This window comes from Nocardia sp. NPDC056000 (genome assembly GCF_042269265.1).
In the GTDB taxonomy this organism is placed as follows: domain Bacteria; phylum Actinomycetota; class Actinomycetes; order Mycobacteriales; family Mycobacteriaceae; genus Nocardia.
In genome coordinates this window covers 948,958-1,005,202 of record NZ_JBHJXS010000001.1, presented here as the reverse complement: position 1 = coordinate 1,005,202, position 56,245 = coordinate 948,958, and the positions used below count along the sequence as shown (strand labels likewise).

Annotated in this window: 57 protein-coding genes, 1 tRNA gene and 2 pseudogenes (1 of these 60 cut by a window edge); 14 read left to right on the top strand and 46 right to left on the bottom strand. The window is 65.2% G+C overall.

Annotated elements, in window-relative coordinates; all coding sequences use genetic code 11:
* Together ACFC4D_RS04600 and ACFC4D_RS04595 are read left to right on the top strand one after the other, a co-directional pair.
* A protein-coding gene (locus ACFC4D_RS04600) for a serine hydrolase (RefSeq protein ID WP_376061824.1) crosses the window boundary here: on the top strand, positions 1-8 show its 3' end. It extends 913 nt beyond the left edge of the window; only the last 8 of its 921 coding nucleotides appear in the window; the start codon falls outside the window, past its left edge; it ends in the stop codon at positions 6-8.
* Positions 9-60: 52 nt separating this feature from the next.
* Positions 61-1,029: an MBL fold metallo-hydrolase gene (locus ACFC4D_RS04595; protein ID WP_376061823.1), complete on the top strand. Its 969-nt coding sequence runs from the start codon at positions 61-63 to the stop codon at positions 1,027-1,029.
* Between the two features lie 48 nt (positions 1,030-1,077).
* On the opposite strand, the gene ACFC4D_RS04590 is transcribed toward ACFC4D_RS04595, so the two are convergent.
* Together ACFC4D_RS04590 and ACFC4D_RS04585 are read right to left on the bottom strand one after the other, a co-directional pair.
* Positions 1,078-1,434, bottom strand: a complete 357-nt coding sequence (locus ACFC4D_RS04590) for a DUF4189 domain-containing protein (protein ID WP_376061822.1) — start codon at positions 1,432-1,434, stop codon at positions 1,078-1,080.
* Between the two features lie 192 nt (positions 1,435-1,626).
* The gene (locus ACFC4D_RS04585; RefSeq protein ID WP_376061821.1) at positions 1,627-3,072 is read right to left on the bottom strand and encodes an FAD-dependent oxidoreductase; all 1,446 of its coding nucleotides are present in this window, start codon (positions 3,070-3,072) and stop codon (positions 1,627-1,629) included.
* Between the two features lie 203 nt (positions 3,073-3,275).
* Here ACFC4D_RS04585 and ACFC4D_RS04580 point away from each other — a divergent pair, with 203 nt between their 5' ends.
* Positions 3,276-4,373 carry an NAD(P)-dependent alcohol dehydrogenase gene (locus ACFC4D_RS04580; RefSeq protein ID WP_376061820.1) on the top strand — a complete coding sequence of 366 codons (1,098 nt, stop codon included), beginning with the start codon at positions 3,276-3,278 and terminating at the stop codon, positions 4,371-4,373.
* A gap of 69 nt (positions 4,374-4,442) precedes the next feature.
* On the opposite strand, the pseudogene ACFC4D_RS04575 reads toward ACFC4D_RS04580, so the two are convergent.
* Positions 4,443-5,288 (bottom strand): annotated as a pseudogene (locus ACFC4D_RS04575) (Rieske 2Fe-2S domain-containing protein); the annotation flags it as partial.
* Positions 5,289-5,491: 203 nt separating this feature from the next.
* On the opposite strand from ACFC4D_RS04575, the gene ACFC4D_RS04570 reads away from it, so the two are divergent.
* Complete coding sequence (locus tag ACFC4D_RS04570; RefSeq protein ID WP_376061819.1) at positions 5,492-5,740, top strand: hypothetical protein; 249 nt, start codon at positions 5,492-5,494, stop codon at positions 5,738-5,740.
* 21 nt (positions 5,741-5,761) lie between these two features.
* Here ACFC4D_RS04570 and ACFC4D_RS04565 read toward each other — a convergent pair whose 3' ends face one another.
* The 10 genes from ACFC4D_RS04565 to ACFC4D_RS04520 form a co-directional block, all read right to left on the bottom strand.
* On the bottom strand, positions 5,762-6,733 hold the full coding sequence (locus ACFC4D_RS04565) for an ABC transporter substrate-binding protein (RefSeq protein ID WP_376061818.1): 972 nt from the start codon (positions 6,731-6,733) through the stop codon (positions 5,762-5,764).
* 28 nt (positions 6,734-6,761) lie between these two features.
* Positions 6,762-7,781, bottom strand: a complete 1,020-nt coding sequence (locus ACFC4D_RS04560; RefSeq protein ID WP_376061817.1) for an ABC transporter permease — start codon at positions 7,779-7,781, stop codon at positions 6,762-6,764.
* On the bottom strand, positions 7,778-8,539 hold the full coding sequence (locus ACFC4D_RS04555; RefSeq protein WP_376061816.1) for an ATP-binding cassette domain-containing protein: 762 nt from the start codon (positions 8,537-8,539) through the stop codon (positions 7,778-7,780). The genes ACFC4D_RS04560 and ACFC4D_RS04555 overlap by 4 nt, the downstream gene beginning before the upstream one ends.
* 117 nt (positions 8,540-8,656) lie before the next feature.
* Positions 8,657-9,604, bottom strand: coding sequence for an ABC transporter substrate-binding protein (locus ACFC4D_RS04550; protein ID WP_375966629.1), 948 nt, complete (start codon positions 9,602-9,604; stop codon positions 8,657-8,659).
* 32 nt (positions 9,605-9,636) lie between these two features.
* The gene (locus tag ACFC4D_RS04545; protein WP_376061815.1) at positions 9,637-10,806 is read right to left on the bottom strand and encodes an LLM class flavin-dependent oxidoreductase; all 1,170 of its coding nucleotides are present in this window, start codon (positions 10,804-10,806) and stop codon (positions 9,637-9,639) included.
* Entirely contained in the window at positions 10,803-11,897 is a 1,095-nt protein-coding gene (locus tag ACFC4D_RS04540; RefSeq protein WP_376061814.1) for an LLM class flavin-dependent oxidoreductase, read from the bottom strand. Before ACFC4D_RS04540 ends, ACFC4D_RS04545 begins: the two co-directional genes overlap by 4 nt.
* Entirely contained in the window at positions 11,894-12,919 is a 1,026-nt protein-coding gene (locus ACFC4D_RS04535; protein WP_376061813.1) for an ABC transporter substrate-binding protein, read from the bottom strand. Before ACFC4D_RS04535 ends, ACFC4D_RS04540 begins: the two co-directional genes overlap by 4 nt.
* 21 nt (positions 12,920-12,940) lie before the next feature.
* Positions 12,941-13,651: an ABC transporter ATP-binding protein gene (locus ACFC4D_RS04530; protein ID WP_376061812.1), complete on the bottom strand. Its 711-nt coding sequence runs from the start codon at positions 13,649-13,651 to the stop codon at positions 12,941-12,943.
* Positions 13,648-14,499 (bottom strand): ABC transporter permease, encoded by an 852-nt coding sequence (locus ACFC4D_RS04525; RefSeq protein ID WP_375966638.1) that lies wholly within the window; start codon positions 14,497-14,499, stop codon positions 13,648-13,650. Before ACFC4D_RS04525 ends, ACFC4D_RS04530 begins: the two co-directional genes overlap by 4 nt.
* A 1-nt stretch (position 14,500) precedes the next feature.
* Positions 14,501-15,532 carry an NrtA/SsuA/CpmA family ABC transporter substrate-binding protein gene (locus ACFC4D_RS04520; protein ID WP_375966640.1) on the bottom strand — a complete coding sequence of 344 codons (1,032 nt, stop codon included), beginning with the start codon at positions 15,530-15,532 and terminating at the stop codon, positions 14,501-14,503.
* Between the two features lie 180 nt (positions 15,533-15,712).
* Here ACFC4D_RS04520 and ACFC4D_RS04515 point away from each other — a divergent pair, with 180 nt between their 5' ends.
* Complete coding sequence (locus ACFC4D_RS04515) at positions 15,713-16,471, top strand: IclR family transcriptional regulator (RefSeq protein WP_364633041.1); 759 nt, start codon at positions 15,713-15,715, stop codon at positions 16,469-16,471.
* A 101-nt stretch (positions 16,472-16,572) separates the two neighbouring features.
* Positions 16,573-18,123: an amino acid permease gene (locus tag ACFC4D_RS04510; RefSeq protein ID WP_376061811.1), complete on the top strand. Its 1,551-nt coding sequence runs from the start codon at positions 16,573-16,575 to the stop codon at positions 18,121-18,123.
* 5 nt (positions 18,124-18,128) lie between these two features.
* On the opposite strand, the gene ACFC4D_RS04505 is transcribed toward ACFC4D_RS04510, so the two are convergent.
* The 8 genes from ACFC4D_RS04505 to ACFC4D_RS04470 form a co-directional block, all read right to left on the bottom strand.
* Positions 18,129-18,893, bottom strand: a complete 765-nt coding sequence (locus ACFC4D_RS04505) for a 3-oxoacyl-ACP reductase (RefSeq protein WP_364633045.1) — start codon at positions 18,891-18,893, stop codon at positions 18,129-18,131.
* Between the two features lie 9 nt (positions 18,894-18,902).
* Positions 18,903-20,267 carry an aldehyde dehydrogenase family protein gene (locus ACFC4D_RS04500; RefSeq protein ID WP_376061810.1) on the bottom strand — a complete coding sequence of 455 codons (1,365 nt, stop codon included), beginning with the start codon at positions 20,265-20,267 and terminating at the stop codon, positions 18,903-18,905.
* On the bottom strand, positions 20,264-21,067 hold the full coding sequence (locus tag ACFC4D_RS04495) for a gamma-glutamyl-gamma-aminobutyrate hydrolase family protein (protein WP_376061809.1): 804 nt from the start codon (positions 21,065-21,067) through the stop codon (positions 20,264-20,266). The genes ACFC4D_RS04500 and ACFC4D_RS04495 overlap by 4 nt, the downstream gene beginning before the upstream one ends.
* Entirely contained in the window at positions 21,048-22,400 is a 1,353-nt protein-coding gene (locus tag ACFC4D_RS04490; RefSeq protein ID WP_376061808.1) for a glutamine synthetase family protein, read from the bottom strand. Before ACFC4D_RS04490 ends, ACFC4D_RS04495 begins: the two co-directional genes overlap by 20 nt.
* Before the next feature lie 88 nt (positions 22,401-22,488).
* Positions 22,489-23,295, bottom strand: a complete 807-nt coding sequence (locus tag ACFC4D_RS04485) for a helix-turn-helix domain-containing protein (RefSeq protein ID WP_376061807.1) — start codon at positions 23,293-23,295, stop codon at positions 22,489-22,491.
* A 180-nt stretch (positions 23,296-23,475) separates the two neighbouring features.
* Positions 23,476-24,849 carry an MFS transporter gene (locus tag ACFC4D_RS04480; protein WP_376061805.1) on the bottom strand — a complete coding sequence of 458 codons (1,374 nt, stop codon included), beginning with the start codon at positions 24,847-24,849 and terminating at the stop codon, positions 23,476-23,478.
* A gap of 49 nt (positions 24,850-24,898) precedes the next feature.
* On the bottom strand, positions 24,899-25,114 hold the full coding sequence (locus tag ACFC4D_RS04475; RefSeq protein ID WP_364633053.1) for a heavy metal-associated domain-containing protein: 216 nt from the start codon (positions 25,112-25,114) through the stop codon (positions 24,899-24,901).
* Between the two features lie 240 nt (positions 25,115-25,354).
* Positions 25,355-26,257 (bottom strand): ketopantoate reductase family protein, encoded by a 903-nt coding sequence (locus tag ACFC4D_RS04470; protein ID WP_376061804.1) that lies wholly within the window; start codon positions 26,255-26,257, stop codon positions 25,355-25,357.
* Between the two features lie 156 nt (positions 26,258-26,413).
* Between ACFC4D_RS04470 and ACFC4D_RS04465 the strand changes: the two genes are divergently transcribed.
* The 3 genes from ACFC4D_RS04465 (at position 26,414) to ACFC4D_RS04455 (ending at position 29,310) form a co-directional block, all read left to right on the top strand.
* A complete protein-coding gene (locus tag ACFC4D_RS04465; RefSeq protein WP_376061802.1) occupies positions 26,414-27,739 on the top strand; it encodes a DUF2786 domain-containing protein in 1,326 nt (441 codons plus the stop codon).
* A 179-nt stretch (positions 27,740-27,918) separates the two neighbouring features.
* The gene (locus tag ACFC4D_RS04460; RefSeq protein WP_376061801.1) at positions 27,919-29,076 is read left to right on the top strand and encodes a serine hydrolase domain-containing protein; all 1,158 of its coding nucleotides are present in this window, start codon (positions 27,919-27,921) and stop codon (positions 29,074-29,076) included.
* A gap of 160 nt (positions 29,077-29,236) precedes the next feature.
* Positions 29,237-29,310, top strand: a tRNA-Pro gene (locus tag ACFC4D_RS04455).
* A gap of 43 nt (positions 29,311-29,353) precedes the next feature.
* On the opposite strand, the gene ACFC4D_RS04450 is transcribed toward ACFC4D_RS04455, so the two are convergent.
* From ACFC4D_RS04450 to ACFC4D_RS04350, 21 genes and pseudogenes are all read right to left on the bottom strand, one after another.
* Positions 29,354-30,625: a tyrosine-type recombinase/integrase gene (locus ACFC4D_RS04450; protein WP_376061800.1), complete on the bottom strand. Its 1,272-nt coding sequence runs from the start codon at positions 30,623-30,625 to the stop codon at positions 29,354-29,356.
* Positions 30,625-30,852 carry a helix-turn-helix domain-containing protein gene (locus ACFC4D_RS04445; protein ID WP_376061798.1) on the bottom strand — a complete coding sequence of 76 codons (228 nt, stop codon included), beginning with the start codon at positions 30,850-30,852 and terminating at the stop codon, positions 30,625-30,627. Before ACFC4D_RS04445 ends, ACFC4D_RS04450 begins: the two co-directional genes overlap by 1 nt.
* A 184-nt stretch (positions 30,853-31,036) precedes the next feature.
* Positions 31,037-32,032, bottom strand: coding sequence for a hypothetical protein (locus ACFC4D_RS04440; protein WP_376061796.1), 996 nt, complete (start codon positions 32,030-32,032; stop codon positions 31,037-31,039).
* Positions 32,033-32,208: 176 nt separating this feature from the next.
* Positions 32,209-32,625 (bottom strand): hypothetical protein, encoded by a 417-nt coding sequence (locus ACFC4D_RS04435; protein WP_376061795.1) that lies wholly within the window; start codon positions 32,623-32,625, stop codon positions 32,209-32,211.
* 43 nt (positions 32,626-32,668) lie between these two features.
* The gene (locus tag ACFC4D_RS04430; protein ID WP_376061793.1) at positions 32,669-33,322 is read right to left on the bottom strand and encodes a toprim domain-containing protein; all 654 of its coding nucleotides are present in this window, start codon (positions 33,320-33,322) and stop codon (positions 32,669-32,671) included.
* Between the two features lie 363 nt (positions 33,323-33,685).
* A complete protein-coding gene (locus ACFC4D_RS04425) occupies positions 33,686-34,054 on the bottom strand; it encodes a hypothetical protein (protein WP_376061792.1) in 369 nt (122 codons plus the stop codon).
* Between the two features lie 3 nt (positions 34,055-34,057).
* Positions 34,058-34,423: a hypothetical protein gene (locus tag ACFC4D_RS04420; RefSeq protein ID WP_376061791.1), complete on the bottom strand. Its 366-nt coding sequence runs from the start codon at positions 34,421-34,423 to the stop codon at positions 34,058-34,060.
* Positions 34,424-34,451: 28 nt separating this feature from the next.
* Positions 34,452-34,841, bottom strand: coding sequence for a hypothetical protein (locus ACFC4D_RS04415; protein WP_376061790.1), 390 nt, complete (start codon positions 34,839-34,841; stop codon positions 34,452-34,454).
* A gap of 4 nt (positions 34,842-34,845) precedes the next feature.
* Positions 34,846-36,495 (bottom strand): hypothetical protein, encoded by a 1,650-nt coding sequence (locus tag ACFC4D_RS04410; protein ID WP_376061789.1) that lies wholly within the window; start codon positions 36,493-36,495, stop codon positions 34,846-34,848.
* Positions 36,496-36,528: 33 nt separating this feature from the next.
* Positions 36,529-36,765: pseudogene (locus ACFC4D_RS04405) on the bottom strand (DNA translocase FtsK); the annotation flags it as partial.
* 48 nt (positions 36,766-36,813) lie between these two features.
* Positions 36,814-37,311 carry a hypothetical protein gene (locus ACFC4D_RS04400; RefSeq protein WP_376061788.1) on the bottom strand — a complete coding sequence of 166 codons (498 nt, stop codon included), beginning with the start codon at positions 37,309-37,311 and terminating at the stop codon, positions 36,814-36,816.
* A gap of 40 nt (positions 37,312-37,351) precedes the next feature.
* Positions 37,352-39,337, bottom strand: coding sequence for a hypothetical protein (locus ACFC4D_RS04395; RefSeq protein ID WP_376061787.1), 1,986 nt, complete (start codon positions 39,335-39,337; stop codon positions 37,352-37,354).
* Positions 39,334-40,413 (bottom strand): hypothetical protein, encoded by a 1,080-nt coding sequence (locus tag ACFC4D_RS04390; protein WP_376061785.1) that lies wholly within the window; start codon positions 40,411-40,413, stop codon positions 39,334-39,336. The genes ACFC4D_RS04395 and ACFC4D_RS04390 overlap by 4 nt, the downstream gene beginning before the upstream one ends.
* A gap of 380 nt (positions 40,414-40,793) precedes the next feature.
* A complete protein-coding gene (locus tag ACFC4D_RS04385; RefSeq protein WP_376061784.1) occupies positions 40,794-41,690 on the bottom strand; it encodes a helix-turn-helix domain-containing protein in 897 nt (298 codons plus the stop codon).
* A gap of 38 nt (positions 41,691-41,728) precedes the next feature.
* A complete protein-coding gene (locus tag ACFC4D_RS04380) occupies positions 41,729-42,133 on the bottom strand; it encodes a hypothetical protein (RefSeq protein ID WP_376061783.1) in 405 nt (134 codons plus the stop codon).
* Entirely contained in the window at positions 42,130-42,525 is a 396-nt protein-coding gene (locus tag ACFC4D_RS04375) for a hypothetical protein (protein WP_376061782.1), read from the bottom strand. Before ACFC4D_RS04375 ends, ACFC4D_RS04380 begins: the two co-directional genes overlap by 4 nt.
* Positions 42,522-43,370, bottom strand: a complete 849-nt coding sequence (locus ACFC4D_RS04370) for a hypothetical protein (protein WP_376061780.1) — start codon at positions 43,368-43,370, stop codon at positions 42,522-42,524. The genes ACFC4D_RS04375 and ACFC4D_RS04370 overlap by 4 nt, the downstream gene beginning before the upstream one ends.
* A 3-nt stretch (positions 43,371-43,373) precedes the next feature.
* The gene (locus tag ACFC4D_RS04365; protein WP_376061779.1) at positions 43,374-44,072 is read right to left on the bottom strand and encodes a hypothetical protein; all 699 of its coding nucleotides are present in this window, start codon (positions 44,070-44,072) and stop codon (positions 43,374-43,376) included.
* 328 nt (positions 44,073-44,400) lie between these two features.
* Entirely contained in the window at positions 44,401-44,703 is a 303-nt protein-coding gene (locus ACFC4D_RS04360; protein ID WP_376061778.1) for a hypothetical protein, read from the bottom strand.
* Positions 44,704-44,851: 148 nt separating this feature from the next.
* A complete protein-coding gene (locus ACFC4D_RS04355; protein WP_376061776.1) occupies positions 44,852-45,310 on the bottom strand; it encodes a hypothetical protein in 459 nt (152 codons plus the stop codon).
* Complete coding sequence (locus tag ACFC4D_RS04350; protein WP_376061774.1) at positions 45,310-45,507, bottom strand: helix-turn-helix domain-containing protein; 198 nt, start codon at positions 45,505-45,507, stop codon at positions 45,310-45,312. The genes ACFC4D_RS04355 and ACFC4D_RS04350 overlap by 1 nt, the downstream gene beginning before the upstream one ends.
* A gap of 189 nt (positions 45,508-45,696) precedes the next feature.
* Between ACFC4D_RS04350 and ACFC4D_RS04345 the strand changes: the two genes are divergently transcribed.
* Together ACFC4D_RS04345 and ACFC4D_RS04340 are read left to right on the top strand one after the other, a co-directional pair.
* Entirely contained in the window at positions 45,697-46,698 is a 1,002-nt protein-coding gene (locus tag ACFC4D_RS04345; RefSeq protein WP_376061773.1) for a hypothetical protein, read from the top strand.
* 1 nt (position 46,699) lies between these two features.
* Positions 46,700-47,584, top strand: coding sequence for a PfkB family carbohydrate kinase (locus tag ACFC4D_RS04340; protein WP_376061772.1), 885 nt, complete (start codon positions 46,700-46,702; stop codon positions 47,582-47,584).
* On the opposite strand, the gene ACFC4D_RS04335 is transcribed toward ACFC4D_RS04340, so the two are convergent.
* Together ACFC4D_RS04335 and ACFC4D_RS04330 are read right to left on the bottom strand one after the other, a co-directional pair.
* Positions 47,565-48,239, bottom strand: a complete 675-nt coding sequence (locus ACFC4D_RS04335; protein ID WP_376061770.1) for a nucleoside triphosphate hydrolase — start codon at positions 48,237-48,239, stop codon at positions 47,565-47,567. The two genes, ACFC4D_RS04340 and ACFC4D_RS04335, sit on opposite strands and share 20 nt — an antisense overlap.
* A gap of 26 nt (positions 48,240-48,265) precedes the next feature.
* Positions 48,266-48,877 (bottom strand): AAA family ATPase, encoded by a 612-nt coding sequence (locus ACFC4D_RS04330; RefSeq protein ID WP_376061769.1) that lies wholly within the window; start codon positions 48,875-48,877, stop codon positions 48,266-48,268.
* Between the two features lie 781 nt (positions 48,878-49,658).
* On the opposite strand from ACFC4D_RS04330, the gene ACFC4D_RS04325 reads away from it, so the two are divergent.
* Complete coding sequence (locus ACFC4D_RS04325) at positions 49,659-49,847, top strand: hypothetical protein (RefSeq protein WP_376061767.1); 189 nt, start codon at positions 49,659-49,661, stop codon at positions 49,845-49,847.
* A gap of 285 nt (positions 49,848-50,132) precedes the next feature.
* Here ACFC4D_RS04325 and ACFC4D_RS04320 read toward each other — a convergent pair whose 3' ends face one another.
* Entirely contained in the window at positions 50,133-53,027 is a 2,895-nt protein-coding gene (locus ACFC4D_RS04320; protein WP_376061766.1) for an MrcB family domain-containing protein, read from the bottom strand.
* 647 nt (positions 53,028-53,674) lie between these two features.
* Here ACFC4D_RS04320 and ACFC4D_RS04315 point away from each other — a divergent pair.
* Positions 53,675-53,836 (top strand): hypothetical protein, encoded by a 162-nt coding sequence (locus ACFC4D_RS04315; protein WP_376061765.1) that lies wholly within the window; start codon positions 53,675-53,677, stop codon positions 53,834-53,836.
* Positions 53,837-54,077: 241 nt separating this feature from the next.
* On the opposite strand, the gene ACFC4D_RS04310 is transcribed toward ACFC4D_RS04315, so the two are convergent.
* Positions 54,078-55,223, bottom strand: a complete 1,146-nt coding sequence (locus ACFC4D_RS04310) for a competence protein CoiA family protein (RefSeq protein ID WP_376061764.1) — start codon at positions 55,221-55,223, stop codon at positions 54,078-54,080.
* Between the two features lie 281 nt (positions 55,224-55,504).
* Between ACFC4D_RS04310 and ACFC4D_RS04305 the strand changes: the two genes are divergently transcribed.
* Positions 55,505-56,188: a hypothetical protein gene (locus tag ACFC4D_RS04305; RefSeq protein WP_376061763.1), complete on the top strand. Its 684-nt coding sequence runs from the start codon at positions 55,505-55,507 to the stop codon at positions 56,186-56,188.
* The last annotated feature ends 57 nt before the right edge of the window (positions 56,189-56,245 follow it).

The window sequence follows — 56,245 nt, the reverse complement described above, 5'->3', positions numbered from 1 at the left end:
TCACCTGATTCGGCTTTTGATCTTGGACACCGGCGGGTGCGGGCTGCTTTCGTCATCGATATGACATCCCGTATCGACCGCCGCCGGTTCCTGCGTGGCGCGGCCACCGCCGGAGTCGGCATCGCCGCCGCCGGAACCGCGGGCGCGTTCGCCCTGACCCGGCATGACACCGCACCGGATCGGCGAAAAGCCGGTGCCGCAATCGAATTGCAATGGCTGGGCGTCTCCGGCTGGCGTATCGACCTGGCCGGTGAAACCCTGCTGATCGACCCGTACCTGACCCGCTACCCGGTCGGGCTCGCCAGCGGCGCATTCGATTCCGCGACCCCGCTGCGGGTGGATCCGGCCGCGATCGATCCGCATATCGGCACACCGAAGCGCATTTTCGTAACCCATACGCACTGGGACCATTTCAACGATGTCCCGCATATCGCCACGAGCACCGGGGCTCGCGTGCACGGCACCCTCACCACCTGCAATATCGCCCAGTCCATGGGCGTCCCCGCCGCCCAGCTGAGCACCGTCAAAGGCGGTGAGATCCTCGACTTCGGCACGCACACAATGGAAGTCATCAGCTCCCTGCACAGCCGCACCGCCTCCTACGGCATCACCTTCCCGGGCGTCCGTCCCACCCCGCCCGAACGCCCGGCCACCATCGCCGACCTCCCCGAAGGCGACACCCTCACCTTCCACCTGTCGGTCAAGGACGGCCCCAGCGTGTTCTTCATGGGCGCAAGCGATTTCGCCGCGCACAACCTCGAAGGTGTCCATCCCGACATCGCCATGATCGCGGTCAACTCCGCCGACACCACCCACGCCTACCTACCGCGACTCCTCACAACCCTGGGCAATCCGCCCACGGTGATTCCGGTCCACTGGGACAACTTCGAATCCCCCCTCCAAAACCCACCCCCCATAGGCGAAAAGGATCTTGCCCGCCGCAACGCCTTCGTCGACGCGATCCACTCCGCCAGCCCCGATACCAAGGTCGTGATCCCGGAATACCTGACTCCCTACCGCTTCTCCTGACGCGGTGCGCCGCCGGAGGAGCCCGGCGGCGCACGGTGTCGTATTCGATCAATTGCAGACCGATGCGACGATGTAGGAGTCGGTATAGCGGCGGGCATTGGATTCCGCGACCGACCGGGTGGATCCGGTGCCGCCGTTGTACATTCCGGCGCCCGGCGAATAGCCGACCGCGCCACATTCGCTGAACGAGGCCAGCACACTGCAGTCGCTGCGGCCACACGAGGACAGTGCGGCATTCCTGGCATCGGACGACCATGGGTAATCCCATGCCTTGCCGATGGATCCGTCGGAAGAGACCGCGATAGCGCCGTAGTAGATGGTGGCATTGGCGGTCGGCAGCACCGCCACCGAAGTGCCCGCCATGATTGCGATGCCGACGATGAGCCGGGAAATGATCTTACGCATGGGATTCCCTCGTCCGATATGAGAACTGAATCGCTCCGAATGGAGTGAATCCACGGTAGAAATCGGGGCGTGCAGATCACCATCGCGAACGCATCGGAAAGGGGTAGAAATGCCTGGTAGAAAGGCTTTCCGGGTGTTCCGGAGCGGAATCTGATCGGGGGAGGGTGAGGCTGGTTCGAGGTCAGCGCGGTGCTAGGCGAACCAATCCGGGATCACATCGCGGGCGAAGGCGCTGATGCATTCGGCGGTGGGGCCGGACAGGATTTCGCCGGTGAAGTAGATGCCGTCGCGGCCTTGTAGATTCGCGATGCGGTCGAACCAGCCGTCTCGGATCGCCGCGGCGCTGGGGTACGCAGGCCATTCCGCGATGGTTTCGGTGATCAGTTCCGGATCGTGGAACAGGTAGAGCCCTTCCTTGGCCAAAGCCCAGGCTGCCGCGTCGGAGATCGAGGTATCGGAATTGCTGAAGCAGACCCAGTACGGGCCGGGATGCTGTTTGTTGACCGCCGTGATGCGGTGGGTGGCCTGCTCCGGATCGGTATCGGTGAAGCTGCCGTAGGGTTCGATCACCCAGAAGCCCAGGGGTTCGGGTGAATTCGGCTTACGCGGGAATTCGATGATCTCGTCGGCGACCTTGATGAGATAGCTGCGGGTCCAGGTACGGGGGCAGTTCCGCTCGGCGAACGCCTGATGAATCTGCCCGGCGGGGAAGATCTCTCGAATCTGTGCGGGCCGGGCGGTGACGATGACACGGGAGTAGATGCTCTCGTGTGGTTCGCCGTCCATCCGAGTGGTCACTCGAATGCGCTCCGGGGCAAGGGGTTCGATGGCGATCACGGGCGTGTTCACTCGGACCCGCAGGTCGAGGTCCGCGACCATGCGGTGCAGCAGGCTGACGAATCCGCGCCGCATGCTCAAGGTCACCGGTCGCCGCGAACTCATCTGCGCGAGCAGCGATTCCGGCATCTTGGCCAGCAGTGCCTCCCGCTGCTCCGGATACAGCGACAGGATCAGCTTCGCCAACTGGGAGACATGCCCGGAGATGTGCGCATTGATATTGATGATGGTCTCCGCTGGCTGCCGCGGTCGTCGCATATTGGCGTACAGCGTGATGCCCTGCAGCAGTTCGCCGACCAGCGGAGCATGCCGTGCCCGATAGGTCTCCCAGGTCTCGCCCGGAATCCTGTCGAAATTGAGCCCGGCGATTCCCGGCCCGTGTTTGTCGCGTACCGCTCGCTCGATAATGGTCCAGGCTTCGGCCAGCTGATCGGCCGCCTGATCCGGGGTCAGCAGTCCGAACAGCGGGATGAAATGCGGCGGCACCGCCGAGCGCGGCTTACCGGATTCGTCTCGGCCGACGAAAAAGAGCGCCTCGGTCTGCATTTCGACCGGATGGCGGGTGAGCAGCCGATGGATGGCGGTATCGGCGAAGTCCGCGCCGAAATCCTGCTGGATCACCAGGTGGGCTTGGAAATCGTATGTCTCACCGTCGATTTCGGCGGTCTGACAGTAGCCGCCGAGCTGTGCTCCGGCCTCCAGGATATCGATATTCGTGTATCCGAGATCGCGGAGTTCGGCGGCCGCCATGATGCCGCTCTGTCCCGCGCCGACGATGCAGATGGGAGCCGCGAGATCCATCGGGATTCCTTCAGATGCGACGCAGGGGGTGAGACGAGTATGCGGTATCGCGCGTCCGCGTATCACCGGTCCGGTGGGAACCCGCAGGGCAAGCCCCCGCCCCTCTCAGTGGAACCTGTTCTAGATTTGTGTCGCGCCGCGCCCTAGGGTGGCGGGGATCGGCGTGAGATTCCCTTCGCCGAACTTGGGAAGGAGTTGTCCGGATGGACATCACTGCCGCGGTCGCGCGCGGAGCGCAGGCACCCCTGTCGCTCGAAGCCCTCACGCTGGAGGAGCCCCGCGCGAATGAGGTGCTGGTGCGCATTGTCGCCACCGGCGTCTGCCACACCGACCTGGTCACCAAGAGTGTCTTCCCGGCGGAGTTGCCCATCGTGCTCGGCCACGAGGGTTCGGGCATTGTCGAACAGGTCGGCTCCGAGGTCACCGATGTGCAGCCCGGCGATCACGTACTGCTGACCTACAGCAGCTGCGGCACGTGTCGCCAGTGCACCACCGGTGCGCCGTGCTACTGCGAGAACTTCATCATCCTGAACACCTCCGGTGGCCGCTCGGACTTCACCTCACCGCTGAGCGTCAACGGTGAGCGCGTCATGGGCGCGTTCTTCGGCCAGTCCAGCTTCGCCACGCACGCGCTGGTGCTGCGCACCAGCGTGGTCGTGGTCGATGACGAAGTGGATCTGGTGGCATGCGCACCGTTCGGCTGCGGTGTGCAGACCGGTGCGGGCGCGGTCGCCAATGTCATGCGCCCGGCCCCGCACGAGTCGATCGCCATCTTCGGCGTGGGCGGTGTCGGCATGTCCGCACTGCTGGCCGCGCGCGCCCTGGGCGTGGAGAATATCGTCGCCATCGACCTGTCGTCCGAAAGGCTCACGCTGGCAAAGGAACTCGGTGCGACCACGCTGATCGACGGCGCGGCCGAGGATGTGGTGGCCCAGGTGCACGCCGCCACCGGCGGCGGCGCGACCTTCGCCCTGGACACCACCGCCGCCAATCCGGTCATCGCCAATGCGCTACTGGCGCTGGCTCCGCGCGGCACCCTGGTCGTGGTCGGCCTGGGCGAGGCCAGCATGGATTTCGAGATCGGTCATCTCACCGGCAATGGCAAGGCCGTCCGCGGTTGTATCGAAGGCGGAGCCGACCCGCAGCAGTTCATCCCCCAGCTCATCGAATGGCATCGCGCGGGCAAGTTCCCCATCGAGCGCATCTCCCGGCACTACCCCTTCGCCGAGGTGAACACCGCCATGCACGATGCCGAGACCGGTGTGACCATCAAGCCGATCCTGGTGCTGCCCGGCGCCTGACGCCTCCGGATAGAACTGCGCGTACCAGCGGCGCAGCGCCTTGATGCCCTTCTCGTGCGGTAGCAGTACGGGACGGGCTCGATGGATCTTGTGATCCCAGATATCGAGCTCCTCCCGTACTTCGCCGAGCGCCACCATCCGGAAGGCGAGCTTCAATACCGTTGTGGCGAAAGGGATTCGCGGTCGGCGAATGAAGTACAGCATCCGCAATTCGCTACTGGTGTCGTCGATGGGCGTGGTGAGCGCGATAGCGGTCATGGTGATCAGCGGCCCGCCCGTCCGCACCACCATGACACCCGGCCCGTACATGAACACGTCGAAACTATTGTCCACCCAGTAACCCAGCACGGATTTCCGGAACCTGCTGTGTATTTCGGCGAACGGACCATCCGGGATGAGCTCCTGCACCGGCGGTTCACTCTGCCCGTGGATGTGGTGGAAATGCGATTCGTCGACGATGTTCTCGCGCATCTCCTGCACGTGAATCCGCGCCGTCAACATGTCATCGATCGGCCGCGCATACCCGCGATCGACGGCCTCCGGAATCTCCGGTACCTCCCACACCGGTTCGTCCGCGCCGGTATAGACGAAAATCAGCCCGCTGTGCTCCCGCACCGGCAACCCCGTGAGTGTCACCCGGGGCGGCCGAGCCGCGAAAGGCGCTGCGGCACAGGACCCGTCACTCTCGAACTGCCACCCGTGGAACGGGCACTCCAGCCGCCCGTCGACCACCTTCCCGCCGGCCCCCAGATGCGCCCCGTAATGCGGACAGTGCGCATCCCGCACGGTGGCCGCCCCACCCCGCCCCCGGAAGGCGACCAGCGCCCGCCCGAAGTAGTGCAGGCTCACCACCTCCCCGCTTTTCAGCCGCGAACTCCGCAGCACTGCGTACCACCCCCGCGGCACGGTCGGCATCGGATACTGATCCGCGCGCACATCGCGCGGCAGCGTGGACAGTCCGGAACGATCACGTCGGAAGATCACCCCGAAACCATAACTAGAACCTGTTACAACTCGATGAACCCGCCCTGTCAGCCGACTGTCAGCCCCTCGTCAGCGCCGCCCGGCATCGTTCTCCCCATCGGGCCGAAAGAGCCCGCCACACAAGGGAGAACACCGTGAACGCCACCCAGGCCCAGCACCTGATCGAATCGCTCCAGCACCGCAACGCCCAACTCCAGCAGCAGGTCCTGCACCTCCAGCGGCAACTGTCCGCCGCCCAGCGCCCGCAGCAGTCCCAGCGCTCCTCCGGCCCCGGCGACTTCCTCACCGGCGCAGCCGAAATCGCCCTCGGTGTCGGCGGCGGCATCCTCGCCGCCGACCTCATCGGCGATGTAGCGGGCGACCTCTTCGACGACCTGTGGTGACCGCCGGTCACCAGCCGGCGCTCAGCACTTGCCCTTGTAGAAGTACTGGTCGTTGCTGGACATATTGTCCTGGGTCAGGGCGATCATGCCGGTTTGGATATTGCGGGTGACGGGTTTGCCCTCGAGGGCGGCTGCGGCCTGGTCGACGCCCTGTTTGCCGATATCGCCGGGGTTTTGGGCGATGAGGGCTTGGACGGTGCCGTCTTTGAGGTCCTGGACCTGTTTGGGGCTGGCGTCGAAGCCGACCACCTTGACCTGGCCCAGTTTTCCGGCGTTGCGCAGGCCGGTGGCCGCGCCCTCGGCGGAGCTGAGGTTGGTGGCGAAGATGCCCGCCAGGTCGGGGTGGGCGGCCAAGGTGGCGGTGACTATCGAAGCGGCGGTGGCGGCTTCGTTGTTGTTGTACTGGACGCCCAGGGAGGACATGCCGGGGTGGGACTCGAGTTCGGCTTCGAAGCCCTGGGCGCGCTGATCGGTGGTGGAGGTGCCTGCCTTGGTGTTGATCACCAGGACGGAACCCTTGTCGCCCACCAGTTTTGCCAGGGTCTGGGCGGCGAGCTGGCCGCCTTTGACATTGTCGGAGGCGATGGAGGACAGGGCCACGGAGGTGTCTTCCAGGGCGGTGTCAACCTCGATGACCTTGATGCCCGCGTCCTTTGCCTGTTTGATCGGGCTGGCCATGGCTTGGGCGTGGGTGGGTGCGATGAGGATCGCGCCGGGTTTATTGGCGATGACGCCGGTGACTATGGGGGTCTGCTGGGCGGCGTCGAATTGGGTGGGGGCCTGGGTGTCCAGGGTGTAGCCGAGTTGCTTCGCCTCGGCTTGCGCACCGCACTGCATGGAGATGTAGAAGGGTTCGTTGGCGACGCCGGGGATGAGCACCAGCTTCTTCGTATCCCCGCTGCCCGAATTGCTCACCGAGCCACCGCAACCCGTCACCAGCGCCGCCACCGTCACCACTACGCCGGCCAGTACGGCCGCTCGTCCGGTCCTCATCATCGGGCCCTCACCTTCGAGTTGATTTCTACCGGTCTCGTGACCGCCTGCGGTACTGGTCGAACCACACCGCCGCCACGAGCACGACGCTCACCGCGATGGGCTGCCAGAACACCGGCACACCCGCGATGACGAAGCCTTTGCGCAGCACCGAGGGGATGAAGACCCCGATCACGGTGCCGAGTACCGATCCCACCCCGCCGAACAGGCTGGTGCCGCCGATCACGACACCCGCTATGGCGTCGAGATTGTCGGTGCCGTGGCCCGCGATGGTAGTGGTGCCGAAGTATGCGAGATTCATGAAACCGGCCAGCCCCGAGAGCATTCCGGCCATGAGATACACCAAGATCAGATGCCGGGTGACATCGATGCCCGAGCGCCGGGCCGCCTCGGCGTTGGAGCCGATCGCATAGGTGTGCCGCCCGAAGCGGGTGGTGTGCAGCAGCCACGCACCCAGCAGTGTCACCACCGCGGCGACCAGCACCAGATCCGGAATGCCGCCCAGCACGGTGCCGAAACCCAGTGAATTGCGCAGCTTTTCGGGCACGGTGCGGGTGTCCACCCCGCCGGTGATCAGCTGTGCCGACCCGAGCGCCGCGCCGAAAGATCCGAGAGTGACGATCAGGGGCGGAATCTTGGCCTTGGCCACCAGGAAACCGTTGATCAGTCCCCAAAGCGCCCCGCCCACAATGGATATCAGCAGGCCCAGCAGGATGAGCCCCCATCCGGCATGGGTGGCGTCCCCGCCCGGGCTCAGCCGCTCCATGGTCTTCGCGGCGAGCACCCCGGAGAAGATCAGCACCATGCCGACGGACAGATCGATTCCGGCCGTGACGATCACGAAGGTCATACCGATCGAAAGCACCAGCAGCACACTGGTTTCGATGAGCAGCGTCTGCAGGGTGAATCGCGTCGGAAACGCGTTCGGGCTGGTGATGCTGAACGCGATGTACAGCGCGACCAGCACGATCCCGATCCACAGCGTGCTCGCCCCGGCCAGCCGCTGCCACCGGGTCGGCGCGGGCATCTCGGCGGTCTCCTCGCTCATGCCGCATCCTCGGGCGACAGGGCACCGGTCATGGCCCCGACCAACTGTTCCAGCGTGGCATCGGAACCGAAGCGCGCCACCCGCCGCCCCAGCCGCAATACCTCGACCCGATCCGCGACCGCCCGCACCTCGGGCATATTGTGGCTGATCAGCACCACGGCGATACCTTGATCCCGCACGCGCCGAATGACTTCGAGCACCCGCTCGCGCTGCACCACCCCGAGCGCGGCGGTCGGCTCATCCATGAAGACGACCTTGCTGGCCCACAGCACCGCCCGCGCCACCGCCACGGTCTGCCGCTGCCCGCCCGACAGCGAGCCGATCGGCACATCCGCGCGCGGCAGCACCACGCCGAGCCGCTGAAAGTGCTCCGCCGCTTGACTTCTCATCCGCTTGCGATCGAGCATGCCGAGCCTGCCCGGCAGCCCGCGCCGCAGGAGTTCACGCCCCAGAAAGAGATTCGCCGCCGGATCCAGATCGGGCGCGACCGCCAGATCCTGATACACGGTCTCCACCCCGAGCCGCCGCGCGGCCGTCGGCGAGGCCATCCGCACCGGCTCGCCGTCGAGCAGAATCCGCCCGCCATCGGGCTGTTCCGCCCCCGAAAGACATTTCACCAGGGTCGATTTCCCGGCCCCGTTATCCCCGATGAGCGCCACGACCTCCCCGGCGGACACCTGAAAATTGGCCCCCCGCAACGCTTCCACGCCGCCGTACCGCTTGACCAGCCCTTCGGCTTGCAATACCACGGCAGGCATGGCGATCACCCCGGCAACATTGACCTGAACGGACGTCCGGTCCGTCCGCCGATCGTACGATCGGCGGACGCGCGCCGGGGTGGATACGGCGAAGATCGCCTATGCCACGCCGTGGACTCAGACAGTCGTGCCGGACTTGGTCTCCTCGACCGCCTGGCTGATCCACGGCACCACCGCATCGCGAACCTGGACGGTGCGGGGGAGCAGGCCGTTGGCGGCCAGCAGGTCCGCGGCGTGCTGCTGCTCGTCGAGGAATTCCTCGGTGACCGCGTTGACGCCGAAGGGGCGGCCGCGCAAGGCGGCTTCCCAGGCATCCAGGTCGGCGGTGCCGCCCGCGGCGACGATATCGTCGACGAAGTACTGCGCTGCCGCACGGGGATTGGCGGTGATCCAGGCGTCGGATTCCTGGAGCGAGGCGATGATCGCCTCCAGTTCCGCGCGGTGGTTCTCGGCGATATCGCGGCGGGTGAACCACAGCGACGGGTGGCTGAACACGGATTCGGTGTCCACCAGGGTGTGCAGCTCCACCGCCGCTTCGACCGCGGTCAGGCCGGGGTACGCACCGGTCCAGGCATCGAGCTCACCGGCGAGCAACGCATCGCCGCCGTCGCGCACATCGGTGTCGACGGGTTCGATATCGGACCAGGACAGACCCGCCTTCTCCAGCGCGAACAGCAGCAGGGTGGTCTGCCACGACCCGTGCGCGATGCCGACGCGCTTACCCTTCAGATCCGCCACGGTGCGAATTCCGCTGTCGGCCTTGGTGACCAGGCGGCCGTTCTCGATGCGCGGCCCCGAGATGCCCACGTAGACCAGGTCGCGGCCATTGGCCAGACCGGTGACCGGCGGGGTGAAACCGGTGCCGATGAAGTCGTAACCACCCTCGGTGAACAGCCAATCCGAATGCAGCGACGGCAATCCCGTCTTCGGATCGACCCGCTCCGAACGCGGCAGGGTGCGCAGATCCACCCATTCCACATCGGGCAGCCGGGTTTCCAGAATGCCGCGATGCCGCAGTACGAACAGCGAGTTGTTGTGCGGGAAGTAGCCGACACGCAGGGACATGAATACTCCTCGGGTAGGGGTCGCGACCGGGATCAGTGCGCGAGCGAGAGTGCGGGGGTGGAATCGGGTGTGGTGAGGCGGGATCGGCCCAGCAGGGGCAGGACTTCCTCGCCGACGCGGTAGGCCTCTTCCAGGTGCGGGTTGCCCGCGAGGATGAAGGCGTCGACGCCGAGGTCGACGAGTTCGTCGAGGCGCTGGGCGACCTGTTCGTAGCTGCCGACCAGGCCGAAGGCCGGGCCGCCGCGGATGAGGCTGAAACCGCACCAGACGTTCGGCTGTACTTCGAGATCGCGGTAGCCGGTGATGGTTTCGGGGACCCAGCCCTTGATGCGGGCCGCGCCGACGGAATCGCCCTGGGCGGCGCGGTTCGCGGCATCGCGATCGACGAAGGCCCAGCCCTTCTCGATCTCGGCCCAGGCGGCTTCCTCGGTATGCCGGGCGACGATATCGATGCGCACCGCGAACTTCGGTGTGCGGCCGGTGATTTCGGAATGCGCGCGCACGCCGTCGAATTTGGCGCGCAGATCAGCATACGGTTCGAGCCAGGACAGGTAGTAGTCCGCATGCCGTCCCGCGGCCTGCACGGCAGCGCCCGAAGAACCGGAGAAGTACACCTCGGGGAACGGCTGACCCGCCAATCCCGGTGCCAGCGCGGCATTTTCGGTCTGGAAGAACCGCCCGTCGTAATCGAAGGGCGCCCCGTCCCACACCCCGCGCAGCACGTCCAGGAACTCACTGGTGCGCGCATACCGATCGTCGTGCGACACCTTATCGCCCCACCACAATTGGGCGGGTCCGCCGCCACCGCTGATGATGTTGTAGACCAGCCGCCCGCCGGTCGCGCGCTGCAGGCTCGCCGACATCCGCGCCGCCTGCACCGGATGCAGGAAGCCCGGCTGGAACGCCACCATGAACCGATAGGTGGTGGTCTCCCGGGCCAGGGCCGCCGCCACCGCCCACGGATCATCGGTGACCGGGAACGAAGGCAGCAGCCCACCCAGGAATCCGGCGGCCTCGGAAGCCTTTGCGACAGCGGCGATATGGTCGATGTAGGCGTACCCGTCGAGCTCCCCGCCGCGAATGCCCGGTGCGATATTGCCCGGACCGTATCCGCCCGCATGCCCGCGGTTGTAGCGGCGCGGCGTGCGCAGCGAGGCGTGATCGCCCTCCATGCCGATCCGCCAGTAGGTGTCGATGGTCATACCGTGGCCTCCTGAGCCAGCGTGCGCCCGGCCGGATCCACCAGATGCAGCAGGTGTTCGCCGGTGCGATGCACTTCCTCGATCTGCGGATGGCCGACGAGAACGAAACTGTCGATCCCGGCGTCGCGATACGCCGAAAGCCGTTCGGCCACCTGCTCATAACTGCCGACCAGGCCGATCGGCTGTGAATAACCCAGCTCGCCGAACCCGGCCCACCGATTGCCGCTGAGAGCCCAAGCGCCGGAAGGTGTTTCGTCGTGCACCTCATGCCACTGCCGGTGTACCCGCGCCCACGCCTCCGCCTCGGTCTCCCGGGCGATGATCGGTAGCTCGAGTCCCGCGCGTACGCTTCGCCCGGCGGCGGCCGCCCGCTCGCCCAACTCGGCGAGTGCGGCGTCGAGGCCGTCGGCGGTCTCGGTGAACAGGTGCACATCACCGTGCCGCGCCGAGAGTTCCAGTGCGGGTGCGGAAGTCCCGGACAGGTAGACGGTGGGGAAAGGCAGTCCGGAGAGAATTCCCCGGAATCCGCCGTCGATCACGTCGTAGTACTCGCCGTCGAATTCGAACCCGGTGCCCTTGAATCCCGCACCCGGAACCGGTGTTTCATTCCAGACCCCGCGTGCGACGGTCAGGAATTCGGCCGCCCGGGCGTAGCGATCATCGCCCGCCACCCGATCGCCCCGCGTGCGGGCGTCGTCCGCGTCGGTATCGACCGCGAGCCGCCATCCCAGCCGGCCGTGCGAAAGCTGTTGCAGCGTGGCCGATATCTTCGCCGCGTACACCGGAGTTCCGAACGCGGGCTGGAATTCGACCACGACGCGGCCGTACCGGGTGGCGCGCAATGCGCCGCCCGCCACGATCCACGACTCCTCACCCGCCGGATCGTAGGGCGCGAGCACCCCGTCCAGCCCGGAAAGCTCTGCGGCATCGATGATCTGATGCAGATCGTCGAACGGCCCGAACCTGCCCGGGCGCACATCGGTGGCCGGGGTGCGGGGCGGCGGACCGCCGAAACCCCCGCGATGCCGGGTCTCCGGCCGCACATGCCTGCCATCACCCCGACTGGGCAGCCGCCACAGGAATTCGGTCATGCGGGCACCTGCCCCGAGGCCACCAGTTCCCGCGCCCGCTCCAGCGGCTCATGTGCGACCCAGCCGTCGAGATCGAAGTCCGCCGCCAGGAACCCGTGCGTGTACAGGAATTGCTTCTGAATCCCGATCAGGTCCAAGCGCTCATCCGAGAGCGACGGATGCAGTCCGCGATGGAAATCCTCGCCGTACGCCGCGACGACACCCAGCGGCCCGGACAGGGTTTCGCGCTGTAGCACCTCGCGCACGCCGTCCAGATTCCCGGCCGCCCAATCGGCCGCGCGCAGACTCTGCGCCAGGAATCCGATCACCACTTCCGGCCGCGATTCGAGCAGGTCCGCGTGCACGGTGATGGGTCGCGGCGTGCCATTGTTGACCCGCAACCGCTTGCTCTCGGTGGCGTCCAGATCGACCGCGACCCGCAAACCGTGTTCCCGCGCGACCTCCTGCGCCCGCGCGCCCTTGACGTAGATGGCGTCCACCTCACCGCGCAGCAGTTCCTCGACGCCCCAGGTGACATCGCGCCCGCCGCCGCGAACCGCGGTGCGCACCTGCGGATTCCGCTCGACGGTCACCTCGGTGACCGTCGCGTCCGCGAGGGTCAGCCCGGCCAGTCGCAACGCACTGGAGAAGCCGTGCAATGCCATGGCCCGCGGAAAACTGCGTGCCTGATCCTGCGCCCAGGCCGGAACTCCGAGCCGCAGTCCCGCCAACTGCGCGGGTCCGGCCACGTCGGAATCGGGTCCGACGAGAATGGCCTGCGCCTCATCGATCCAGGTCAGCCCGATCAACCGGGTCGGCGACCCCTGCGCCCGCGCCGCGATGGCGGGCACATTGCCGCCCTCGCGCACCAGCCCGGACAGATCGTGCAGGAAGTGATGCCCGGCCAATTCCGGCCCGGCGTCCTGCAATACGCCGAATTCCAGTCCGGAGGCGGCGGCGGTGTCACCGAGCCAGCCCAGGCTGTGCGCGAGGCCGCTGGCGGTCGGGACCGGGCAGCGGGTGTACCAGAGGGTTTCGGTCATGATCGCTCCTGAGGAGTGGGGTCAGTGCGCGGCGGTCGGCCGCACACCGAGGTGATCGAGGAATTCGGCGCGCAGCCGCAGGGTTTCGGCGTCGGCGCGATCGCGGGGACGCGGCAGGTCGATGACGGTGTCGACGGCGAACCGCCCCCGATCGAGAATGAGCACCCGATCGGCGAGCCGGATGGCCTCGTCGACGTCATGGGTCACCATGAGCACCGCCGGACGATGCCGGGCCACCAGGTCGCCCACCAGATCCTGCATCTGCAACCGGGTGAGCGCGTCCAGCGCCGCGAAAGGCTCATCCAGCAACAGCAATTCGGGTTCGCGCACCAGCGCCCGGGCCAGCGCGGCCCGCTGCGCCTCACCGCCGGAGAGCGTGGCGGGCCACTGCCGCGCCTTACCGTCCAGGTTCACCTCGGCCAGCGCGCGCAGCCCGGCTTCCCGTGTCTCCCGCGAACGCCGCTGCCCGACAATCACATTGGCCAGCACCCGCTTGGACGGAATGAGCCGCGGCTCCTGATAGACGGTGGTGCGGCGCGATGGCACCAGCACCTGTCCGGCATCGGGCGCTTCGAGCCCGGTGAGCAAGCGCAGCAGCGTGGTCTTACCGGTACCGCTCGGCCCGAGCAGCACGGTGAACTCACCGCGCTCGATGGTGAGATCCACGCCGTCGAGAACGGTCTTGTCGCCGAACGACTTCCGCAGTCCGGTGATCGATACCGCGGTGCTCATCGGATGGCCACCTGCTTGCGCCACGGCATGGCGACCTTCTCCACGATCCGCACCGCACCGTCGAATACCAGGCCCAGCACCGCGTACAGCACCACGCACAACACCATGTAGTCGGTGCGGTTGTACTCCTGCGCGAGCGACACCAGATATCCGACACCCTCACGGGTGCCGACCTGTTCGGCCGCGATGAGCCCGGTGATGCTGATGGACAGGCACACTCGCAACGCCATCAGAATGCCCGGCAGCGCCGACGGCAGGATGACCTCGAGCACCAGCCGCGGCCCGCGCAATCCGAAACTTCGTGCCGCCTCGACCATTTTGCGATCCACATTGCGGACCCCGAGATAGGTGTAGGCGTACATCGGCGCGACGGTGGCCACCGCGATCAACAGCACCTTGTACAGCTCGTCGATGCCGAACCAGGCGATGAACAGCGGAGCCAGCGCCAGGAACGGCACCGCCCGCACGATCTGCATGGTCGAATCGACCACTTCCTCACCGAGACTGGACAATCCGGCGGCCAGGCCGAGGATCAATCCGGCACCCACGCCGAGTCCGACCCCGGCCGCGGCGCGCACGAACGAGGCCCAGGCGAAGTCCGCCAGCTGGCCGCTGGACGCGAGTTCGGTGAACGCGCTCCACACCTTCGGCGGTCCGGCGATGACCTGCGGCTCGATCGCCCCGGTCGCGGACCCGATCCACCAGGCGGCGAAGATCAGGGCGGGCAGCAGGAATCGCAGCGGCACCGAAAGCCATGCGGGCCTGCGTCGTTCGACCCGGCTGCGCGGTGGGGCGAGCACCGGCTCCTGCCGGACCGCTGCGGCGGGAGCCGCGGTGATCACCGCCATATCAGCTGCCCGCCTTGATGGCCGTCAACTGATCCTGGTTGAGCTTGGACTTCAGGTCGTAGAAGATATCGGCCGCGGTGATCTTGCGGGTGATCACGCCATTGTCGAAGAACACATTCACCACATCGGCGAGATCGGTCGCATCGGTCGCGGACGGCAGACGCGGCACCGTGGCCTCACCGCCGACCCGGATGGCATCGCTCAGCCGGGCACCGGAAAGCGCACGCGGACCGGTGGTTTCGAAGACATTCTCGAAATCGGCGGGAGCGGCGTGCTGTTTGGCCGTCAGCCCCTGGAGCACTTCGAGGTACTTGGCCGCGATCGCGGGATGCTTGTCCAGCACCTCGGTGCGGAACACGACGACGCTATTGTCCTTGGACCCGATGCTCTGTTCGGTCGCGATCTCGATACCGCCGTTGGCCTTGGCCTCCTGGTACGGAATCAGGAACGAGGCCCAGGCGTCGACCTTGCCGGTGGCGAACGCCGAGGCGGCATCCTTCTGCTGCAACGGCACCCGGGTCACCTTGTCGGCCGGAATACCCGCCTGCGCAAGGGCTTTGAGCAGGATGTACTCGCCCTTGGCGGCGGGGTTCACCGCGACGCGCTTGCCCACCAGGTCCGCGACCGAGTGGATACCCGAGCCGGGGGAGGCGATGATGCCGCTCTGATCCTTACCGGCCGGATCCTGCACCGCCACGATCCGCACGCCGACATCCTTGGACAGCGCACCCACCACCGGGCTGAACGCCGCGCCCGACACGTCGAGTTCCTTGGTGTTGAACAGCTTCAGCATGGAGCTGAAACCCGGTGTGGTGTTGACCCATTCGATCTTCGCGCCGAGTGGTGCCAGCGCCGCGTCGAAGGTGCCGTCGCGCTTGCCGATCGCGATCGGCCCCTCATTGCCCGGGTCGACCACCTTGAGCACGATCGACGGTGTGTCACCGCCGCCGGAGTCGGAACCGCATCCTGCGACGAGTGCGGCGATGGGAACGATCGCGAGTGCGATACGCATGAGGGCTCGCCTACGGGACATCGTGGAGACTCCTGTTCCGGATTGTCGATCAATGCCTCCGGACAGTAGGGAGGGGAGCGGCCCGCGACCAGGTAATGCTTTCCGTGGATCGGAAAGCTTGACAGATCGAGTTCGACTGCTACGGAAATCCTTTCCGCATAGCGGAAAGCTCCACCGGTGCGGCTGTGTTAGCGTCGCACCGTGGAAGCTTCCGGCGTTCAGACCGTCGCCCGCGCCCTATCCGTCCTGGACTGCTTCCGGGGCGGTGAGGAGCGCGGCGTCTCCGATGTCGCACGTCAGCAGGGGCTGGCGGTCAGCACCACGCATCGCCTGCTCACCGCGCTGGTGCAGGCCGGATTTCTGGAGAAGGATCCGGAATCGAGCCGCTATCGCATGGGCGGCGCGCTCGCCGAATACGGTCAGATCGCATACCGGCAGCACCGCATCTACCTCGCGGAGCCCGCACTGGAACAGCTCGCCAACACCACCGGGGCGAGCGCGTCGGTCGCCACCCGGCACGGCATCCACGCCGTCCTGCTTGGCACCAGCCGCTGGCGTGAATCCGACGGCCACGAACTCCAGGGTGTGCGCCTGCCCCTGCATGCCAGCGCCCTGGGCAAGGCGCTGCTGGCGTGGTCCGACGCCACCGATGACGAATTGCACGGCCTGCCTTATGAAGAGGGCACCGATCGATCCGTCTCCGGTCCGGCCGAACTCCGCCGCGAACTCACCGTCACCCGCGAGCGCGGCTACGCCTACAACGATGAGGAACTCGATCCGGGCTTCCGCACCATCGGCCTGCCCATCCTCGACACGAACGATCGCTGCCGATTCGCTCTCGGCCTGCGCGGACCCACCGCGCTCATGATTCCCGAACGCGTGCCGTTCTTCATCGAACTCGCCAGGGTGACCGCACAGGATATCGCCGCCAAGTTCGCGGCCGGCCGAATCGATGGGTAACTGTCGATTTACACATTCGCGGTGTGGTTGACGCATGTTTACTTCACACTGAGCTCCTGGCAAACGCCGTGTGAGGGCGGCGTTTTCACGCGGGAGTCTGCATGAGCGTTAATCAGTCCCAGTCCGATGACGAACGACGGCTGGCCGAACTCGGCTATAAACAGGAACTGGCCCGATCGTGGTCGGGCTTCTCGAACTTCGCCATCAGTTTCACCATTGTCTCGATCCTGACCGGCGGGCTCGCCAGCTACGGCATCGGACTCTCCAACGGCGGACCCATCACCATGGCGTGGGGCTGGCCGCTGGTCTCGGTGATGGTGCTGTTCGTGGGGCTGGCCATGGCCGAATTGGCCTCGGCCTACCCGACTTCGGGCGGTCTGTACTGGTGGGCCTCGGAGTTGGGCGGGCCGATCTGGGGCTGGTTCACCGGATGGTTCAACCTCATCGGCCAAATCGCGGTCACGGCCGCGATCGATTACGGCGCCGCGATTTTCACCACCGTGGTGCTCAATGTGATCGGGCTCGATATCGGAACCGACCGCACCGCAATCTTTTTGGTGTTCGCCGGAATTCTGGTGCTGCACGCGGTACTGAATGCCATCGGCCCGCATCTGTCCGCGGTCATCAACAATATCTCCGCCTGGTGGCATGTCGGCGGTGTGGCGATCTTCGTGCTGGTGCTCGGCATCGGCGCGGAACACCATCAGAGCGTCGGGTTCGTCTTCACCCAGACCGTGGACAACAGTTCGGTCGGATTCGGCGGGGTCGCGTTCAGTTTCCTGCTCGGCCTGCTGCACGCGCAGTACACCTTCACCGGGTACGACGCCTCGGCGCATATGTCCGAGGAGACGCACGACGCCTCGCGGATGGCCGCCAAGGGGATCATCAACACCATCATCGTGTCGGCGGTCGCCGGTTATCTGCTGATCATGGCGGTGACCTTCGCGATCCCGAACCTGGACGACGCGCTGGATCCGACCAAGAACAGCGGTTATCCGGTGATCTACATTCTGGAGAACTCGCTCAGCTCGTTCTGGTCCGGACTGCTGCTGATCATCGCCGCCATCGCCCAATTGTTCTGCGGCTACGCCTCGGTGACGGCGGCCTCGCGCATGCTGTTCGCGTTCTCGCGGGACGGCGCGGTGCCGGGTTCGGCGCTGTGGTCCAAGCTGTCGGCGCGCAAGGTGCCGGTCAACGCGGTGCTGTTCGTCTCGGTGTTCGCGTTCATCCTGCTGATTCCGTCGATGCTGGTGCCCGCGGAGAACGCTCCCACCGCGTACGCGGCGGCCACCTCGGTCGCCACCATCGGGCTCTATATCGCCTACGGCATACCGATTCTGTTGCGGCTCATGAACGGAAGCCGATTCCGTACCGGCCCTTGGCAACTCGGGCGCTGGTATCGGCCGGTCGGCATCATCGCGCTGATCTGGATCGTGTTCATCAGCCTGCTGTTCATCCTGCCGATGGATGATCGCGGCTATCCCTGGAATTCCGAATTCACCTGGAACTCGGTCAATTACGCACCCATCGCGCTGGTCGGCGTGGTGGGAGCGATCGCCATCTGGTGGTTCGCCTCGGCCCGGCGCTGGTTCACCGGGCCGAAGCGCACCGTGGAGGAACCGCCGGGGGAACAGGCCCCCGTCGGCTCCTGACCTCGCTACAGCGGGGTCACGTACGCACCGGAGATACCACCGTCGACCAGGAACTGGGACGCGGTGATGAAGGAGGAATCGTCGCTGGCGAGAAATGCCACGGCGGCGGCGATTTCCTCCGGCTCGGCGAAACGCCCGGCCGGAATATGTACCAGGCGGCGGGCCGCGCGCTCGGGATCCTTGGCGAACAATTCCTGCAGCAGCGGGGTGTTCACCGGCCCCGGGCACAGGGCGTTGACGCGAATATTGTCGCGCGCGAACTGAACTCCGAGTTCACGGCTCATCGACAGCACGCCGCCCTTGGAGGCGGTGTACGAGATCTGCGAGGTAGCCGCGCCCATGACCGCGACGAACGACGCGGTATTGATCACCGAACCCTTACCGCGCTCCAGCATGTGCTGAATGGCGTACTTGCTGCACAGGTACACCGAGGTCAGATTGACCTCCTGCACCCGCTTCCACGCCTCCAGTCCGGTGGTGAGGATCGAATCATCCTCCGGCGGTGAGATTCCCGCGTTGTTGAAGGCGATATCCAGCCCGCCGTAGGTGTCGACCGCCGTCTGGAACAGCGCCCGCACCTGCTCCTCATCGGTGACATCGACCTTCACGTACAGCCCGTCGACCTCGGTCGCCGCGGCCTGCCCCGAGGTGGCGTCGATATCCGCGACAACGACTTTCGCGCCCTCCTGGGCGAACCGCTTGACCGTGGCGAGCCCGATGCCACTGCCGCCGCCCGTGACGACCGCGACGCGATCCTGTAAGCGCTGCAACGTATCTCCTTAATTGTCGGTGGCGATGAAGACGTTCTTGATCTCGGTGAAGGCGCGCGCGGCATCCGGGCCGAGCTCACGACCCAGTCCGGACTGCTTGTATCCGCCGAACGGCGTCCAATACCGCACGGAGGAATGCGAATTCACCGACAGGTTCCCGGCCTCGACGCCCCGGGCCACCCGCAGCGCGCGGCCCACATTCGAGGTCCAGATGGAGCCGGACAGGCCGTATTCGGAATCATTGGCGATGCGCAGGGCATCGGCCTCGTCCTCGAACGGCAGTACCGCCACCACCGGGCCGAATACCTCTTCGGTGAGGAGGCGGTCATCGGGGGAGGAGGGCAGCACAACCGTCGGCGGGAACCAGAATCCGGGACCCTCGACGCGCGTGCCGGTGAAGGCGATCTTGGTGGAGGGCTCCAGGAATCCGGCGACCCGCTCGCGATGCGCGGCCGAGATGAGCGGACCCATCTCGGTGGCCTCATCGGCGGGATCGCCGACCCGCACACCCTGTACGGCCGGTTCCAGCAGTTCCAGGAATCGATCGAAGACGCTGCGCTGCACCAGAATTCGGGAGCGTGCGCAGCAGTCCTGACCGGCATTGTCGAAAACGCCGTACGGTGCGGTGGCGGCGGCCTTCTCCAGATCGGCGTCGGCGAACACGATATTGGCGCTCTTACCGCCCAATTCGAGCGTCACCCGCTTCACCTGTTCGGCGCAACCGGCCATGATGCCCCGGCCCACCTCGGTGGAACCGGTGAACACCACCTTGCGCACGGCGGGATGGGTCACGAAACGTGCGCCGACCACCGAACCCTTACCCGGGATCACCTGAAAGACGTTGTCCGGCAAGCCCGCCTGCGTCGCCAGCTCACCGATGCGAATGGCGGTCAGCGGGGTGAGTTCGGCAGGTTTGAGCACCACGGTATTGCCCGCCGCGAGCGCCGGACCGAAACCCCAGGCCGCGATCGGCATGGGGAAATTCCACGGCACGATAATGCCGACCACGCCCAGCGGTTCGTGGAAGGTGATGTCCACCCCGCCTGCGACCGGAATCTGATTGCCCAGCAGTCGTTCCGGCAGTCCTGCGCTGTAGTGCAGCACATCGCGAGCATTGCCCGCCTCCCAGCGCGCGTTGCCGATGGTGTGACCGGCATTGCGCACCTCGAGCTGCGCCAGGTTCTCCAGATCGGCGTCGATCGCCTCGGCGAATCGGCGCAGCAGGCGCGCGCGATCACCCGGCGCGATATTCCGCCAGCCGGGCAGCGCCCGTTGCGCCCGCTCGATGGCGGCGTCCGTCGCGGCCAGATCGGCCGCTTCCACCGTCGCCACGACCGTTTCGGTCGCGGGGTTGATCACCTGGGTCGTTGTCACCGATTGCGCTCCCTTCCATAGCGTGTCGCCTGTTCCACCAGCGCCCGCATGAGGCGGTCGTCGGCGGAGTTCTCCTCCGGATGCCATTGCACGCCGACCAGGAACGGTGCCTCGCCGGTCTCCACCGCCTCGATGGTGCCGTCGGCGGCGTGCGCGGTGGCGGTGAGACCGTCGGCGAGCACATCGATCGCCTGATGGTGATGACAGTGCACCGTCACCTCGGCTCCGGCGATCGTGGCCACCTGCGAACCGGGCACGGTCCGCACCGTGGTCACACCGAAAACGCCGGGCGTGCGGGCGTGATCGGTATGCCCGAGCACATCGGGGAGATGCTGATGCAGCGTGCCGCCCAAGGCGACATTCACCAATTGCAGTCCGCGACAGACCGCCAGCACCGGCATGCCCGCCGCCCGCGCCAACTCGAACAGCGCGAACTCCGACGCGTCCCGATCCGTGCGCAGCCCGCGCGTCGCCTCGTGCGGCTCCGCGTCGTACCGCTCCGGATCGATATCGGCCCCACCGGTCAGCACCAGTCCGTCGAGGCGCTCGATCACCTCGGGCCGCGCGGTTCCGCTGGGCGGCAACAACACCGGTATGCCGCCCGCCCGCTCGGTCATATCGACATAGGTCCGCGACAGCACCGCTGCATCGACATCCCAATGCCCGAACCTGGTCCGCTCGGAGTAGGTGGGCAGGCCGATCAACGGCCGCCGAGACTCCGCGCCACCGTTGGCCGACCGTGCCGAGTCGCTCGCCAGCCTGCTGACCCCGGAACCGCTCTCAGAGTCGTTCGAATCCACGCACCCGCTCCCAATCGGTCACCGCGGCGTCGAAGGCGTCCAATTCGACCTGTGCCGCATTCCGGTAGTGCCGCACCACATCCTCACCGAACGCCCGCTGCGCGACCTTGCTCTCACCGAACAGGCGCGCCGCATCCCGCAGCGTATGCGGTACCCGGGGCCGCTGCGACACGTAGGCGTTGCCTTGGAATTCCGGTTCCAGGGGTAGTTGCTGTTCGATGCCGTGCAATCCGGCGGCGATGGTGGCCGCCACCGCGAGGTAGGGATTCACATCCCCGCCCGGCACCCGGTTCTCGAAACGCAGCGCCGGACCGTGCCCGACCACGCGCAGCGCGCAGGTGCGATTGTCCCGGCCCCAGGCCACCGCCGTGGGCGCGAAGCTGCCCGCTTGAAAGCGCTTGTACGAGTTTATATTCGGTGCCAGTAGATAGGTGAACTCCTGGAGGCAGTCGAGTTGCCCGGCCAGGAAGTGGCGCATGAGCGGCGAACCGCCGTCGGCATCGTCCCCGGCGAAGACCGGCTTACCCGAACCATCCCGCAGACTCAGATGGATATGGCACGAATTGCCTTCGCGCTCATTGTATTTCGCCATGAAGGTGAGGCTGCGCCCCTCCTGCGCGGCGATCTCCTTGGCTCCGGTCTTGTAGATGCTGTGGTTGTCGCAGGTGATCAGCGCTTCGTCATAGCGGAACGCGATCTCGTGCTGGCCGGGATTGCACTCACCCTTGGCGGACTCGACATACATTCCGGCCCCGGACATTTCATTGCGAATGCGCCGCAGCAGCGGTTCGATTCGCGCCGTCCCGAGCATCGAGTAGTCGACGTTGTACTGATTAGAAGGCGTCAGCTGCCGGTATCCGCCCTTGAACGCCGCCTCGTAACTGTCGTCGAACACCAGGAATTCGAGTTCGGTCCCGGCGTAGGCGTACAGCCCGTGTTCGGCCAGTCGATCCAGCTGCGCCCGCAGCACCTGGCGGGGTGAGGCCGTCACCGGCTGCCCGTCCGAATCCACCCGCTCCACATCGCAGAGCACCAGCGCGGTCCCCGGCCACCACGGCACCAGCCGCAGCGTCGACAGATCCGGCCGCAGTACGAAATCCCCGTATCCGGTATCCCAGGAGGACATGGCGTACCCGTCGACCGTATTCATCTCCACATCGACGGCCAGCAGATAATTGCACGCCTCGGTGGCGTGATCGAGCACCTCCTCCACGAAATACCGTGCGGAACAACGTTTCCCCTGCAATCGCCCCTGCATATCGGTCATGGCCACCAGCACGGTGTCGATCGCCCCCGCCTCGACCTGACCCACCAGCTCCGCAACACTCAGCATCCCGGCTCGCATCAGTGACCTCTCTCGACGGCAACCGCCTCACGCTAAGCGAACCGACGCCCCGCCCGTGCCCGAATCCGCAAGGAGATCACCGCGTGTCGCGGGGATCCGCCGGGCTGCCCTGCAGGTACCGGATCCAACCCGGAAAACGCACCGAATCCACCCCGAACGCCTGGATGGCGACGGCGGACTCCGCGCCGGTGCCGGAATCGCGCAGCCGCAACACCTTCGGAGCCTCGAAGTAGAAAGGTTCGGCCTCGGCCCAGACGCGTTCGAACTCGGGGAACCGTCCCAGATCCGCGACCAGTTCCCCGAACGCGTCCGAACTGTGCAACGCACCCGCCAGGCCGCGCAGCCAGCCTACGAGGAGGGCGAACGCCTCATCCCTGTTCCCGATCGATTGTTTCGACCGACCGGTCTCCAGATACCAGTGCAGCAGACCGCGGGATTCCCCGATACCGGGATGCGCCGCCGCGAACGCCGCATTGCAGGCCAGCACGGTGAGCCGGGCATCCACATACGCCGCCAACCCCTCGCGCAGCATCATCCCCCGATGCGCCGCACCGGAAATCGCCTCGCGCAACTGACGCGGTGACGGAGCGCCATGCATGCTCACCCCGGCCAGATCGAAACACAGCCTGCGCTCGGCCGGACTGACCACCCGCACCCGATCCAGCGAAGTGAGCAACGCGACGAGCACCGCCGCCCCCGGCCGATCCCTGCGCCCCCGCTCGAGATGCGAGAGATAACTGGTGCTCACACCACTGGTGAAAGCGAGCGACTCCCGCGAAATACGCCGGAATTCCCGCAGCCGCCGCAACGTATCCCCGAACCGCGGCGGCTCGGGGCGATCGAGCGCGCGTGACTCCGACGATTGCGGATGGTGGGGTAGCACAGTACCTCCGAACGTCGAGGTGGGCGGCCGGTGAGAGCTCGGCGGCCGGAGCTCTCACCTCAGCGTTCCGCGGTGGCGGTGCTGCCTGCCTCACACGCGGCGGGTGAAATCGCGTGCGAAGTGCCGGTTCACACCGGCGGCCGCGGGCATTGCCCAGGCCGCCGGTGTGCGACTGTCATCTCACGCTGCCAGTACGGGCTGCCGGTGCTGCGCGCTCGGCCAGCGTGGGTGCTCGGGGTCGATGACGTAGGCGTGTGTGTGCTCGTACAGGCGATCGGTGATTCGGATGGCATCGGCCAGGCGGATCGGGTCGATGGTTCCGACCTCGTGCAGATGGGTGATCTCCTGCGGATCGTGCCGTGGCCACATGCGCACTGCCACGGTGAGTCCCGTCGCGGCGAGTGCCGCCAGGGTCAGCCAGGTGATGGTGAAACCGGCTGCGGTGGTGAGCCATCCGGCGATCGGATAGGTGAGCAGCCAGGCCAGATGCGAGAGCGAGAACTGCGCCGCGAACAGCGCGGGCCGATCGGCGGGCCGGGCCGAGCTGCGCAACACCTGCCCGGTCGGGGTGAGTATCGCAGCGGTGCCCGCGCCGGTGGCGGCCCACACCGTCAGCGCCGCGGCCCAACGCCAGTCGCCCGAATCCGCCAGGGACAGTGCGATTGCGCCGCCGAGGGCGGTGATCAGCATCGCGGCACCGGCCAGCATGACCGGCCGCGCGTCCACCCGATCCAGCACGCGGGGGAGTGCCAGCGCGACCAGCATCGTCCCGAAACCATTGGCGGCCAAGAGAATCGCCACACCGGTCTGGGTGCCGCCGAGCGTATCGCGCACGTAGTTGACGGAATTCACCATGATCACCGAACCGGCTGCCGCGACAACGAGATTCAGCCCCAGCAGCCCGCGCAGTCTCGGGGTGGCCGCGAAGATTCGCATACCGACGGTGAGCCGCTCGCGGAAATCGCCCGCGGTGGTGGCTCCGGCATCCGGAATGCGGGTGCCGAGCACCAGCCCCGCCGAAATCACGAATCCGATTGCGGTGCCGATGAACAGCCAATGGAAGCTGATCAACAGCAGCGCCGCCGCGGCCAGCATGGGGCTGAGCAGCGTTTCCATGGTCGCGGCCAATTGTGCCGCCGACAGCGCGCGAGTGTACTCCCGCTCATCGGGCAGGATATCCGGGATAACCGCCTGATAGGTGGGCGTGAACGCGGCCGAAGCCGTCTGCAATACCGCGATCAGCACATAGATCTGCCACACCTGATCGATGAACGGCAGCGCCAGCACCACGGCCCCGCGAATCACATTGAGCCCGAACAGGAACGGCCTGCGCGGCAGCCGATCGGCATAGGCCGCCACCACCGGCGCGACCGTGACGTACACGAGCATCTTGATGGTCAGCGCCGTGCCCAGCACGGCCGCCGCATCCGCCCCCGCCAGTTCATAGGCGAGCAATCCCATTGCGACGGTGGTCAATCCGGTTCCGAACAGCGCCGAAACCTGCGCCGTGAACAATCTCAGATAGTCGCGATTCCGGAACAGCATGGTGATCATCGAACGGTCCTCCCGTCCGCGTCACCGAGCCGGTGACGCGGACTTCACTTCAGCCTTTGGCTACCCGGTAGCCCAGCTGCTCGACAGTGGCCTGAATCAATGCGTCGTCGCCCGCCCCGAGAACATTCATCCGCCCGGTGGCAAGTTCGATCCGAACGCCGTCGACCCCGGCGAGTTTCCCCACCGCGGCCTCGACCTTCCCGACGCATCCACCACAGGTGATTCCGGACACCGTGTAGCTGCTGCCGTTCGCGTCGCTGCTCATAGCCGTTCTCCTCGCACTCCACGGGCTTGCCCGTCACGGCGGAACATCCGCCGCGCTGACTATAAACCCCTACCCCCTAGGGGTATCAATATGACCTGGGTCACCCACCTCGAGCTGGTCGGTCGATACGAATCCCGCCCACCCGCAAGCGAAGTTGCCGAGGGGGTAATGGCGGCGGCAACAGGTGAGCAGTTCCGCCGGCACTACCCCCTCGCGACTCTGCGGTGGACTCGCTGCGGGTCAGGGCAGGCGGGCCTGCAGTTCCTGAACGAGACGCGTTGCGACCGGGACCGCGATGTTCCAGCTGTCCGCGGCGCGGAGTAGTGCGCCGCCGATCGCATCCAATTCGAGTGGGTGGCCAGCTTCCGCGTCACGCTGCATCGAGGATTTGGCCTCCGGCGGGAACGCGTTGTAGCGGGCCAGGACCTGGGCCGCGTCGATGGGCGCGTCGTGCGCGCGGGCGACGGCGACGGTCTCCGCCACCAGGGCCGCCAGCTCATCGCCGTGCTCGGCTCGGATCTCGCCGAGCGGGACGGCGTATCGGGTGGTGAGCAGGGCGAACGGGGCGAGGAAGGACATCTTCGCCCAGAGGGCGGCGGCCTCGTTCCCGAGAATCCGCACCGTGGGGCCCGCTTCGGTGAGGGCGTCGGCCAGCGACTTCAGTGCTGACTCGGGAACCGCCTCGCTGGTCAGATCGATCTCCGCGAATAGGCTCGCATGCTCGATCACACCCGGGGCCACTCGGGTCGATTCGACCCGAATTATGCCGGGGGACACCCGATCCGGGCGATAGCGACCGCGCAGCAGCGTCGGATGCTCGACACCGTTCAGCAGCGGAACGAGCAGTCCATCGCCGAGCGCCTCGGCCGGGACGCGATCCAGGGCCGCATCCAACGCCGTGTGTTTCACCGCGATCAGGCAGGCGTCCACCGGCTCGCGCAGCTCGGTATCCGCCTCGACCCGCGCCGTGAAATCTCCGAATTGCGCACTGCGGACCTGAATTCCATTGTCGCGCAGGCCCTGCGCGGTTTCCGGACCGGCCAGGCAGATCACCCGATTACCGGCCCGTGCGAGCAACGCGGCGAGCAATCCGCCCACACCACCCGGACCCAGAATCGCAACTGTCAGTTCATTGTTCGCCAAGGCGAGTTCCTTTCACCGGTCGGCCCCTCGGAAAGGTGGCCGCCACCAACCGAGTATGGCGGACCGGTCCGATGGTCCGGCCACCCGGCCCATGACGCCTCCTGAACCCGGTGAAATAGGGTCGACGGGTGACAGGGAACCACGCGCGGGCAAGCCATGGCTAAACCGAATCGCAAACATCGAGCGGCCAAGCAGCGGGCGCAGCAGAGCGATGCCGAATTCTGGGCGGCACTGGGCGTCCCCGAGGATCGGCAACCGACCGCCGCGGAATTCGGTAACGCGATCATGACCGCGGCCATGCAGTCGGCGCAGAGCGGGGCGCAAAGCAAGACCGCGCGCGGCGACGCGGCGATCGCCAAACGCTTCGGCGCGCTGTTCGCCGGTGTCGGGCCGCTCGCCGCCGAGGTCGAGCACGGTGCACAACTCTCAGGTCAGCGCATTATCGCCAGGGTATTCGAGAACGGCTGGCTGCCCGGAGACGTCGCAGAAGCGGCGCGACGACGGCTCGATACTTTCGGGATCGGTTTCACCACCGATGTCATGGCTGCTTATATGCGGCCATTCGCGCCCGCGACAGTCGATGAAACCTGGCTCATCCAGCTCGGCGAATTGAATGCGGAAGTCTGGTGGACCGATTCTTCGTCACATCTGTCGCAATGGTCGGCCAAACACATGCTGACCCCGGTGGAGGCCCTGACCACGGTCATCGAGGCACTCGCCCTATTGATCTTGCTGCCGAAAATGGAACTGATCCGGCCACTGCCCGGCACCGCACGACCGGCCGCGGACATCCCGCATCATGTCGACGAAAAGGTGCTGGGCCGAGTTCGAGGTCTGCTCGCCAAGGCCGAATCGACCTCATTCCCCGAAGAGGCCGAAGCGCTTTCGGCCAAAGCACAGGAATTGATGACCAAATACGCACTCGACCGCGTGCTGGTCGATGCGGACAGCGCCGTCCCCGATCTCCCGGGAGCCCGCCGCATCTGGCTCGATACACCGTATACGGACGCCAAAGCCCTGCTCATCGACGTGGTGGCCAATGCCAACCGCAGCCGCGCCATCTTCTTCGCGGAATGGGGGTTCGTCACCATCGTCGGCGACGAAGCCGACCTCGACGCCGTCGAACTCCTGTCCACCTCGCTGCTGGTGCAGGCCACTCGCGCCATGATCGCCAGCGGCGACGCCGCCACCGACGAGGCGCGCAGCCGGGTCTACCGCAAAGCCTTCCTCGTCGCCTACGCCACCCGAATCGGCGAACGCCTGGCCGCGGCGACAGCCGCGACGATCGCTGAATCCGTTGCGCCGGAACGCCTCCTGCCCGTTCTGGCCTCGCATCAAATCGTCGTGGACACCGCTTTCGACAACCTGTTCCCGCAAGCCCGTAGTCGCGGCATCGCCATCCGCAGCGCCGAAGGCTGGGATGCGGGCCGCGCCGCCGCAAACCGCGCTCGCCTCGATTCTCGACGCCCTCTGGATCGGTAGAGCCCGACCGAATCCCGCCATAAGATCGGTAGGGCCCGACCGAACCCCGCCATTAGATCGGTAGGGCCCGTCGAACCCCGCCATCCCCTCGGACAGGCAGGGTTGTCGGGGGAGTCTCGGGGTGCGCATAGGACCTGCGGCCGATGCGCCCGCCGCCCCCGCCGTGTGACCCTCGATCCATGACGTCGAAGCTGCGAGCGAGTCGAATCCTGGTGGGCGGCGTAGCCCTGGCATGCGCCCTGGCCGCATGCACCTCCGGCGCGGAACCCGCTGCGCCGCAACCCCTCTCGGATTCCAGTCGCGCCGAGGTGCAACGCGCTCTCGACGCCGTAGTGGCCGCTGGCATAGCGGGTGTCCGCATTGTGGTGACCGAGAACGGTCAGGAATGGACCGCCGCCGCAGGTGTCGGAAACGCCGATACCGGCACACCCTTCCCCGCCGACGCCCGTGTCCGAATCGGCAGCAACACAAAAACTTTCGTCGCCACCGTCGTGATGCAACTGGTAGCCGAAGGCAAAGTAGACCTCGACGCCCCCATCGAGCGCTACCTCCCCGGTGTAGTCCACGGCGACGGCATCGACGGCAATCACATCACCGTCCGAAATCTCATGCAGCACACCAGCGGTCTCCCCGAATACCTCGAAATGCCGCAACTCGACGGCGACTACGAAACCATGCTCACCCAGCACTTCAACCCTGCCGACCTGGTCCACAGCGCCCTCACCACCATGCCCGCCCATTTCCCGCCCGGGGAAAAAGCCGAATACAGCAACACCAACTACCTGATAGTCGGAATGCTCATAGAGAAAATCACCGGCAACCCCTATTCCGACGAGGTCACCCGCCGCATCATCACCCCCTTGGGCCTGAAATCCACCTACATCCCGGCCCCCGGCGAAGTAGACCTCCGCGACCCCCACCCCCAAGGCTACGAATCCGTAGACGGCCACCGAGCCGACCTGACCCGCTTGGACACCTCCTGGGCCTCCTCCGCCGGAGCCATGGTCTCCACCGGCACCGACCTCAACCGCTTCTTCAACGCCCTCCTCTTCGAAAACCTCCTCAACCCCACCCAACTAACCGAAATGCAGAAAAACCCTAAACCCCTCACCAACCGCCCCGCCGGCATCAACTACGCCCTCGGCCTGGCCAACCTCACCGTCCCCTGCGATAAACAGGTCTGGGGCCACGGTGGCTCCATCCCCGGCTTCAAAACCTCCGACGGCATAACCACCACCGGCCGAGCCGTAACCCTCATGGCCAACCAACGCTCCGACACCCCCACCGCCACCACCGCCCTCCAACAAGCCTTCAACACAGCAATCTGCACCCCCTGACCCCACCCCGCACAACCCTTGCCCCAGACCACGATTCGCCCCCACCTCCCACCCCCTCCCCACCTCTCCGAATCGCCCGGCACCAGCCGATTTGGAGGAACAGGGGGGTCCTGATGTAATCTCATCGAGCACGAAGCGCAGCGGAGTGCAAGCAGTACCACGGGCTGTGGCGCAGCTTGGTAGCGCACTTGACTGGGGGTCAAGTGGTCGCAGGTTCAAATCCTGTCAGCCCGACACATGAAAATCCCCTCCGACCACGGTCGGAGGGGATTTTCCTTTACTTGACCAGCCGGAGATGGTGGCCATTTGGTGGCCGTTTCGGCGCTTCCAGGTGCAGTGACAGCAGATTCCCGGCGTTCTGGAACGCTGCCGCGTTCGGGTGTAGGTAGAGCTTGGTGACCCGTGGATCGGCATGCCCTGCGATGTCCTGAAGCAGATGTTCGCTCACTCCGGCATCGGCCAACCAAGTGAGCCCGGTATGCCGGAGGCTGTGTCGCCGGAGATGTTCGTAGCCGAGTTCGGCGACCACGTCATCCCAATGGGTAGCACGCCGGAGAACGGTGATCTGGATCCGCCCGCCACGAGGTCCAACGAACAGCCGTGCCCTCCGATACGCCTGGCGTCGTGCGGCGGCGTCCCACCGCTCGAATGCGGGGTCTGACTCCACTCGGGCGCGTGCCGCAGTGATACTGTGCTCCACGAGCGGTCGAAGCTCTTCGATGATCGGAACCGTGCGCGCGCGTTTGCCTTTCGTTCCCTTGTCCTGCAAACCCCCTGGGCCTGGTGTGGTTTGGCGACGCAATGACCACAACCAGGTGTCGGTGTCGATATCGCCGACGCGGCAGCCCGCGACCTCACCGATGCGAGCCGCGGTGCAGGCAGCGAACATGGCCACATCACCCCAGCCTCGAAACCGATCGGCAGAGGCAGCAACGAGAGCGTCGGCTAACTCGGTCAGGGTTTGCCAGTCCGGCAACGCCAGTGCGCGAGGATTGTTCAGCTCGTCCTCGCGTCGTGTGTACTGCCGTTGCCACCCAGGAACTTCCACCCGGTTGCGGTCTATTACCTCATCGCGCACAGCCTGATCCATGACGCGACCGAGCGCGGCCAAAGTGTTCTTGATCGTGGATTTGCTGTGCCCACCGGCGATCCATCTGCCGACCGCGCGATCGGCGACACCCGCCGTGATCATCGTGATCGGCAGATGCCCCAGGGTAGGGACGATGCGGCGGCGCCAGCCGGCCCGATATGGGTCAAGGGTTTTAAGTTCGACGCCGCTCATCGCTATGTCCCAGTTAGCATCTCCGTACTCCTTCAAGGTCGCGGTGGCCGACTTCGGATCGACACCGCGGGTGGCGGCCTGCTGGATCCGCTCGATCCAACTGTCGGCTTCGGCACGGTCCGCGAAGGATTGGGACTTCGTATCTCGCTTTCCCGTGGCCCGATCGGTCCACCGCACCCGAGCCAGAAAGGGCTTGGCGCGCTCGCGTTCTTCAATACTGCCGCGAATTTCGACGCCGAATGGCATGAGGTTCACCTGATCGGACATCACGCCACCGCCGGATCGACACGTCGTCGCATCAGATACTCGATTACATCGGCGCCGCGGTACCGCGTGACCCGACCGGAGATCACCACGAACGGCGGGCCCTGCGGCGGGGAGGCAGTGCGCCACCGCCTCAAGCTGGACGGATCAACCTTCAGGAAGGCCGCAACCTCCTCGGTGGTGTACCACCTCGTCCGATCGAAGTCGGGCGACTGTACTTCGACTCTCATGACTGTTCCGTTCGCATCCGTGATCGGTCCGGTGTGATTGAAGACGGGCGAATAGGCGTCTGTCCCCAGATCACGCTGTCGAGGCCCCCTCCGTTCTGCTGTGCATTTGTCTGGCTGATTTCGTAGACGCGGACCGGGAATTGGTCCCAGACAACGCCGTCGAGTCGCCGACTGCTAATCCTGTTCATGATGCAGATTCCTTGTCGTTTGCTGAGGTCGGGATCAGGCGCAATCCCGATGAGATGTCGCTGCCGCGATGTCGCGCGACAACCCGCGCGACGGTGGAGTGATGGATGCCGATCTCCTCGGCGATCTCCCGCGTTTTGAGGCCGAGGTCGTGCAGACCCAGGATGCGATCGTCGCGAGAGACCGCGCCATTGCTGTCGCGGTCTGTCGCTGCCCTGTCGCTCGCTGTCGCGTCGGCTGTAATCGCTTGTCGCGCTTTAGCGTCCTGCTGTCGCGCTGTCGCATTGTATTGTCGCTGAACCGATTCCGGTTCCCGCGCTCGCTCGGCAACCGGTCCGAGGCTGTCACGGCTTGCCGCCTCCGGGACCGGTCCGGCAGGGTGCGTGTTCGTGTCCATGCACGCTGCGGTCGGGGCGGGAATGGCTGCAATAGTCTCGACCACAATGGGAGGGGGTGTCACGGTATCGCGGCTGCCGTCGGTGTCCGTTGTTGTGGTCGGGTTGTTCTGTGGGGCAACGGATTCGGACAGTAGGGCGAAGCCGCTGGCGACCATTAGCCCGTCCAGGACCAGCGGGCCAACTGCCGAACCGAGGGCGCCGTAGTCCCAGCTGCGCAGGACGTCGTGGACGTGGCCGTAAGAAATGAGCGCGGAGCCACCGGCGACGGTGCCGACACCGCCATAGCGGGCCAGTGCCCAGGCCAGACCGGGCCGCCACCGGACGCGCGCGAGTGCCTCCACTGCCAGCAGCAGCGTGACGGGCCAGACAGCGGAACCGATCTGGGGCCACACTCCCGGTGTCCATCCGCGTGGCATGGAACTAGCGGGCAACCAGGTGTGTAACCAGTTCATCGCGATCGACAGCGCGGACCCGAACACGAATCCGGCCCAGGCGACGAATTTTCCGCCGCGGTTCGTCGCGTCGGTGTCGCGGGTGTGACGGCTGTCGCGCGGCTGATGCGACACCCTGTCGCGGCTGTCGCTTGATGTGGTCATGATCGCCTCCTTACTGGGCGGTGCGGGCGCCTCTCCGGGGTGTGGGCGAGGTTTGTTGGGGTGGGTGTCGCGCTGGTGCGGGCTGGTTGCCGGTGCTGCGACAGGGTCGGCGGCTGGTACGCCGTGGGGCGCAGCGGCATTGGTGCGCCCCACGATCGAACCGGCGTCGGTGTCGGTCATCTGCCGCCGCTGTTCGTGACCGCGGTGCTGGTGTAGACCGCGCTGTAGAGGCGGGCCTTGTCGAATTCGGGGTCGGGCCCGACGTAGGTGACCGACAGGGTCGCGCCGATATCGAAACTGGTTGCGCCTGCGGTGTTCATTGCTTGGCCGATGGCCTGTTCCAGGCGGCTGGTGAGGTTCAGGTTCCGGGGTCCGTTGGGGGTTTCCAGGGTGATGAATCCTTGCAGGATCGGAGTGCCGTGTTCGTCGGTGTCGATCTCGCCGGGTGCGCCACCGTATTTGAGTTTGGGCTGATCTCCCATGTTGGTGATGCGTCCGTACACGGTGGTGCCGGGGGCGCTGTTCTTGCCGAAAGCGGACGGGATCTTGGCCGCGGCGCGGGTGAATCGCTGCCCAAAGTTGTTGCTGCTCATGGCATGTACTCCTTGTTTTGGTCGGGTGTTGATGGGTTGGTGGTCAGCGGCTGCGAGTGTTCTGGTGCTGCTGTTGTTGTGGGTTGGGTCGGGGTTGGCGGTAGTGCCGGTCGAGGTAGGGCACCATTTCCAGGTCCTCGATCCGGTGTCCGGCGTCGAGGTGGTCGGAGAGGTCTTTGCCTGCGGCGGCTTGGAGTACCCGGACTTCGCCGACGTGTCCGTGCAGGGTGTCGGCGACTTTGGCCGCGTGCTGGTAGCCGGGGCGGTCGCGGTCGGCGACCACGATCACCCGCCCGGCTCCGTGGAGCCATTTCGCGTGTTCGGGTGTCCAGCCGCCCGCGCCCATGGCGTTGCAGGTAGCGACTTGACCGGCCTGCATCGCCCGTTTGACGTCCTTTTCGCCTTCGACCACGTAGATCTCCCGGCCCGCTTTCACGCCCTCGATCAGCTCGGGCAGTCGATATGGGAGTGGGGCGAATCGTGTTGGCTCCCAGCTGTTTCCGTTCCAACGGGATTGGGTGAACGACTTCTGGTCACCATGCTGATGTGGTGTGATTTTGCGGGTGATCGCGCCTTCGGCCTGTCCGTTGGCGTGCCGGTAGACGTACGCGCACACATTCAAGGCGGGCCCGGTCGCTTCGCCGAGATCGGGTTTGGACGGTATCGGGAGCTGGGCGTAGTCGATTGCTCTGTCCACCAACGACATTCGTTGTTGATGAGCACGCTGCCCGTCGGAAGTTCCGCCGCGGTGCTGGCGGTCGCGAGGCTGGCTTGCCCCGCGTTCGGGTAACCGGTCCCACATGTCGCGGACGCGGAGCCCGATTTTGTCGAGCACGTCCTTGTCGTCGCAGTGGGCGAAGCAGCGGACGATGGTTTTGCCCTGGTGGGGGTCGTAGCGGATTCCGAGGGAGGGGGTGTGGTGTTGTCCGTCGGCCTCATGGACCGGGCACAGGAACAATGTCCACCGTGCCCGGTCCCGGCCCGGACCCATCGTCGCAGTCAAGGCAGCGTTGATCAGCTGCCAGGAACGCTGGTGCGCCGGATCGTGAGTCATGACCGTTCAGCGCTCCCGCTGCACCGGGCCCCGCCGGCGGATCCGCTGCGGTGCGGTCAGCTCACGGGCCTGGTATTGACTGCGCCGCTGCACTTCGTCCAGGCCCGCGTCCCAGCCGCGGGCGCGATTGTGCTCGACGTTGTCCAGGAACCGTTGCATCGTTTCGGGGCGGTCCCGCCAGTCGGTGTGGCAGTCCGAGAGGTACTGCCACTGTGCGGAGTGCGGGCCCTGGGTCCACCGCTCGTCGACCACGTCGACGTCGTCGCAGATCTGGTTGCACCGATCCTCGGTGACTCCGGGGGCGTAGATGCTGTCCATCAACTTGGTGCGGGCGGTGAACTCGGCGCGCATGGCTTCTTCGTGTTCGGATTCCATGACTCATCGCTCTCTCTGGATCGAGTTGGAGCGCTGGGACATGTGTTTCGCGGTCATCGCAATCCGCTCATCGGCAAGTTCCCTGGCCTGAATGAGGCTTCGCTGACTCAGCTCGGTGATCCCGTACTCGTTGACGACATCGGAGCTGGCCTCGATGGATGTGCGGGCATCCCGCATCGCATCGGGGTAGTCCCTGCGATCGGCGTAGGCCGATCGCAAGAATTCCCACTCCTCGGAGTAAGGGCCCGATTGCCATCGGCGGTCGTATTCAGCTGCGCGACTGCCGATTTCAGCCAGTTTGTCGAGGGCCGTATTGCGGTGCAGCGGTTTCCAGTACTCACGGGTGCGCGCGGCGAAGTCGGCGCGCATGGCTTCCTCGTGTTCGGGTTCCATGGGTTCACCGCTCCCGTCGTATCGGCAGCTGCTTGGTGTAGGGCTGGGCGCGGAGTAGGGAGCGTTCCTCGCGAACGATGTTCTCGGCCTGGTCGATGCTGCGACGCTGCACTTCGGTCACACCGAATTCGGTGTACTTGTCGGGGTTGGCACGCACGTCTTGGGCGAACTTGTCCATATCGTGGGGCAGGTCTCGCCAGTCCTTGTAGGACGCGCACAGGAAGTCCCATTCGCGTCCGTATGGGCCCTGGGACCACCGCGTGTCGTAATCGTCTACGGCACGGTAGATCCCGTCGCTTTCGGTGCTGGTGATGCCCGGCCGCCATGCTTTCCAGCTCAGGGCGATGCAGTCGTGGAAGTCCGAGCGCATGGCTTCTTCGTGTTCGGCATGCATGGGTTCATCGCTCCCGCTGGATCGGGTCGCGCTGGGCCTGGGCGGTGCGGGAGTTGATCCGGTCGTCCCGGATCTGCTGCAGCGTCACCTTTTTCAGCGACTCGGGAATCTCGACGCCACGAGCGCTCAGGACGTTGCGGATCTGATCGACCACGTGGAAGACCAATTCGTCCTTGCTCGCTTCATCCAACCCCTCGGCGACGGTGGACCGTGACGTGCTGTGCCCATTGCCACTGCCACCGTTGCGTTCGGCGTCGACTCGTTCGCGGCTACCGAACCGCTCCTGCTCGGGGGTGCGCTGGGCGAGTTTGCGGACCGCCTCATCGCGTTCACCGCGGAACTGATCGCGGTCCTTGGCCAGGGTGTCGACCTGTTGACGCAGCGTTTTGAGGTCGTTGTTGGCGATCAGCTGGGAGTTCTTGAGCGTCTCCACTTCAGCGGTCACCGAGTCCAAGCGTGCCTTGAGCTGGTCACGCTCGGCGGTGACCGCGTCAAGCCCACGCGCGAGCATCTTCTCGCGCGGGCCCGGCTCGGATCCGGTGCCGGTGGTGCCCGCGTGAGCGTGGTCGTAGTCCGGGGGGTCGGTGCGTGCGGGGCGCACATCGCGCTGCCAGTCCTGGGCACTGCGAGCGACCTGAGCCTGGGTGCCTTCACTGGTGTAGAACGGTTGCCGCCGCCCGGATTCGTGCGCGCTCACCCGGAACTCGGTTCCGGCTTTCCACGGGTTGTGATCGAACATGTCCCGGGCGAACTGCGCCGCTTCGGGTTCGGCGGGGAAGTACGCGCGGGTGGCATAGGTCGTTCCGTCCGGGGCGCTGGACTCGACGGTCACCTGGCAGCGCGAATTGGCTTCGGCGTTGGCGAATTCCCACTGCACGTGATCGATCGGGATCCCCGCTGCGGCGGCCTGCTCAGCCGCGAGGCGTCGATTGGTCTCGGCCTGCTCCGATGGTGTGCCGCCTCCGGCGCGTTCGGCCAGCCACCGGTTCTGGGCGTGCCGGATCTGCTGAATCGCATTGGCGCGCGACCAATCTCGCGCGGGCATATCCTTGGCGCGCCCGAGATCGAAAGTGCTGGGCATGGTTCCCGCGGTGTCCACGACCATCGAGGACACCTCGTAGTCGAGGTGTTTCACGGTCGCGGCCACCCACTTCTCGGACTCGACCGCGGAGTTACGGGCCTCCTGCGCGGCCTGGGCACTCATACGCGGGAATACCTCGCCTTGGCTGGGAGTGGTACGCGCGCTGCGGGATTGGGCGCGGTCCAACGCCAGCACCACCTGCCCGCGGCGTTCGATCGGCAATGCCGAGTTCTGCAAGCCTTCCTCGATCCGCAGGCGCATCAAGTACAGACGCTCGCGGTCGGCGGCCGCGTCCTGCGGGCTGTAGAACGGGTCGGATTCGCGGCGGGCCCGCGCGGTCGCGTAGTCGCTGCGGTAGTCCCCGACGCGCTTGGTGTACCAGGCCGTCGCGATGCGCTGGGCGTTGACGTGCTCGACGATGTGCTGACCCAATTCGCGACGCTCTTTGCGGGTCAGCTTCTTGGGTGCGTTGGTGTCGGCGCGTTTGAGGGTGTACAGCCATTGCCGCGCGACGTTGAGCACGTCACGGAAGGTCGCACCGGTCTGGCGGCTGATCTCGTCCATCTCGGACATAGGGGTGAATTCCTTTCGGGGAGAACGGGTTTGTCAGGTGTGCTGGCCGTTGGAGAGACCGTGAGCGGCCAGCACGGCGGGGAGCTGATCAGCGCGGATGAGGACGTCTCGGGCGTGGGAGCCGTCGCTGGGGCCAACGATGCCGTGCTGTTCGAGCTGGTCCATCAGGTGGTGAGCTTCGGCGAATCCGACGTGCAGTCTGCGCTGCAACATCGATGTCGATCCGAATTGTGTGCTGGTGACCAATTCGGCGGCCTCCCGGAATATGTTGCTGGACAATGTGTTTCCTTCCTTCTGTTGTTATTGGGATTCGGTCGGTCAAGGTGCGGCGCGGTGTGTACGTGCGGCGGCGCGGCGCTCGGTGTAGGCGGCCAGGGCCAGCGAGGGCGAGGGGCGACGCGCGGTATTCCAAAGCAGGTAGGTGATCCAGCCCAGTCCGTAAACCACAACGGGGGCACCGACTTCGGCGGGCTGATCCCATGCCGCGATCGCGGCAACAGCAACCACAACGCCGGATCCGACCGCGCTGGCGCGCCAAATCTGGCTTCGGGTATGGGGTTTGGCGACCGTTGCCGTTGCCGGAGCGCTGTTCTCAGGCACCGTTACCGTCGGGGCCGGCGGTGCGGTGGTCGGCGCGGCCGGGAGCGGGTGGGCTGCGAGTTGCGTGTGCTGGTGGTCGGCGATAGCGGTGAAGAATTCAGCGATCTCATCGGCCAGTAGTTCCGCCGCGGCGGCGAGATTGTCGGGATCGATCGGGTTACCGGGCTGTTCGTCGTCGGGTTCGTGGTCGTCGTCGCTGTCGCGAAAGATGCGCATAGTGGTTGCGTTCCAATCTGATTGAGTCGCCGAACGGCGGTTACGCCGCGGCCGGGCTGGTGTCGGTGCGAGTGCCAGGCAGTGGGGTCAGTTCGCTGCGATCGAGGGGCACCACGCGCCCGTACCAGGCGTGTCCGGCCTTGGCGAAGACGAAGTCACCGGCCTCGAACTGGCGCACGCGGTCGGGGTCGACCAGCCATTTCTCACCGATCGAGACCTGGCCTTCGTCGCCGTGGCGCTGGCCCTTGATCAGGTGCCGCGAGGGCAGCATGACCGGGATGGAACCGAAGTGTTTACACAGCTCGCCGGCGTTTTCCATGTAGCCCAACAAGATTCCGCCCGCGCAGGTCTTGAGGAATCGGTTGAGCGACCATTGATCGGCGGCGATCGATTCGGGAGCTTGGCCACAGAACACGCCCGCCACGCCTTGCGAGCGGCCGCGTTCGGCGACGTCCTCGACTCCGATCGAGCCCTTCTTGGTGGTGAGGGCGGACAACTCGTCCAGGAACAGGATCACGCTGCGCCGCAACGCTTTCGCGGTACGTCCGGCGCGCTGCATCAGCAGTCGCAGCACGACCGAGACCTGGGCGCGGGCGGCGTCTTTGTCCAGGGCGGGCACGGTCATGAATAGGAAGTCGAGGTCGTTGATATCGCGGCCGCCGTCGAAGATCACCTGGCCGTTGTGGTCTTTGAGCTGTTCGATCAGGTTGGTGCACTTGATCAACGCGTCATCGAGCTGGGGGACCTTCTCTTGCTGCATGGCGTCGATCTGGCGCACCACATCGGGGGCGTAGTTCCAGATCTCCTTGAGCTTGGTCGCATCCAGACGCTCCAGGAACTCGGCGCTGTCGCTGGGTGGGCCGGTCGGGGCGTCGACGACCAGGGAGGCGATGCGGGTGCGCATTTCGTCGAAGTGCTGGCCTTCGGCGGTGACCGCTTCGCCGCTGTCCATCAGCGCGGCCACGATCGCCCGTAGATCCCGGGCGGGGGTGTTGGTCCAGATATCGAGGTGATCCATGCCCGGGGCGACGACCGCGGTCCGGTTCGGGTCGATGCCTTGGGCGATGATCGCGGCCTGCATCTCGCGCCCGAACGCGATATCGTCCTCGCCGCCCTTACAACTCAACAGCCCCAGGAACGGGCGCGGATGCTTGCCGCTCGCTCCGGGTACTGCGGCCCAGCGTTGCCAGGCCCGCCATTCGTAGTCGAACAGGGCGATCGAATACCGTTTGATCAGTTCGGTTTTGCCGCTGCCCGTCATGCCTAGCAGGACCTGCTGTTTTTTGGCGTCGTGGTGCGGGACCGAGAACCAGGGTTGATGGCGGCGGTTCATCGACCGCCACACTCCGAGCCCTTTGAAGCTGACCCGGTCAGCCAGGGTGCCCAGCACGATGTCGTGCCCGCGGTGCAAGGGAGCACCACGTTTGGCGGCCTGGGCGGCCGAGAGGTGACGGCGGGCGGTCAGCGCGTCCTGCACGCGTTTGGTGCGGCGCAGCGACTTCAACCCGACCGTGTCGGTCTTGATCAGGAAACCCGCCCACCACAGCGACGCCGCCAACAACGTCGCCGGGAGACCGAGCACCAGCATCATCGAGAGCCCACCCAGATCACCGGCCGCCAACTCCTGCGCACCGTCCCACAGCAGACTCAGCGGGGTCGACCAGGACCCGCCCGCCAGCGCAGAAGTCAACGGCAGCGCCCATGCGGCGGCGGCGAAGTTCCGCAGCCGGTGCGGCTCCAACGGGCGAGTCGCCGCGACGGCCACGATCAGCACGAGCATCGCGGTCAGCACCGCCCCGCACACCAGCGCCGTCTGCGCGATATCACCGGTCTGCGCCAGATCCGGTCCCGTGAGGTGGGTAACCGGTTCGGTGATCTGCTGCACGACCGGGGGAGTGCCGGGCGGGGCCTGCGGGGTGATCGAGGCGAACGGGCTCACGCTCGGCACCGGGCCCTCGGTCAGGACGGGCATCGAGATAGGGCCGCAGTCGGTGGGGGTGATCAGGGGGACACAGTCGTTGCTCATGATGCTTCCTTGGAAATCGCGAAGGTATTGCGGCGCAAGCGATTCGCTGTCCGTGCGGCAGCGCGTCCGGCGCGGCGACGGTCCAGGAACGCTTTCCATTGGCTGTCGAAGTCCTGGATCTCCAGATCCAGTGGCAGCGCGGTCAATTCGGCGGGGAGCCGTTCGCTGGCTGCCTGGACGTTGTCCGCGACCGCGCTGGTGCGGCACAGATACAGCAGCCCAACCATGGAATAGGGACCGGCGTCGCGGGCCGCGCGAATCGCACCCCGCAGCGCGGTATCCATGTAGGCGGAATCCTTAACGCTGAGTTCGACCTCCAGGGCCCACCAGCCGTGCGTGCCGCGCACCACGCCCAGGAACCGCCCGTCATGGATGTGGGGGCGATCGGGCATCGGTGCCAGGCCACTGCTGAACTCCAACACCGGTGCGCCACGGCGCTTCTCGGCCGCCGCGCGCGCGGCTACCGTGGCTTCACGGCGGAGGGTGCGTTCGGAGATGAACAGTTGTGGGTCCGAACCCACGAGCATGATCCGGGCTTGGGCCACGGCGCGGTAGTGTTCGGCGAACATCAGCGGTGGGGTCCAGTCCTGCGGCCGCCACCCCAGATAGCGGGTGCCTACCCGGGGTGGGGTGTAGACCCAGGCGCGGCCGCGCTGGACCTTTTCCAGCGGGTATACGAGGTCTTTGGCGATCAGCTCCCGCACGATCGCGTACGCGCTCGATTCCAGGACGTTCAAGAATTCGGCGAGCACATCGACCTGCATGCCGTGCATATGCGTCACCGCGTGCAACACCTGGGACTGGCGTTCGGTGACGGTGTCACGGCGGCGCGGCGGCAGCACCCGACCCAACGATCCGGCGGGTACACCGAGTTCCGCGGCGATCTCACGGGCTCGGAAACCCTGGGCCTGCAACGCGTGTGCTTCACCGAGCGCGGTTTCGACCTGGCGCAATGTGACCCCGAGGAGTTCTCGGATCTGGGTGTAGGTCAGCCCGCACGCGCGGAGTCCGCCGATGATCTGGGTACGGTGGCGCCGCTCCAGCGCGGCGTACCGGTCAGGGGTGACGATGCTCATCTGCTACGCCTCCTGTCTGCGCCGGGTTGAGTGGCGGTGGTATGGCGGGCGGCGATATCGCGGCGCGCTCGCGCTCGCGTGGCCACTCGGGCGGCTTCGGTGATTTAGTGTGGTGTGACGCCAGATTTGGGGCAGCGTCGCGATGCGCCGCCTTCCTCGTTTGAGCTGACGTTCGCGGGCCCGGGGACCGGTCCAGGTACGGCCCAGTTCCCACTCGATTCCGTTGTTGCGCAAGACCTCCAGCAGCCGTGTACCTCGTCCGGCGCGGTAATCGGCCAACCGGGTATCGAGGTCTTGGGCCCAGCCGGTGTAGTGGCGGGCATGCTGGTAGGGGCGGTCGAAATGCAGGAGGTACACCGTGCCCTGCGAGGTTCGGCGGGTCATCGGGATCTCACAATCGCCCGCGAACGCACCGGCGAGCGTCGTACGGCCAGATCGGCGCGGGCCTTTGCGGCGACTTGCGCCATGGTGGCGATATCGCGCGAATTATCTTGGGGAGCATGCCTTTCGGCGAGTTCTCGTTTGCGGGAGTTGTAGGCGCGGTCGCGCGCCACCAGTCGAGCGTTGATCCCGAGCCGCTCGGCGATCTGGTCCTCGCTCAGCCCACGCGCGGTCAACTCGACGACTTGCTCGCGTCGTTCTTCGCGCGCCGATGCCGGGGTCCAGCGGGCCTGGACCGGGCGGGCGTTGGGGTCGTCGATCGCGTGTTCGTCCCACTCGATCGGCAGTGGCCACCCGTGACGCTTGCCCAGCGCGCGTGCCTGCGCTGACGGGCCCGGTACCAGTTGCAACCGGTCGAACAGGGCTTTGACCGCCCGCTCACGCTCAGCCGCGATCTCCTGCGTGACCCGGCCGTCACGGTCGGCACGCTGGCCCATCAACGACCGGATAGTGCGATTGCCGCGCGCGGTGCCCAGCTCCCGCGCAAGCTGCGCCGCTGGATACCCCGACGCCACTAGAGCTTGAAAGCGCCGGCGGGCACCGAGTATCGGCACCAGCGCGGTATCGGTAGTGACCTCGGCCGCGCGTTCGGGCACCGATACCGCCAGCACGGCCGCCTCCACCCACGCCGCGACCTTCTTGTCCGGGCCCGCGGCCATGATCTGGGACAGGGCAGGCTGGCTGACGCCGGAGAGTTTGGCCAGCTGATTCGCGTTCACTCCGGCCGCGCTCATCGCCTCCACGTGCGCGCGTACCGCGTCCGCCGGAACCCTGGGATTCCAACGCCCGTAGGCGATCTGGCGTCGTCGGTGCGCGGAGTAGTGGGTCGAGCACATCCCCCGGCTTGCAGCCTGGTCCGTTCCGCATGCGCAGCTCACCGTGATCGCCTCCGATCACGTTCGGTCGACGGGCGCGCGGCGCGGCGGCGGGCGGCCAGATCAGCGCGGGCCTTGGCGATCAGCTCCCGCATGTCCGTGGCGTCGATGCCTCGGCGCTCGCACGCATCAGCGGAGCGCACCCAACGGGCGATCCGCAGCGACTCCAGCTGAGCCTCGCTGCGCTCCTGCTTGGGCACCGCATTCGCTTCGTCGTACAGGTACGCCTGGATCTGTCCGAACCGTCGGCTGGTCCCCAGCACCTGCGCCTGTGCCTCGGCTCCGGGGCGTTGACGCTGTTGCGCCAGTTGGCGTTCGGTGCGCAGATGCTTGGGTGCCATCCGCCAGGGAAAGGTCGGGATCCCGTAGCGAGTGCCTTCGGGATCCAGGAATCGGGCGCTCATCGCGATCGCCGCCGATCACGCTCGACAGGCTTGGCCGCCGAATGCCGGATCGCCAGATCAGTGCGCGCCTTGGCGATCAGTTCCTGCATCGCAGGGTCGTGGGCGAATCCCTGCTCGATAACCGCGCGAGTCCTGGCAGCGGATTCACTGCCCCATCTCGCCTCGCGATAGGCGTCCCCGGCAGCGAAGTACTCGGCCAGAACAGGCCCGCTGAATTCTTTCCAGTGGGCCTGTTTGGCGTCCTCTGCGGCGCAGTCGCGGTAGCCCTTGCGCGCGGTCGCATCGCAGGCGGCACCCACCATGTCGGACAGGACGTCGTTCACCGTGCTGAGGCGATCGCGCTCGGCATCCAGTGCCGCGAGATTCTCTAGTTCCTTTCTCCGGGTGTTCATTTGGGCTCCGGGAAGTTCTCGACCGCGAATCCGCCCTTGGGGCGCTGCAATTTCGACGCTCGCTTGCCGCGCCGCCACAGATTCCAGGCGAATACGATCAATCCGATCTGGTCACGATCGCTGGTGCGTACACGGCTGGTGCGGATCGAATCCAGGCGCTCACGCAACGCCAGGATCGGCGAGTCCGCGGCGAGTCCGGCACCGGTATCCCACAGGCGCACGAACTCCGCGGCCGCGCTCGGGTCGATCTCGGCGAGCCGTATCGCAACCGCACACGCAACTGCGGGACGGGCTTTCAGGCGGCGCGCGACGTTGGTGTACTGGTCGGCGATCGCCACTAATTCCGGGTAGGCAGTGGCGAATTCGACCACTTTGGTCGTGGATGCGCTTGTGCCGCGGGCGGCTTCGCCGAAGAGGTTGCCCTCCATCCACATCATGTAGACGCGTAGCGCGGCGGCGACCAATGTCATGTTGTGGCTGGTGATCCCGGAGATCGTCAGCTGGTCACTCGGGGTGCGGCGCGCGCCCTGGTCCATGGTGACCTGGGTGGTCGCGGACAACCCGCGCACGATCAGCATCGGGAAACTCATGCCCGTGGTGCGGGCGATCGCCTGCAGCCGATGTTGGCCGTCCAGGAGTTCGCCGTCGGGCCCGAACTTGATCGCCTCTCCGTTGAATTGCCAACGGCCAGAGATCATGTCGTCGTAGTACTGCTGCACGCGCGACTGGCGGATCGGGCGGTTGTTGGGGTTCCGTTCGAGCCAGCCTCTTGCGATCGCGGAATCCACTTCCATGATCTGTGAGACCACCGAACTGCTGGGCTGGTCAGGGTCGACAAGATGCATCGCTCATCCCTCCTCAGGATGCTCGGAAAGATGGGGAAGACGGTCGATGACCGATTGCAGGGCCGCCTGCGCCCTCAGAAGATCACTCAAAAAGCGGTGAGCGAGTTGGTCGGCGTGCTGGTCGAACCGGTCGTCGGCGGCCAGCCGCGCCAGCGCATCGGCCTTCTTGAGCAGATCTGAACGGGCAGTATCGAATGCCTCGGTAATCGGTCGACGCCGACGGGTCACCGCGTTATCGGTCCCATCAGCGGTAGATTGATCCGGCCCTTCGACTAGGACGACCGACGGAAACGGCTCATGCTCAACGGGTTTGGACTGGTACTGCTTGCCGTCTAAACCGACCACCGAGTCAGGTGGACAATTTTGTCCACCTTCGGCCAGGGTGTTCTGGACGGTCCCCTTGCTCAGCCCGGTAGCAGCGGCGATGGCCCGGGTGCTCATCCCGATCACCCGCAGCGAGGCAACAACTTCCGAGCGTTCCTCCCGCGGGATACCGATGCGCGCCCGGTCGAACTCTTTGGCGCAGTACTCATCCCATGACGCGTATTGCAGCGCGACCCACGCACGAGCGAGATACGCCCGCTCGATCAGCGTCCAGGCATCCGAGACATGCTGCTGGATCTGGTCGGTCAGTTCCCTCGCCGCCTCAGCAGTCAACGCTGAATCCGGCAGCGGCACTTCAGCAGCGACATCAACGCTCATCGTGACCGCCGCCGATCACGCCCGACCGGAACCGCCGCCGCCAAAGCCTCCAACGACTTCAGCGTGGGCTCCGTGTTCGACCGCGCCGAATTCCCACGACGCAATGCGAGCTGTGGGGAATACCTGGTGTGGATGTGGCCGGACCGGTCCCGCTCTGGGACCGACTGCGAGTGCGGCTCGAAGGGCGCGGGCTGCGACTCGCGATTGAGTGCATCTCCCAGAGCGCCCAGCAGCTCGAAGACCCGTGCTTCTCGCTCGGCAAGAGTTCGGCGCAGCCGCTCGTTCTCAGCTTCTAGTACGGCCTTGGAGCCCAGAAGTGTTGCCCACTTCATCGCGCCACCCCCGCCAAGGTCGGTACGACAGTGCTCACATGCACGCAATCGATCCGCGAAATCTCTTCCGCGCGACACACATTCGGTGACGTCTCTTGAGTGCCGTCTTGAGCGAGCATCACCCCGAACACGACACCGGCCCCGAAGACCACTGCCATCGCGGCAAACACCAGCCGCCACCGCAGCGACGCGGCGTACACGTCCGGCGCGATCATCATGGCGGGGTCGTAAAGGCCGCCCGGCAGTCCCTGCACTCCCGAGAGATTGCGGGCGTGATCGCGATGATTCATCGCCGCCACCCCCGCCGTGACGACACCGAACGCGCGAACCAGCGCAACCCGAACACGAACGTGGCCGCACCGATCAACACGCTCAGCACGAACTGTGGCGCTATCAAGAGGGCGGAAACGCCCGTCAGAAAAGCGATTAGGAGCAGTGTCAACCGATTCATGACCGCTGGCCCCCCTCGGCATCATGGTCGATGTAGAGGTGGCTCAGAATCCCGGTGGCCTTGTAGAGCTGTTGGGTGACAGCATCGAATTGCTGAGAGGCCGTATCGAGTGCATAGCCAGCGATTGCTACACCTCGGGCTGCGAGATCGCGCGGAAGGTCCTCGTCATGGACAAGCCTGGGATTGTCATTAACCCTGGCGGTCCACTGTTTGAACTGCGACATCACTTGCGCGGCACTGTGGCCCGCAACCGCGAGATTGCTGATGGCTAGGTAGACATCGGCGGGCTCAGCAAGTCCCTTGGTATCGCTGCGAATCGTGGCATGACCGAGATAACGCCACAGGTGAGCAATTGCCGCACTTGCGGTTACGACGCTCTCAGCGGTATGTGGTCCGCGCAGCGGCCACAGCACTTCGATGGCATCCGAACGGTCAAGCTTCCTGGGGTCGCTCATCACGCCACACCGTCCGACGGCTCCGGGTTAACCGGACGGGCCAGCGCGAGTAGCTCGTCACGACTGACACGGATCGGACCGTTGTTGATCCGAACCCCTTGCAGCTCACCGGACTTGACCCATTTCCTGACTGTCTGCGGGTGCATCTTGACGATGTCCGCCGCGGTCCGGATGCTGATCAGATCTTTGATCGTCAACGAACTCAACTCCTTTACGAAAATGGATGAAAAAGCTTGGTATCAACCACTTTTCGCCAAATAGAGTCTTGCTACGACGCACGGAATGGCTCAGATCGTCCACTTTCGACCGAAAGTGTCTTGTTTCGTCCACTTTTGGCGGTAGGATGGAGCTATCGACGTCACCGATACAGCCCGGGAGGGGATCTCGTGGCGACCACACTTAAGGCGCTTCTTCAGGATCGCCATCTGCAAAGCCACACCGACTTCACGGCGGAATACAAGAAGTACGCACGCCAGCTCGATCCGAAGCTAGCCGACCACCCGCCTGGGAAAGCCCAGTTCTACAAGTGGCTCAACGGAGATATCCAAGCCGTGCCCCGAGGAAACCATTGCCGCGTGCTGGAGGCGATGTTCTCAGGCTGGACAGTGGAAATGCTATTCCAGGAAGCCGCCGATCGACCGGTTGCCGCAGGCCGACCGGGGAGCCATCCACCAGAAGCTGCCAGCGGTTTTGAGGCGTTCCTGGGGTCCGAGATGGTCACGCATGGAGCAACTCTGGTCTATCCAACCTTCGAGCTAGCGCGAGCATCTACACAGGCCCTCTCGGACGCAGGGGTACCACGCCAACATATTTTCGGGAAGCCGAACAGCGTCTTTCCTGCGAAGCATCGCATCGACGTGCCAATGGCTCTGGCGGAGAATGACGTTCGCGGACTCATGTACGTCTTCTCCGTCTTGCAGCGGTATACGTCGATCGATGTGGAGATCCAGAGTGACAGCGACGTCGTCGCGCAATGCAATCGCCCGTTCATTTCGTTCGGACTGAGCAGCAACGACTGCACGCACATGTATCTGGAAGATGACACCAACCGGCTGTTCACGATTCAGGACGATCCGGAGTCGGGTGCCTACCTCGAGTTCCTGCAGCTAAGCGACGGAACCCGTTACAGCTCAACGGATGACACAAACATTGGGATCATTGCCAGGGTACGGCCGAACCCGGAGCTGCACCCCGATCGCAACTGGATTTACTGCGCTGGACTCGGACCGCGAGGCACAACCGGAGCAAGTTGGTATCTGGCAAACTACTGGAACGTGCTGCACGACAAGGCCGGAGCGAATGACTTCGTCGCGGTCGTAAAGGTTCGCTCGTACTCCGACCAAACGACCCATCTTGAACATATCTTGGTCGCCGAACCCGAGGAGTGATGTGCCCTCCGCACTATTCGTCGGCCTGACAACCGTAGATCTCGCGTACGGGCTTGAGTCATACCCACACGAGGACAGTAAGACCGTTGCCGTCGACCAATTCCTTGGTGCTGGCGGCCCTGCCGCCAACGCCGCTGTGGCGTATGCGCTGCTCTCCGGCGAGTCGCCGGAGCTCGTCACTGGATTAGGAACGCATCCACTCGCGGACGTCGCGCGCAACGACCTCGTGGAGCACGGCGTCACGGTCATCGATGCCACCCCCGGCAGCCGCCACCAGCCGCCAGTTTCGTCCATTCTGGTGGCCCGTAAGGCTCAGTCCAGAACAATCGTCTCGCTTGATGCCTCTCGTATCTCGGCCAGCTTTGATAACCGCCTCGCGGCTGGTGTGGCTACAGCCAAGGTTGTGCTGGTCGATGGCCACTATCCCGAACTCGCGCTCGGAATCGCCCGCGAAGCGAACAGGGCAGGCGTACCAGTCATTCTTGATGCTGGTCGCTGGAAAGAATCCCATCTGTCGATCCTCCCTTTGGTAGATGCGGCAATCGTGTCGTCAGCCTTCGAGCCTCCTGACCTCCACACCGACGCCGCTTCGGATATCGCAGAGTACGTACGTTCATTCGGCCCGAAGCAGGTGGCGATCACGTGCGGGGCCGATCCCATTCGATACTTCCGCGGTGCGCACTCGGCTGAGATCGCCGTTCACAACGCCGGCGCGATCGATACCCTCGGGGCTGGCGACATCTTCCACGGTGCGTACTGCTACTACAGTGCGCAGGGTTACGACTTCGCCGAGGCCCTTGAATGTGCGGCGAAGATCGCCACTCTGTCATGCCAGTACTTCGGAACCCGTCAATGGGGAACGGTCTTTACGAAGGATCCTCGATGAAGTACTCACCATCCTGTTCGACCAGGATCAGGTCGGCCGACTTCCTTGTCGTTTCGATCAACCGCAAGTTTGGATAGTCACTATCCGCGATCTTGCGACGTGCCTCTGCCTTTGATCTACCGCTCCTAAGATGCCGCTCGTAGAGTCGACGCTCAGCAATGCCTGGTTTGATTGCGAGATACCAAGTCTCATCGAGCAAGTCCCGAACACCAGACCAGCCAGGCCCGTCGAGTAGTAGATAGTTGCCCTCCACAATTGCAACCCGGCACCGGTCCAGTGTGATCCGATCAGGTACAGGCTCGTGCAGCGCTCGGTCATATTGAGGCCAACGTATATTGCCCTCACCGACTGGAACTCGCACAGCACGGAGACTCTCGATGAAGGCAGCAACATCGAACGTATGGGGTTGCCCCTTCTCCGCAGTCCAACCTGCCTCAGCCAGTTGAAGATTGGAGCGGTGGAAGCCGTCCATCGGGGCTACTTCCGCTGTCCCCTCACCTTCGATGCTGTTGATGGCGTCCCGGAGCGCATCGGCAAGAGTCGACTTTCCAGCAGCGGGCGGGCCAGCGATACCTAGGGCGTAGCGGATCGGTTCGAATCGAGCGGCTTGCTTGAGAGTCCGAATTGCCAAGTGTTCCAACGACATCGGAGTCATGACTGCATACCTTCACTCCCCGTCGTCTAGTTGACGATGAACACGTCAACAGCCTTCTCAGCCTCGGTCCCCAGTCCAGAGTCGAGTACCTCAGACCGGTATGCCGACCAGTCTGCCAGTTTGGGCAGATCGCGCTCAGCGCCACGACTGATCATCCGTTCCCGAACCTCGTCCGGCTTCGCCGACATCCACACGGTTCGAACCTCGACCGTTTGACCAGACTGTGACCGCACGTATTCGGAGAGGGTCGTTTTGCTGTCGAGAGCGTAGGACGTGTACTCCAGGAAGGGAGCATCCACGACAACCGGATGGTGACAGCCAACTAGGGCGGCGTTCCTCACCAAAGCGTCGTAGATGTTGGGACCGACTACACGCCGGTAGGTCGCGCTGTCCCGGTCATGTGGGTTGCCGGTTAGCTCAGTCATCACGGATTCCTCCAACTTCGGAGCGAAACCATCCTTGTCGAAAACGATTGCGCCCAAAGCTGATGCTAGGTACCGAGCGGCGGTCGACTTGCCCGACGCGGGAAAGCCGCACACGACAACCACTCCCGTCGTGAAATTGATGATTGCCTGGTTCAATGCGGCAATTGTCTCGCTCGGGAGCTGAACTTCGTTGGAGCTTGTCAACTCTGTCACTACCGTCCCTTCGGCGTTGGCGCGCCACAACCGGCCGCCCCAACCAACGGTAACGGATCTGATCGGCGGTCCTCGGGTGAGCGGGGCAGTTCGAGACGCCTCGCTGTGCCATCCCTCTTTCGAGCCGCCACTTGCCGTAGCCGATCGGCGCAGCTGGTAGCGGCGCGAATTCTCTACTCACTCGGACGCACTTCCGTCATCGGGGAACCACTCGGGCGTTCTTTTCGTCCAACTGGATGTGACTGAGTGGGCGAACGTCGTTGAGCTGTGGCCGAGTTCGAGTGGTGTGCCTGAGCGGTGGAACGCGGCGCGGCTGCGCATGCGACTGCAACTCACCTACGGGCGCACCGCCGATCGCCGGAGGGCACGCATCCTCGCTCGTCAGGTCGCGAACGAGTAGGCGACTATCGGTTCCGAGGCTTCGGGCGCGCGAGCGCCCGGGCCGGTACCCACTGCCGGGTTTCGATCCGGCCGCGCCCGTCCGCGGTTGGGATTGCGAATAGGGTCAGCCCGATCCAGGACGCGTCAGTGCATTGCGCCCAGGCATAAAGCCAGCCCGGTACGGTGCCAGTGAGATCGAGCGCACTGGACTTGATGCGCAGCGATATCTCGTCACGCCGGAGCCCGCCCTGAGGCGGGAGTACGGTGCCGAGTGCGACTAGCACCGGCATCGGCGGGTCAATGACGCGGCGCGACGCGGCAGCGAAGTCTCCATTCCAATACTCGAACACGCATTCGATAATTGCACAGGCCGGACGGTATCTCGCGATAGGCTGCACCGATGGTGAACGTGGGCGATCGGGTGCTGCTGGTAGTTGGCGGAGTTTCGATATTCGAGGTCCTGGACGTGGCGGGCGAGATCGCCACTGTCCAATCGATTGATGACGTGCCTGGTCGCTACCCGTTCCCCGCGCGCGTGAGCGCACTCATTCCAGCCGATGCGGAGCCTGGTGCCGGCAGCACTGACTGAGCCACGCTTCAGGCAGCGCGGTACACGAACGTGCAACATAGGACCTCCCATGGCCGTAAGAGTCAACGGAGCCTGAGGTCAGGTGTCCTCCAATGGCGATGAGCGAGTACTCGACGGGTGTTCGTGGGATCGATCTATGCCACCTCCAGCGTGGGGGAGGGGATTAGATCCTGCCTGTTCGCCATTCGCGGCCGATCACATCATCACCACCCTCACCGCCACCGAACTCGCCGACACTGCACCCGAATCCGTCGGTTGATGCAGGAAAAAGCAAGCTCTGTCAGCTCAATTCCCTCCCGCGGGAATCGCGGAGAGGTCCAGCACATCGTGGTTAATCCCGATCGTGTAGGGGGTGATCTCCTGACGGTGAGCGATGACTGCTGCCACAGGGACGTTCATTAGTTCGCCGGCAGCCTCTGTGAACTGTGCGACTCGGACTGACTCGGCCAGATAGCGTTGATCGTGGATGCCGTCACCGACGAAGGCCTGGAACGACACCCCTACTGCTGCCGCAGAATCGACTTGTCGCAACTTCCGTCCCAAAGTATTGGGCGCACCAACCAGGGCGGCCACCAACAGGACGATGGCGGCGGGGTCGTAGTCGATTCCAGCGAGACGCGCGCGGACCACGGCGTAGATGGTGAGGAACCGTTTGGCTCGCCGCGGAGTAGTCGCTACCAGGGGCGCGACCCGGCTAAGAAGTTCGCGGTCGTTGTCGGTGATGTCCAACGACCGAATCACATAGGGATCGAGGTCGGGCTCGTCCTGCTGCTCGTCTCGGCGAACGGACTCCCTAGCAGGGAGGGAATCTTGCTCTGGATGGGAAGGCGAGCCGGCTCCTTCGATGGCTTCATCGGGCACGGCATCGGGATCGTCTTCTGGTGCTGGGCCGCCGATTTCGAAGTCTTCGACGACGGGCAGACGATTGATCGCATCGGTAAGGATCGCCCGGCAACCGTCTTGGGTCATCGGCGGCAGGGTGAAGGTGAGTCGGAAGATTTTCTCCAGGTAGTCGGCGGGTGTTGCGGCTTCGGGCTGGCCGGTCATGAGTTCATGGTGGACGGATCGGAGCGAGGTTTCGAGGCTGCGGTGGTCAACTCCCACGATCACGACGAAGTGTGGCAACGCCAGGAACAGATGTACGGCTTCGAGTACCGCGACGACGGTTGTCGGTGAGCAGCGGTCAAGGTCGTCGATATAGAGCACGATTCGTTTGAGGACCGAATCCTGGTCTGCCAGTGCCGCATTGAGGCATTGACTCAGCTCATACAGATCCTGATGGACCCGAGTAACGATTCCCAGGTCTTCGTCGTATTCCGAAGTCTGGGCCCGGTCGGTGATGAACCGCTGCAGGATCAGTGCGGGGGTGAGTTCATCGCGTCGATGTTTGGCGTCATCGAGTTCGCGCTGTTTGGTCTCCTGGTCCGCGACAGCCGCCATCAGTGCCTGTTCGGCGGCGGTGAGTTGTGTTTCGAGCTCGTTGATTTCGTTCTGTTGTTCAGCGCGTTTGGCCTCAAGCCGTTCCTCGATGACCGCCTGCAATTTCTCGGCAGGCTCAAGGAACCGACGGACGATACCGATCTGCCTGGCGACGCCGGTGGCGAGGCCAGAAGCGAGCGAGGCCGCGACTCCGATCGCGGTGCCCATCGAACGGAGAGAGTCCGACAATCCCGAACCGATCACCGCGGTCAGCGCCAATGCCAGCAGCACCGCCGCCGCTGCGCCGAGCAGAGGCGACGACCACCAGCGGCGGCCGGGCGTGCCCAGCACCTTGATCCGGGTACCGAGCGCTTGAACCTCGCGCGCGGTCCGCATCAAGTCCAACGCACTGTCCTGCGCGGCCGGCAAGTTCAGCGCCTTCGAGGCCGCCTCGATCTGTTCCTGCAGCTTCGGATCGGACTTGGCCTGCGCCCAAATATCTGACACGGTAATCGATTTCAACTCTGCGAGTTGGTCATCGTGGCGACTACGGGCAGCCTCGATTTGCTGTTGCAGCTCCCCGTGCGCTGCTTCCGCGGCGGTAACCTCGCTCGTCGCGTCTGCGAGTTCGTGTTTGACCTTCTCGACACGACGGTCGGCCTCCCATACCTCCCGTGGGGCACGTGGGCCACGAAAATCGAGGGCTTCGAAGATCTGCTTGTGCAGGCTGGCCATCAGATGTCCGCGCTCGTAATGCCATGCCTTGAACCGGATATGGCCGGTGGCGGGTTCGAAGACGCGACCGTCACGATCGCCACGTCCGAACCGCTTGATGTGCGCCTCGACCCGGTGCATGAAGTAGGTCTTACCGCTGCCCCACTCCCCATACAGGGCCACTGCCAACGGTGGGACGACCTGCTTCGCAGCGATCACCGCAGCCAGGGCGCGCGCATCGGCGTCGACACCGAGCATGTCCGGCCCCGTTGTATCGTCGTCGGTCACCGACGGCAACACGACATCCGGAGTCCAAACACTCACCTCGGCAGTAACACCTGCGGTGACCTCGATACCGGCGCCCGCGGCCACAGAACTGGAAGTCCGCCGTGGTGCCCGGATCCGGAATTGATCGAGGTCCAACTCGTCGGGTCGATCGAAATCGACCCCCCGCATCTGACTCTCGTACAGCAGATCCAGCATTTCCGCCATCCTGCGGATATCGGTGGCCAAGGTTTGGTCCGATCCAAGGTCTGAGGCGGTATAGCGGATTGCGTGCACATTGCCGGCCTGATAGGCGCGCCCCAGCCGCTGTTTGGCTTTGAGGTCGATCCCGTCGAAGTGGCTTTGCAGCCCTGAGGTCCTCAGGATCGTGCGCGCCGATTCGACTCGGGCTTCCAACTCCTCGACCGTTCGGAAGACAAAGTCGTCCTTGTCGGGAACCCACGTGGTGGTTCCCTGGTTCAACGACAGATAGACCGCGTTGCCGGAGGCACTGAACAGGTAGACCACATACCATCCGATTCCTGCTCGCCCACTCAGTTCCGGATCATAGAAGCGGGTCCACGGGACTTCAGCGGGAGCGCCCTTCCCGCTACTTCCCTCAGCCCTGAGAGTCGGCTCGATCGGCTGCAAGATCTGTTCAAGCGCAGCGGGAATCCGCTTTTCGACCAACACCCTACGCTCCCGCATGACCGGATCCTTCGGATCCGACGTGCGCTTAACCTGAATATCGAGAACCTCGGCAAGATCAGCCCCCAGTGACATGGGAGCAATCTACACCTACACCTACATCGCCTAGGTACCTTGGGTAGCAAGGGATTTCGTGTCTACGCCCGCTGCCGCTGTCAGCCAATAGGCTCCGACCAACTGCTCCCCGACAAATACTTGCCGACCCACCGGTACAGCAACCGTCAACAATGCACGACCGATCGACGAACCGAACAACTCACGTCCAAGACCGAGACCATGAAACCAACGCCGTGCTGCACCATAACTATTCGTCTATCCAGGGACCTCGGTCATGGCGGCGCCGACGCGGCCCGGTCTGCCTCGGATCTGGACCCCACTCCGATGCCACCAGCACGTACACATCTGCCTCCGCGGACATGTCCAAGTCGAACAGGCTAGCGTCCGTACCGAACCCGTCAACGGGCGAATCAAAGTCCATGCCGGAGTAGACGCAGGGCCCGGGTCCGCGGTTCCCGTGCGACCGAATGTCTGTGCCGAGCTTTCCCTTCCTGTCGAAGTTGGTGCGCTCGGGCACGGGCTACCGGTCGAATCCGTCCCACTCCCACGGCTCGGGCCGGTCGGGTGGTTCGAGTTCCACGGGACTCGACCGTTCCGGGCCGCTTGAGCACGGTGGGGTATAGCGCATGGTGCCAGGCGCTGCTCCACAGCGCGACGGCGCGGGCGTGGAGTTGGTTCAGCTCGGAACGATTGGGCTGATCGAGGACATCTTTCAGACGCAACGCCAGCCGTTCCAGCTGGTCACGCATCGATTTCAGCGCTTCAGAATCGAGGGGTGCGCGCTGGTGCTCCAAAGCGGCAACAGCGTCTGTGAGTTGCTGCCGTAGCTCACTCATCGCTGATCACCCTCGGGCAGCAACGGCACCGACCGGACCGGGCGGGGTCCGTCCGGGAAGTAACCACGGGCGACGCCATACCCCCAGTGCACGCAGTCCTCATGCACCACATCGTCATTCCGGCCGAACAGAAATCCTTCCTTTTCCCCCACCATTCTGTCGCACTCCGCGCAGTTCTTTCGGTAGCGGTTCCTCGGTGCCATTGGCGTCCCTCCTGTTGTTGTGGCGATGGTCAAAAGAGCCATCCCGCGATGGCTGCGATGGCGAACGCGAAGGCGATCACCACCAGGATTCGCGCGAGCCGGGTACGGGCAGCGAGATCGGCAGCGGCACTTCGATACTGCTCGGCACTTCGCGCAGCCTCGGCCTGGGCGGACTCGACGCTCTTGCGCATCCTTTCCAGGGTGGTGTCGAGTCCGGTGATGGTCTGGCTGGCTTGGGCCAGACCATCGTTCGCGGTGCCGAGCTCGGTGCGGACGGTGTCGCGTTCAGCGGTGCGGGTATCGAGGTCGCGCTTGTACCGGCTGCTCTGCGCGGTGAGGGCGTCGATGCGTTCGTTCTGCTTGCGGATCGCGTTCCCCTGCATCGCGTTTCGCTTGTCGGCGACCTCGACCCTGCGGCGCATCTGCTCAATGTTCTCGGCCTGCTCGGCGGTGTATGCGGTCCAGTCGGTCACGGTGGCCCACCCTGCTTTCTCGGTCTCTCGGTATCCCCAGGCGAGTTCACCCGCGAGCCAGGCGTCGAAGAACTGACGTACCGCGACCGGCTCGACCCGCAACTCGGCGCGGCGGCCATGGCGCAGGTATCCGGTGTGCGCGAAGTAATGCCCGCCCGCGGCGGGGGTGAAGCTCTTGATCCCGAGCGCGGGCAGCTGCTCGACCCAGGTGCAGGAACGGGTCAGCCACACCACCTCGTCAGCGCCGGCGCCACGGTGATGGACGGTACGAGCACGGGCTTCCTCGACAGTCAGTGGCGACCACTGGATTTCAACCGCGTACCCACGGCCGTCCCGCGTGCCGAACACGTCCGGGCGGCGCCCGTCCTGCCACACCTCGATCTCGGCAGCGACGCCCCGCGCCCGGAGTTCGTCACGGACCCAGTACTTGAACCGCAGATGCTGGAACGTCTCACCCGCGGCCTTGCGGACCTTGGCACTCACATCGACCCCATGGCCGCTGCTATGACGGACAAACGGGTTGTGGGCCTGCGAGCGGTAGACCACGACCGGATGCCGGCACACCAGACACACCAGCCCGGCGGTCTTGTGCCAGGTCGCGAAGTTCTCCTCCACCGCGATATCGATGAACTCGTCGTACCGCCCTAGCGCCGCGGTCATCTCTAGCGCGAAACACTGCTCAGCAGTGCTGGATTCGTCCATGCCCCGCCCCCGACAGTCACGAAATACGTACCCGCACAACGGTAGCCGCGACCACCGACAGATCACCCCGATCCGAAACATCTACGGAATTGACTGTTGCACTTGCACTTTCACCTGCAAGGTACCAGGGGAGTGGATCCGCCGTAGCGCGTGAAAGTTGCCTTGTCGCAATATCGGATACCCGCTTAAGCGGGTATCGCGCGATAGAATGGAGGTATCTCCCGCGACCGATTCTCGGTCCCTTCTTATGCGGTGAATCCCTTTTCTGATGGAGGTTTCAGATGCCCATCGGTGGACCGTTGGCCACAGCAATCGATCAGGTGTGGGACGGCATCCGCGCCCACCACCCCGACGTCCCCGAAGCGGTCGTGTCCATCGCCTCGGGCTCGACCGGACGCGGGCGCAGCGTGCGGCGCGGGCACTTCGGGCCCGACCGCTGGGAACACCGCGGCCAATGGCTACCGGAGCTGTTCATCGGCGCCGAAGGACTCGCCGGCGGCGCCCAGGACGTGCTCGCCACCCTGCTCCACGAAGCGGTCCACGGCATCGCCCAGACCCGAGAGATCAACGCCGCCAGCGACAACGGCCGCTATCACAACAAGAAGTTCAAACAGATCGCCGAGGAAATCGGCCTCACCACCGCCCGCCACCCCCACTCCGGATGGTCATTGACCACCCTGCCCGAGGCCACCACGACCGGGTACCAGCGCGAGATCACGATCCTCGAGCGTGCGATCGTCGCCCACCGCCGGCCCGAGCACACCGCCGAGGACACCGACCCTGCTGCCGCGGCCGACGAGAGCGAGGACGAAGACAACGAAGACACGGCAGCTGCCGAGCCTGATCGCAACGGCCAACCCTTGCTCTGCCAATGCCAGCCACCCCGCCGCATCCGGGCACACAAGAAAATCATCGCCGCCGGACCGATCCTCTGCGGCATCTGCCAGGAACCGTTCAGCCCCTAGCCGATTCACTCGTTGTGGTAGCTCCTGGCAGTCTGCCCGCGTAAGAGGTGACGCTCC

Bases quoted from the DNA above. Each gene is read 5' to 3' on its own strand.
- ACFC4D_RS04595 (WP_376061823.1), top strand. From the start codon at position 61: ATGACATCCCGTATCGACCGCCGCCGGTTCCTGCGTGGCGCGGCCACC.
- ACFC4D_RS04590 (WP_376061822.1), bottom strand. From the start codon at position 1,434: ATGCGTAAGATCATTTCCCGGCTCATCGTCGGCATCGCAATCATGGCG.
- ACFC4D_RS04585 (WP_376061821.1), bottom strand. From the start codon at position 3,072: ATGGATCTCGCGGCTCCCATCTGCATCGTCGGCGCGGGACAGAGCGGC.
- ACFC4D_RS04580 (WP_376061820.1), top strand. From the start codon at position 3,276: ATGGACATCACTGCCGCGGTCGCGCGCGGAGCGCAGGCACCCCTGTCG.
- ACFC4D_RS04565 (WP_376061818.1), bottom strand. From the start codon at position 6,733: ATGAGGACCGGACGAGCGGCCGTACTGGCCGGCGTAGTGGTGACGGTG.
- ACFC4D_RS04560 (WP_376061817.1), bottom strand. From the start codon at position 7,781: ATGAGCGAGGAGACCGCCGAGATGCCCGCGCCGACCCGGTGGCAGCGG.
- ACFC4D_RS04555 (WP_376061816.1), bottom strand. From the start codon at position 8,539: ATGCCTGCCGTGGTATTGCAAGCCGAAGGGCTGGTCAAGCGGTACGGC.
- ACFC4D_RS04550 (WP_375966629.1), bottom strand. From the start codon at position 9,604: ATGTCCCTGCGTGTCGGCTACTTCCCGCACAACAACTCGCTGTTCGTA.
- ACFC4D_RS04545 (WP_376061815.1), bottom strand. From the start codon at position 10,806: ATGACCATCGACACCTACTGGCGGATCGGCATGGAGGGCGATCACGCC.
- ACFC4D_RS04540 (WP_376061814.1), bottom strand. From the start codon at position 11,897: ATGACCGAATTCCTGTGGCGGCTGCCCAGTCGGGGTGATGGCAGGCAT.
- ACFC4D_RS04535 (WP_376061813.1), bottom strand. From the start codon at position 12,919: ATGACCGAAACCCTCTGGTACACCCGCTGCCCGGTCCCGACCGCCAGC.
- ACFC4D_RS04530 (WP_376061812.1), bottom strand. From the start codon at position 13,651: ATGAGCACCGCGGTATCGATCACCGGACTGCGGAAGTCGTTCGGCGAC.
- ACFC4D_RS04525 (WP_375966638.1), bottom strand. From the start codon at position 14,499: ATGGCGGTGATCACCGCGGCTCCCGCCGCAGCGGTCCGGCAGGAGCCG.
- ACFC4D_RS04520 (WP_375966640.1), bottom strand. From the start codon at position 15,532: ATGTCCCGTAGGCGAGCCCTCATGCGTATCGCACTCGCGATCGTTCCC.
- ACFC4D_RS04510 (WP_376061811.1), top strand. From the start codon at position 16,573: ATGAGCGTTAATCAGTCCCAGTCCGATGACGAACGACGGCTGGCCGAA.
- ACFC4D_RS04490 (WP_376061808.1), bottom strand. From the start codon at position 22,400: ATGCTGAGTGTTGCGGAGCTGGTGGGTCAGGTCGAGGCGGGGGCGATC.
- ACFC4D_RS04480 (WP_376061805.1), bottom strand. From the start codon at position 24,849: ATGATCACCATGCTGTTCCGGAATCGCGACTATCTGAGATTGTTCACG.
- ACFC4D_RS04475 (WP_364633053.1), bottom strand. From the start codon at position 25,114: ATGAGCAGCGACGCGAACGGCAGCAGCTACACGGTGTCCGGAATCACC.
- ACFC4D_RS04465 (WP_376061802.1), top strand. From the start codon at position 26,414: ATGGCTAAACCGAATCGCAAACATCGAGCGGCCAAGCAGCGGGCGCAG.
- ACFC4D_RS04460 (WP_376061801.1), top strand. From the start codon at position 27,919: ATGACGTCGAAGCTGCGAGCGAGTCGAATCCTGGTGGGCGGCGTAGCC.
- ACFC4D_RS04450 (WP_376061800.1), bottom strand. From the start codon at position 30,625: ATGTCCGATCAGGTGAACCTCATGCCATTCGGCGTCGAAATTCGCGGC.
- ACFC4D_RS04445 (WP_376061798.1), bottom strand. From the start codon at position 30,852: ATGAGAGTCGAAGTACAGTCGCCCGACTTCGATCGGACGAGGTGGTAC.
- ACFC4D_RS04440 (WP_376061796.1), bottom strand. From the start codon at position 32,032: ATGACCACATCAAGCGACAGCCGCGACAGGGTGTCGCATCAGCCGCGC.
- ACFC4D_RS04435 (WP_376061795.1), bottom strand. From the start codon at position 32,625: ATGAGCAGCAACAACTTTGGGCAGCGATTCACCCGCGCCGCGGCCAAG.
- ACFC4D_RS04425 (WP_376061792.1), bottom strand. From the start codon at position 34,054: ATGGAATCCGAACACGAAGAAGCCATGCGCGCCGAGTTCACCGCCCGC.
- ACFC4D_RS04420 (WP_376061791.1), bottom strand. From the start codon at position 34,423: ATGCGCGCCGACTTCGCCGCGCGCACCCGTGAGTACTGGAAACCGCTG.
- ACFC4D_RS04415 (WP_376061790.1), bottom strand. From the start codon at position 34,841: ATGCATGCCGAACACGAAGAAGCCATGCGCTCGGACTTCCACGACTGC.
- ACFC4D_RS04410 (WP_376061789.1), bottom strand. From the start codon at position 36,495: ATGTCCGAGATGGACGAGATCAGCCGCCAGACCGGTGCGACCTTCCGT.
- ACFC4D_RS04400 (WP_376061788.1), bottom strand. From the start codon at position 37,311: ATGCGCATCTTTCGCGACAGCGACGACGACCACGAACCCGACGACGAA.
- ACFC4D_RS04395 (WP_376061787.1), bottom strand. From the start codon at position 39,337: ATGAGCAACGACTGTGTCCCCCTGATCACCCCCACCGACTGCGGCCCT.
- ACFC4D_RS04390 (WP_376061785.1), bottom strand. From the start codon at position 40,413: ATGAGCATCGTCACCCCTGACCGGTACGCCGCGCTGGAGCGGCGCCAC.
- ACFC4D_RS04385 (WP_376061784.1), bottom strand. From the start codon at position 41,690: ATGTGCTCGACCCACTACTCCGCGCACCGACGACGCCAGATCGCCTAC.
- ACFC4D_RS04380 (WP_376061783.1), bottom strand. From the start codon at position 42,133: ATGAGCGCCCGATTCCTGGATCCCGAAGGCACTCGCTACGGGATCCCG.
- ACFC4D_RS04375 (WP_376061782.1), bottom strand. From the start codon at position 42,525: ATGAACACCCGGAGAAAGGAACTAGAGAATCTCGCGGCACTGGATGCC.
- ACFC4D_RS04370 (WP_376061780.1), bottom strand. From the start codon at position 43,370: ATGCATCTTGTCGACCCTGACCAGCCCAGCAGTTCGGTGGTCTCACAG.
- ACFC4D_RS04365 (WP_376061779.1), bottom strand. From the start codon at position 44,072: ATGAGCGTTGATGTCGCTGCTGAAGTGCCGCTGCCGGATTCAGCGTTG.
- ACFC4D_RS04355 (WP_376061776.1), bottom strand. From the start codon at position 45,310: ATGAGCGACCCCAGGAAGCTTGACCGTTCGGATGCCATCGAAGTGCTG.
- ACFC4D_RS04335 (WP_376061770.1), bottom strand. From the start codon at position 48,239: ATGACTCCGATGTCGTTGGAACACTTGGCAATTCGGACTCTCAAGCAA.
- ACFC4D_RS04325 (WP_376061767.1), top strand. From the start codon at position 49,659: ATGGTGAACGTGGGCGATCGGGTGCTGCTGGTAGTTGGCGGAGTTTCG.
- ACFC4D_RS04320 (WP_376061766.1), bottom strand. From the start codon at position 53,027: ATGTCACTGGGGGCTGATCTTGCCGAGGTTCTCGATATTCAGGTTAAG.
- ACFC4D_RS04310 (WP_376061764.1), bottom strand. From the start codon at position 55,223: ATGGACGAATCCAGCACTGCTGAGCAGTGTTTCGCGCTAGAGATGACC.
- ACFC4D_RS04305 (WP_376061763.1), top strand. From the start codon at position 55,505: ATGCCCATCGGTGGACCGTTGGCCACAGCAATCGATCAGGTGTGGGAC.